Raw genomic sequence first — 54817 nt, 5'->3', positions numbered from 1 at the left:
AATGGCGAAGGCATCCGCAGCGACGCCAGCGGCAACCAGTTCAGCGGCCGTTTCGTCAACGGCCAGCTCGAAGGCAGCGGTACCTTCAACAGCGCCGAAGGCGACCAGTACATCGGTGCCTTCCATGACAACCGCCTGGAAGGCCGCGGCCGTTACGAAAACACTGATGGTGACGTGTGGATCGGCCAGTTCAAGGACGGCTCGCTCAGCGGCAAGGGCGAGCTGATCGGCAGCGACGGCAGCCACTACAAGGGGTATTTTCGCGACTGGCGGTTTTCCGGTAACGGGCGCCTGCAGTTGCCGGACGGCAGTGTCTATGTCGGCGGCTTCGAGAACGACACCTACCAGGGCAACGGCCGCCTGACCCTGCTCGACGGGCGCAATGAAAGCGGCCAGTGGCTCAATGGCCAGCGCGTGCGCGACGAGCACGGCAAACTGCTGCCCGACCCGCTGGAACTGGCGCTGCTCAACCAGGGCGGCCTGCTCGACCAAGCGCTGGCCAAGGTGCCGGCCTCGACCCCGGACATCGAACTCTACAGCCTGGCCCTGGGGGGCGATGGCAAACAGAGCGTGTTCCTGCGCGAGGCCGATTACGTCAGCAACATGCTCAAGAGCCGCTTTGGCGCGGTCGGCCAGATCAGCCTGGTCAACCACCGCGACCACCTCAGCGACCGGCCCATGGCCACCCGCGAGAACCTTGCCCGCGCCGTGCGCACCCTGGCCGAACGCAGCGGCCCGGAAGACCTGGTGTTCATCTACCTGACCAGCCACGGCAGCCACGAGCACGAACTGGTACTCGACCAGCCGCGCCTGCAACTGGCAGACCTGCCCGCCGATGCCCTGGCCACGACCCTGGCGCCCTTGAAAGACCGCGACAAGATCATTGTCATCTCGGCCTGTTATTCAGGCGGCTATATCGCCCCGCTCAAAGACGAGCGGACCCTGATCATGACCGCCTCGCGCGCCGACCGGGTGTCGTTCGGCTGCTCCGAAGAAGCCGACTTCACCTACTTTGGCGACGCCCTGTTCGCCCAGGCCCTGAACCAGACCGACGACCTGCAGCAGGCCTTCGAGCGGGCCAGCGCCAGCGTCTCCGAGCGCGAGGCCATTGAAGGCTTCGATGCCTCCGAGCCTCAGATCTGGGCACCCAAGGGCGTACTCGATCACTGGCAGCGCCTGCGCCAGCAACAAGCGCGCAAAGCCTTGCAAAGTGATGCGGGCAAGCAACAGGCCGAGCATGCAAAAAATGCTGGCAACCACTAAGCTGACTGTATCAAGGGAGAGACATCATGTACTTGACGCCTCAGCACATCCTGCTTGCCGGAGCCACCGGTCTTACCGGTGAACACTTACTTGATCGGCTGCTCAACGAGCCCACCGTCAGCCGCGTATTGGCCCCCACCCGTCGCCCACTGGCCGAACACCCGCACCTGGAAAACCCGGTGGGTGACCCGGCGGTGTTCCTCCCGCAACTGGCAGGTCGCGTCGACATCGCCTTCTGCTGCCTGGGCACCACGATCAAGCAGGCAGGGTCCGAGCCGGCCTTTCGCGCGGTCGACCTGGACATGGTCGTCGCCTTCGGCAAGCGCGCCCGGGAGATGGGCGCGCGGCACCTGCTGGTGGTCAGCGCCCTGGGCGCCGACCGCAGATCGCCGATCTTCTACAACCGGGTCAAAGGCGAAATGGAGGCCGCATTGAAGGCCCAGGACTGGCCGCAACTGACCATCGCCCGGCCTTCGCTGCTGCTGGGTGACCGCATCGAACCGCGGATGTCGGAACGCTTGGCCGGGCCGCTGTCGAAGCTGATCCCGGGCAAGTACCGGGGCATCGAGGCCTGCCAACTGGCCAGGGCGCTGTGGCGTTTGGCGCTGGAAGAGCAGGACGGGATCCGGATTGTCGAGTCGGATGAATTGCGCCGGTTGGGCAAGTAGCAATCGCGGGGCAACCCCCTCCCACAGAGTGTGTGGGAGCGGGCTTGCCCCGCGATCAGGCCAGCCGCTACAACCCGCCCGTCGCCTGAAAGCCAATTCCCAGCGCGGTCAATACCGACAGCGGTAGCAGCACGGTATCAAGCAAGGCACTGCCCGGCAGGTCCAGCCCGGGATACTTCGGCGCCTCGGCGCCAAAGCGGTCAATGGCGCAACAACCGCCCTGCAACGCATACAGATCCAGGCGCGTACCGGCATATACCACCGGCGCCCCCGGTTTGGCCGCGTCCAGGGTGCGCACACTGGCGCAACCGCTAGCCATCACGCACAGCAGCATCACGCCCAGCAGGCGCTTCATTCATCCGCGCCCAGATGATGCTCGCCCCAACGCGGCAGCATGTCCTGGGGAATGTTCAGCAGGTTGAGGATCCGTGCGACAACAAAGTCGATCAGGTCGTCGATGGTCTGCGGCTGATGATAAAAGCCCGGCGCCGCCGGCAGGATCACCGCGCCCATGTTCGACAGCTTAAGCATGTTCTCCAGGTGGATGGTCGAGAACGGTGCCTCACGCGGCACCAGGATCAACTGCCGACGCTCCTTCAGGGTCACGTCTGCAGCCCGCTCGATCAGATTGTTGCAGGCGCCGGTGGCAATCGCCGACAAGGTCCCGGTCGAGCACGGCACCACCACCATCGCCGCCGGCGCGCCAGAGCCCGAGGCGACCGGCGACATCCAGTCTTCCTTGCCATACACGCGGATCTGCCCGGCGGCAGCGCCGGTGTACTCGGTGAGGAAGGCCTGCATGGCTTGCGGTTTGGCCGGCAGCAACACATCAGTCTCGGTGGCCATCACCAGTTGCGCGGCCTTGGAGATCAGAAAATGCACCTCGCGGTCTTCGCGCACCAGGCAATCGAGCAGGCGCAGCCCATACTGCGCCCCCGAAGCCCCGGTCATGGCCAGGGTGATGCGTTCCGGCCCGCTCATTTCAGCGCCTCGGCCAGCTTGCCGTGCAGGCCGCCGAAGCCGCCATTGCTCATGATCACCACCTGGGTACCGGGCTTGGCCTGGCTCTTGACCCGTTCGATGATCGCTTCAAGGCTGTCGGCCACCACAGCCGGCACCTTGCATTCGGCGGCGGTGGCGGCCAGGTCCCAGCCCAGGTTCGGCGGTGCGTACCAGATCACCTGGTCGGCATCGTTGACGCTCTCGGGCAGGCCATCGCGGTGGGCGCCGAGCTTCATCGAGTTGGAGCGCGGCTCGATCACGGCAATCAGCGGAGCATCGCCGATGCGTTTGCGCAAGCCATCGAGGGTGGTGGCGATAGCGGTCGGGTGGTGAGCGAAGTCGTCATAGATGGTCACTCCCTGTACTTCAGCGACCTTTTCCATCCGCCGCTTGACGCTCTTGAACGCGCTCAATGCGGCAATACCCATGGCCGGCACCACGCCGACATGACGCGCCGCCGCCAAAGTAGCCAGGGCGTTGGCGACGTTGTGCTGGCCGGTCAGCTCCCACTCGACCACGCCCTGGGTTTCGCCTTCGAAGCTGACTTCGAAACGCGAACCGTCGGCGCTGAGCAGTTTGACCTGCCACTGCCCGCCTTCACCGGTGGTCTGCACCGGCGTCCAGCAGCCCATCTTGATCACGCGCTCAAGGGCCGGCTCGGTGGTCGGATGGATCACCAGGCCTTCGCTTGGAATGGTTCGCACCAAGTGGTGGAACTGTCGCTCGATGGCGGCCAGGTCAGGGAAGATATCCGCATGATCGAACTCAAGATTATTGAGGATCGCGGTACGGGGACGGTAGTGCACGAACTTCGAGCGCTTGTCGAAGAAGGCGCTGTCATATTCGTCGGCCTCGACCACGAAGAACGGCGTGCCGCCCAGGCGCGCCGAGACCGAGAAATTCTGCGGCACGCCGCCGATCAGGAAGCCCGGGCTCATGCCGGCGTGCTCCAGCACCCAGGCAAGCATGCTGCTGGTGGTGGTCTTGCCATGGGTGCCGGCAACCGCCAGCACCCAGCGGCCTTGCAGCACGTGGTCGGCCAGCCACTGCGGGCCCGACACGTAGGGCAGGCCCTTGTTCAGTACGTACTCGACTGCCGGGTTGCCCCGCGACAGGGCGTTGCCGATCACCACCAGGTCGGGCGCCGGGTCCAGTTGGGCGGCGTCATAGCCCTGGGTAAGTTCGATGCCCTGGGCTTCAAGCTGGGTGCTCATCGGTGGGTAGACGTTGGCATCGGAGCCGGTGACCCGATGGCCAAGCTCCTTGGCCAGCACGGCCAGCGAACCCATGAAAGTGCCGCAAATACCGAGAATATGAATGTGCATGATCGACCTCGCAAAACGTCGAGGCAGGGTAGCCTAGGGCGCGACAAATCGCATCCTGTGTTTCGCTCAGGCGTCCCGGGCGATGCCGTGTTTGCGAAGTTTTCGATACAAGGTATTACGGCTAACCCCCAACTGCGCGGCGACATGGGTCATGTGCCAGCGCTGCTGCTCCAGCACTGCCAGCAAGGCGTTGCGCTCGGCGCTGTCCAGCAGCGGCGCGGGGTTATCCACAGGTGAGGAGCTTTTGATAAGTGCCGGCGGCTGGCGAACGACCGCCGGCAGGTCGGCAAACTCGATGTGCCCCTCTTCGCTCAGCGCCACCAAGGTACGCAGGACGTTGCGCAGCTGGCGCACGTTGCCCGGCCAGGCGAAGTCGAGCAACGCCCGGCGCGCCGCAGGGTCCAGGCTTACGCTTTGCTCACCGGCCTCTTCGGCCAGGATGAAGTCGAGCAACTGCGACTTGTCGCTGCGCTCGCGCAAGGCCGGCAGATCGATTTCCAGGCCGTTGAGACGGTAGTAAAGGTCTTCGCGGAAACTGCCATCCTCGACCCGCTCGAGCAAGTTGCGGTGGCTGGCGCTGATGATGCGCACGTTGACGGCCTGCGGTTCGCCGCCGATGGGCACCACCATGCGGTCTTCCAGCACCCGGAGCAAACGGGTCTGCAGGGCCAGCGGCATGTCGCCGATCTCGTCCAGCAATAGCGTGCCACCGTCGGCCTGCTGCAGCTTGCCGCGCATGCCCTCCTTGCGCGCCCCGGTAAAACTGCCGCCGCGATAGCCGAACAGCTCGCTCTCGATCAGGCTCTCGGGGATCGACGCACAGTTGAGGGCAACAAACGCCTTGCTGCTGCGTTGGCTGGCCTGGTGCACGGCTTTGGCGAAGGCCTCCTTGCCGCAACCGGTCTCGCCGCGCAGCAGCAATGGCACATCGCGTTCGAACACACGAACGGCCCGGCGAAAATCGTTCTGCAGGGCCGGATCGACCAGACAGATGCCACCGGGCTGCGAGGTTTTCGCCGGGGCAACAAACGGCGCCGCTGCCGGCGCCAGCGAACGCACCTGGCCGCGCAGACTGGCGAACAGTACCCGGCCGTCGCGGGTGCGTAGCGGCCAACTGGTGTTGGCCTGGGCAGTGGCGCGGCTGAACAGCTCGTCCTGCGCACAATCGAAGAACATATCCACAGGCTTGCCGAGCACACCGCCACGGATGGTGCCCAGCAGGTTCAAGGCGCTCTGGTTGACCGCGCAGATCCGCCCGTCGCCATCAAAGGCCAGCAGCCCTTCGCTGAACATCCCTACCGATTCGGCCTGCAGATGAAAGCGCAGGAGGAACTGGTTATCGAAATAGCGCAAAAAGTAGCTGCTCTCGATCATCTTCGCCGAGAGGTTGACCAGCGCCATGGTGTGAAACTGGCTCTGGCGCGAAACATCAGCGCGGGCAGACGATACATCGAGCACCGCCAGCAACTCGCCGTGCGGGTCGAACACCGGGCTGGCCGAGCAGGTCAGGCCGGTATGACGGCCACGAAAGTGCTCATCCTGGTGGATGGTTACCGCCTGGCGCTCGACCAGGCAGGTGCCGATGCCGTTGGTACCTTCACGTGCCTCGCTCCAGTCGGCACCCAGCCACAGCCCGGCGCGCTCGAAGATGCGCCGTTCGGTAGGCGCGGTGACGCAATTGAGGATGACCCCGCGGGCATCGGTGAGCAGCACCGCATGGCCGGCACCGGACAGCTGCTGGTGCAGGCTGTTCATCTCGTTGCCGGCGATCTGCAGTACCTGCTGCAAGCGCTCGCGGCTTTCCAGCACGCGGCCGTGCTCGAGCACGGTCGGGGCCATGCTCTGGGCCGGATCCAGGTGATAGTCCTCAAGGCAACGCAGCCAGGAACGGGCAATCGACGGATCGCTGCCGGGGCCCTGTGCCAGGGCCTTGCCCTGGGTCACGGTGAGGACTTGCCGGGCATGCCGGCTAAGGTGATTGCTCTGCACTTTTTATTGTTCTCCGCAGACGAGATAAGCCCAGCATCCTCCACCCGTCGGCGCAATGCAATGCTGGCTTGACCGCTGGGTCACGCTTTGTGTCAGCAACGGTACAAAGTGTCACCCAGGCTGTACCGGCGCTGCTACAGCGCCCTTCCTGCACCTGCGTAAAAACCTGCCAAGCCCTTGATTTAACTGGGGTCGGCCACACTGGCCCAACCCTTGCTCTATGCTTTACATCCTCCCCAACAAGCACAATAGCCAGGAGAAACATCATGCGTTATGCACATCCCGGTACCGAAGGCGCCAAGGTTTCCTTCAAGAGCCGTTACGGGAACTACATCGGTGGCGAGTTCGTTGCCCCAGTCAAAGGCCAGTACTTCGAAAACACCTCGCCGGTGAACGGCCAGCTGATCGCCGAATTCCCCCGCTCGACTGCCGAAGACATCGAAAAAGCCCTGGATGCCGCCCACGCCGCCGCTGATGCCTGGGGCACAACCTCGGTGCAGGCACGTTCGCTGATCCTGCTGAAAATCGCCGACCGTATCGAACAGAACCTCGAACTGCTGGCCATCACCGAAACCTGGGACAACGGCAAGGCCATCCGCGAAACCCTCAACGCAGACATCCCGCTGGCTGCCGACCATTTCCGCTACTTCGCCGGTTGCCTGCGCGCCCAGGAAGGCAGCGCCGCCGAAATCGACGGCAACACCGTTGCCTACCACATCCATGAACCATTGGGTGTGGTTGGCCAGATCATCCCGTGGAACTTCCCGATCCTGATGGCCGCGTGGAAACTCGCCCCGGCCCTGGCCGCCGGCAACTGCGTGGTACTCAAGCCGGCCGAGCAAACCCCGCTGGGCATCAGCGTACTGCTGGAGGTGATCGGCGACCTGCTGCCGCCTGGCGTGCTCAACGTGGTGCAAGGCTATGGCCGCGAAGCCGGTGAAGCCCTGGCCACCAGCAAGCGCATCGCCAAGATCGCCTTTACCGGCTCTACCCCGGTCGGTTCGCACATCATGAAATGTGCCGCCGAAAACATTATTCCGTCGACCGTCGAACTGGGCGGCAAGTCGCCGAACATCTTCTTCGAAGACATCATGCAGGCCGAGCAGAGCTTCATCGAGAAAGCCGCCGAAGGCCTGGTGCTGGCATTCTTCAACCAGGGCGAGGTGTGCACCTGCCCATCGCGGGCACTGGTGCAGGAGTCGATCTACCCGGCGTTCATGCAAGAGGTGATGAAGAAGATCAAGCAGATCAAGCGCGGCGACCCGCTGGACACCGACACCATGGTCGGCGCCCAGGCCTCCGAACAACAGTTCGACAAGATCCTCTCGTACCTGGAAATCGCCGAGAAGGAAGGCGCCGAACTGCTCACCGGCGGCAAGGTGGAAAAACTCGAAGGCAGCCTGTCGACCGGCTATTACATCCAGCCGACCCTGCTCAAGGGCACCAACCAGATGCGCGTGTTCCAGGAAGAAATCTTTGGCCCGGTGGTTAGCATCACCACCTTCAAGGACGAAGCCGAAGCCCTGGCGATCGCCAACGACACCGAGTTCGGCCTCGGCGCCGGAGTCTGGACCCGCGACATCAACCGCGCCTACCGCATGGGCCGCGGCATCAAGGCCGGTCGCGTCTGGACCAACTGCTACCACCTGTACCCGGCCCACGCCGCGTTCGGTGGCTACAAAAAGTCCGGCGTCGGCCGTGAAACCCACAAGATGATGCTCGATCACTACCAGCAAACCAAAAACCTGCTGGTCAGCTACGACATCAACCCGCTGGGCTTCTTCTAAACGAGATACAGCGCGGCTTCGAACCGGGGCCGCGCTGGCTCGCTTCCTGCAAGACCATCACCAGACAAACCGGCACCCGCCGGTATTGATAAAAACAACAGGTGAATCCTATGCCAAGCGATCATACCGGCAGCGTGCCGGCAGGCTCTTCTGTCGACTTCGAAAAAGTCGGCTCCGACTATTTCCAACAACGTGAACTGAAAAAGGGCGCCGCCGGCTGGGTATTGCTGGTGGGCCTGGGCGTCGCCTACGTGATTTCCGGCGACTATGCCGGCTGGAACTTCGGCCTGGCCCAGGGTGGCTGGGGCGGCATGTTCCTCGCCACCTTGCTGATGGCGACCATGTACCTGTGCATGTGCTTCTCGCTGGCCGAGCTGTCGTCGATGATCCCTACCGCCGGTGGTGGCTACGGTTTTGCCCGCAGCGCCTTCGGGCCCTGGGGCGGGTTTCTCACCGGCACGGCGATCCTCATCGAATACGCGATTGCCCCGGCGGCCATTGCCGTGTTCATCGGCGCCTACTGCCAGTCGCTGTTCGGCATCGGCGGCTGGATGATCTACCTGGCCTTCTACATCATCTTCATCGGCATCCACATTTTTGGGGTCGGTGAAGCGCTCAAGCTGATGTTCATCATCACCGCCGTGGCCGCCATTGCCCTGGGCGTGTTCCTGGTGGCGATGGTGCCGCACTTCGACGTCAACAACCTGTTCGATATAGCCCAGACCGACGCCGTCGGCGCCAGCAGCTTCCTGCCGTTCGGCTATGTCGGGGTATGGGCGGCGATCCCTTACGCGATCTGGTTCTTCCTCGCCGTCGAAGGTGTGCCGCTGGCTGCCGAAGAAACCAAGAACCCCAAGCGCGACCTGCCCCGCGGCCTGATCGGCGCCATGCTGGTGCTGCTGGCCTTTGCCCTGCTGATCCTGGTGGTCGGCCCGGGTGGTGCCGGTGCCGAGGCGCTCAAAGCCTCCGGTAACCCGTTGGTGGAGGCGCTGTCGAAAGCCTACGGCGGTTCGACCTGGATGGGCGGTTTCGTCAACCTGGTGGGCCTGGCCGGCCTGATCGCCAGCTTTTTCTCGATTATCTACGCCTATTCGCGGCAGATTTTTGCTTTGTCGCGTGCCGGCTACTTGCCACGCAAGCTCTCGGAAACCAACAAGAGCAAAGCGCCGGTACTGGCCCTGGTGATCCCCGGGATCATCGGCTTTGGCCTGTCGCTGACCGGCCAGGGCGACCTGCTGATCCTGGTCGCGGTGTTCGGCGCTACGCTGTCTTATGTACTGATGATGGCCGCACACATCACCCTGCGCATCCGCCGGCCGAAAATGGAGCGGCCGTATCGCACCCCAGGCGGCATCTTCACTTCGGGCGTGGCCCTGGTGCTGGCCTGCATCGCGGTGGTGGCGGGCTTTCTGGTCGACCCACGGGTAGTGATTGGCGCCGCGGCGATTTATGCGGTATTGATTGCCTACTTTGCTTTCTACAGCCGGCACCACCTGGTCGCCGGGACCCCGGAAGAAGAATTCGCCGCGATCCAGAAGGCCGAAGAGGCCCTGCACTGATCAACGCCACCTACGCCGCAGGCCAGCCCTGCGGCGTTCTGGAGAGTCTGTATGGCAAGTTTTGTTCACACGGCAGGCAACCAGACCTACCGTTTCGACAGCCTCAAGGAAGTCATGGCCAAGGCCAGCCCGGCGCGTTCGGGTGACTTTCTCGCCAGTGTCGCCGCCAGCAACGACGGCGAACGGGTAGCGGCGCAGATGGCCCTGGCCGACATCCCGCTCAAGCATTTTCTGACTGAAGCGCTGATCCCCTACGAAGACGATGAAGTCACCCGGCTGATCATCGACACCCATGATGCCAATGCCTTTGCCGCCGTCAGCCACCTGACCGTCGGCGGGCTGCGTGACTGGCTACTCAGCGAAGCCGCCGATGAAGACAGCCTGCGTGCCCTGGCCCCGGGGCTGACCCCGGAAATGGCTGCGGCCGTGTCGAAAATCATGCGCGTGCAGGACCTGGTGCTGGTGGCGCAGAAGATCCGCGTGGTCACCCGTTTTCGCGGCACCATGGGCCTGCGCGGGCGGCTTTCGACCCGCCTGCAGCCCAACCACCCGACCGACGAGCCGGCCGGGATTGCCGCGAGCATTCTCGACGGCCTGCTCTACGGCAACGGCGATGCAATGATCGGCATCAACCCGGCCACCGACAGCATTGCCTCGATCTGCGCCCTGCTGGAGATGCTCGACGCCATCATCCAGCGCTATGACATCCCCACCCAGGCCTGTGTGCTGACCCACGTGACCACCTCGATCGAGGCGATCAACCGCGGCGTGCCGCTGGACCTGGTGTTCCAGTCGATTGCCGGAACCGAAGCGGCCAACGCCAGCTTCGGCATTAACCTCAATGTGCTCAAGGAGGGTTACGACGCAGGTCTGAGCCTCAACCGCGGCACCCTCGGGCAGAACCTGATGTACTTCGAGACCGGCCAGGGCAGCGCCCTCTCGGCCAACGCCCACCATGGCGTCGACCAGCAGACCTGCGAAACCCGCGCCTACGCCGTGGCCCGTCACTTCAAGCCGTTTCTGGTCAACACCGTGGTCGGTTTCATCGGCCCGGAGTACCTGTACAACGGCAAGCAGATCATCCGCGCCGGGCTTGAAGACCACTTCTGCGGCAAGTTGCTGGGCGTGCCCATGGGCTGCGACATCTGCTACACCAACCATGCCGAAGCCGACCAGGACGACATGGACATGCTCCTGACCCTGCTGGGTGTGGCCGGAATCAACTTCATCATGGGCATTCCCGGCTCCGACGACATCATGCTCAACTACCAGACCACTTCATTCCATGATGCGCTCTACGCCCGGCAGACCCTGGGCCTCAAGCCTGCGCCGGAGTTCGAAAGCTGGCTGGCGCGCATGGGCATCTTCACCCAGGCCGACGGCCGGGTGCGTTTCGGTGACAACCTGCCACCGGCCTTCCGCCAGGCCCTGGCGCAACTGGGATAAGCGAGTCGACTATGGCCAATACTCCCCAACACGACAACAGCGCCAATCCCTGGCTGGAACTGCGCCGCCTGACCCCGGCGCGCATCGCCCTGGGCCGCACCGGCACCAGCCTGCCGACCGGCGCCCAGCTGGACTTTCAGTTCGCCCACGCCCAGGCCCGCGACGCCGTGCACCTGGCCTTCGACCATGCCGGCCTGCGCCAGCAATTGAGCGAGCGCGGACGTGAAAGCCTGCTGCTGCACAGCGCCGCCGCCGATCGTCACAGCTACCTGCAACGCCCCGATCTGGGGCGCCGCCTGCACGAAGATTCAGCACAACGGCTGCGCGAACACGCCCAGGCCAACCCCGGCGGCGTCGATTTGGCCATCGTGGTTGCCGACGGCCTCTCGGCCCTGGCCGTGCATCGCCATACCCTGCCGTTTCTCGCCCGCCTGGAAGAACAGAGCGCCGCCGACGGCTGGTCGACCTCTCCGGTGGTGTTGGTCGAACAAGGCCGGGTGGCGGTGGCCGATGAAGTGGGCGAGCTGCTCGGGGCGAAAATGACCGTGATCCTGATCGGCGAACGCCCGGGCTTGAGCTCGCCGGACAGCCTCGGGCTGTACTTCACCTACAACCCCAAGGTCGGCCTCACCGACGCCTACCGCAACTGCATCTCCAACGTGCGCCTGGAAGGCCTGAGCTACGGCATGGCCGCCCACCGCCTGCTGTACCTGATGCGCGAGGCTTGTCGGCGGCAGATGTCGGGGGTCAATCTGAAGGATGAAGCCCAGGTGCAAACCCTTGAGTCAGACACCGATACGCCGAAAAGCGGAAATTTCCTGTTGAGTAAACCTTGAGATCGTAGATTGCGCTTTCTAATTGCTTTCAGGCAGCATCTGCCAAGGCTGCCGGCGATTCGCCGCAAACTCCCATGGACCCTGAGGCCTGCTTATGCGAATCATCAAAGCAACCCTGGAACATCTGGACCTGCTTGCCCCGCTGTTCGTCAGATACCGCGAGTTCTACGGCCAGCTGCCCTACCCGGACTCCTCGCGCTCGTTCCTGGAAAAACGCCTGGAGCGTGGCGAGTCGATCATCTACCTGGCCCTGCCGGACGATGACGACAGCAAACTGATGGGCTTTTGCCAGCTCTATCCGAGCTTCTCGTCGCTGTCGCTCAAGCGCGTGTGGATTCTCAACGACATCTATGTCGCCGAAGACTCCCGGCGCATGCTGGTGGCCGACCACCTGATGCGCGAAGCCAAGAAGCTGGCCAAGGAAACCAACGCCGTGCGCCTGCGGGTATCGACCAGCAGCGACAACGAAGTGGCGATGAAAACCTACGAGTCCATCGGATTTCACGAAGACACCGAGTTCAAGAGCTACATCCTGCCTATCCACTCGGACTGATCCGGGCGCAACGGCAGGCGCGATGCCTGCCGTTCACATCCATTCGACATCCGCCGCTACAAACTGCGCAGGCACAATCTGTTCGTAACCGTATAATGCGCCTCTTCATTGTGTGTGAAACTTTACCCATCTTCCGGGTAGCGACCGTCCGCATTCGCACTGCCAGCCATCGCCAGCCCGTCGCCCGGGTCAAGAACACAAGGTGCTGTACATGGATTTCAACCCGCTGGACCTTATTCTGCATCTCGACGCCTACCTGGACCTGTTGGTCAACAACTACGGCCCGTGGATCTACGCGATCCTGTTCCTGGTGATCTTTTGCGAGACCGGTCTGGTGGTCATGCCGTTCCTGCCGGGTGACTCCCTGCTGTTCATCGCCGGCGCCGTGGCCGCAGGCGGCGGTATGGACCCGGTGCTGCTCGGCGGCCTGCTGATGGCGGCGGCAATCCTGGGCGACAGCACCAATTACGTGATTGGCCGAACAGCAGGCGAACGCTTGTTCCGCAACCCCAACTCGAAGATCTTCCGCCGCGACTACCTGCAGCAGACCCACGACTTTTATGAGCGTCATGGCGGCAAGACCGTGACCCTGGCGCGCTTCCTGCCGATCCTGCGCACCTTTGCGCCGTTCGTCGCCGGCATCGCCAAAATGCACTACCCGCGGTTCCTCGGTTTCAGCGTCGCCGGCACCGTGCTCTGGGTAGGCGGCCTGGTCACCCTCGGCTACTTCTTCGGCAACGTGCCGTTCATCAAGCAGAACCTGTCGCTGATGATCGTCGCCATCATCCTGCTGTCGCTGGTGCCGATGATCATCGGCATCGTGCGCAGCCGCATGGGCCGCAACGAAGCCAAGGTTCACTAAGCCCGGTTTATGTGGTCGCTGAGCGCCTGGCGCCGTCGCCGTACCCTGGCCCGACACCCGCTCGACCCGCAGCGCTGGCAGCGGGTGCGCGAGCGCCTGCCGATGCTCGATGGCCTGAGCGACGAAGAAGACCAATGGCTGCGTGAAGCCTGCGTGTTGTTCCTCGATCACAAGCACCTGACTGCCCTGCCCGGGGTAGAGCTGGACGGCGAGCAGCGGCTGTTTCTTGCCGCCCAGGCGCAACTGCCGCTGCTGCACCTGGGCGAGCTGAACTGGTACCAGGGTTTTCACGAAATCATCCTCTACCCCGACGACTTCGTAAGCCCCCAGCGCCATCGCGACGCCAGCGGCATCGAGCACGAATGGGACGGCGAGCACAGCGGCGAAGCTTGGCAGCAGGGCCCGGTGATCCTCGCCTGGCCTGGCGTGCTGGCCAGTGGCGGCTGGGAAGGCTACAACCTGGTGATCCACGAACTGGCGCACAAGCTCGACATGCTCAATGGCGATGCCAACGGCCTGCCGCCGCTGCACAGTGACCTGCGCGTCAGCGACTGGGCTCAGGTCATGCAAGCGGCCTTTGACGACCTCAACGCCCAGCTCGACCGCAACCCCGACGCCGAAACCGCCATCGACCCCTATGCCGCGGAAAACCCGGCAGAATTCTTCGCCGTCACCTGCGAATACTTCTTCAGCGCCCCGGACCTGCTCAACGACGCCTACCCCGCGGTGTACCAGCAATTGCGCGGCTTCTACCGCCAGGACCCGCTGGCCCGCCTGCAGCAGTTGCAGCGCCACCACCCGCATTACCAGGACGCGCAGGACTGAGCCTGCCGGACATCCGCCCGGGCGTGGCAAGCGCGCTGGAATGTGCCTATAATCGCGACCAATTTTTGGCCAAACATGGGGGCACTGCCCAATGAGCTACAGCAAGATTCCGGCTGGCAAAGACCTGCCGAACGACATCTACGTCGCCATCGAGATTCCAGCCAACCACGCGCCGATCAAATACGAGATCGACAAGGACAGCGACTGCCTGTTCGTTGACCGTTTCATGGCTACCCCGATGTTCTACCCGGCCAACTACGGCTACATCCCCAACACCCTGGCCGACGACGGTGACCCCCTCGACGTGCTGGTTGTTACCCCGTACCCGGTAGCGCCAGGCTCGGTAATTCGCGCCCGTCCGGTCGGCATCCTGAACATGACCGACGACGGCGGCGGCGACGCCAAAGTCATCGCCGTACCGCACGACAAACTGTCGCAACTGTACGTCGACGTCAAAGAATACACCGACCTGCCAGCCCTGCTGATCCAGCAGATCGAGCACTTCTTCGCGAACTACAAAGATCTCGAGAAAGGCAAGTGGGTCAAGATCGAAGGCTGGGATGGCGCTGACGCCGCCCGCGCTGCGATCACCAAGTCGGTTGCCGCTTACAAAGGCTAAGCAACCTTCGAAAAAACCCCGCACATGCGGGGTTTTTTTATGTCTGGCTGAAAAATTTCCTACAGCATCCTAAGCCAACGCCTGTAAACCGATCACATTCCCCGGCAAAAGAAGAACTTTGCGTTTATTTCCCGCAGCCGATAAGCCCACTAAACTCGGGCCTCATGAATACATCCGGTGATCGTCTCAAAGCGCTCCTGAGCGAGTGCAACCTGTCCCCTTCCGACTTTGCCGCGCAGCGCAAGGTTACGCCGCAGCACGTCAACAACTGGTTCAAGCGCGGCGTGCCCCTGGCCCGGCTGGATGAAATCGCCGAACTGCTGTGCGTGCGCAGCCGCTGGCTGCGCAACGGCGAAGGCCCCAAGCACCCCAACCCCTTGCCGCGCCTCAACAGCCAGGCCGCCCGCCCAGGCGTTGAAGGCCCCGATGCCAGCGCGCTGGCGGCGCATAGCTACAACGACATCCAGGTGCCGTTCTACAGCATCCAGACTCGCCAGCTAAAACCGGTCGAAGACCGTTACCTGCGCCTGCCGCTGCGTGCCCTCGACGCCGTCGGCGTCGACCCCGGCGATGCCCTGTGCCTGAGCATGCCCGGGCACAACATGAGCCCGCTGCTGCCACGCGGCACCACCCTGGCCGTCGACCGCAGCCTGACCCGGGTGGTCGAAGGCGAAATCTATGCCTTGCTGCACAACGGCCGCCTGCGCATCAACAGCCTCAGCCGCCGCGCCAACGGCGCCTTGCGCCTGCACAGCCAGGACAGCGACGAATACCCCACCGAAACCTACAGCCCGGCACAACTGAAAACCCAGCGTCTGGAAGTACTGGGCTGGGTATTCTGGTGGGGCCACCTGCGCGACAGCCGCCCGGGCTGAGCACCGGCCAGTGATTTTTTGCTGGGCATCGCCGGCCAATCCCAGTATGCTACGCCGCACATTTAGCCCGACGGCCCAGCCCGTCCGCGGCCCTGGCGCGGCACCCCACAGCTTGCCCGCCACCTCCCGGCCCTAGCGCCGGAGCAACGATTTTAAGGCGGTTGCGGCTTACCAAAAATTAGCCAAGCCCGTCCCCGGAAGCCGGCCACAAGCCGGCTTTTTAATGCCTGAAACATTCCCCTGCGCGCACCTGACCTGCCAAGCCCACACTTCGAACCACACCGGGAAAAACTCGACTACTTTTACTCGGTCGTAACCTGTTCTCACTGGAGTGGTCATGAAACTCATCGGCATGCTCGATTCCCCCTACGTGCGCCGCGTCGCGGTATCGCTGGAGCTGTACGGCATCAGCTTCGAACACCAGGCGGTGTCGGTGTTTCGCAATTTTGCCGAGTTCGCCGCGATCAATCCGGTGGTCAAGGCGCCGAGCCTGGTGCTGGACGACGGCACGCTGCTGATGGATTCGACGCTGATTCTGGATTACTTCGAAGCCCTGGCCGTACCCGCCAAAAAGTTATTGCCACAAGACCCGCTGGCCCGCGCCAGCGATTTGCAGGTGATCGGCCTGGCGCTGGCGGCCAGTGAGAAGTCGGTGCAGATCTACTACGAGCACAACCTGCGCCCGCAAGAGAAGCTGCACACGCCCTGGCTGGAGCGGGTGACCGGGCAGTTGCAGGCGGCGTATGCGCAGCTCGACGGCTTGCTCGCCGAACAGCCGAGCAAGTGCCCCAGCCTGCCCTTGAGCCAGGCAGAAATCACCACGGCGGTGGCCTGGTCGTTCACCCAGTACGTATGCGCCGAGGTGGTTGCGGCCAGCGACTATGCGCATGTGCAGCGTCTGGCGCAGAAGATCGAAGGGCATCCGGCGATGCTCAAGTACCCGATCGAATAGCGTCCGGCGCCAACCCCTCGCGCAGCATCTGCACGAAGGCATCCCGGGCCGGATGCCTTGCTGCCTGGGCATGCCAGTAGAAGGCGTTGCTAATGGCCTTGAGTTCGGCGAACTCATGGCCGCTCCAGCCGGCGCCCTTGCGGTATTGCTCGAAGATGCCCCTGGGCACCAGCGACACTCCGGCGCCAGCACTGACGCAACTGACGATGGCGCCATAGCTGGCAATGCCGACAATCGGCAGTCTTTGCCCCTGTTCGAGCAACCAGTGCTCCAGAGCCGCGCGGTATGGGCAACCTTCCGGCCACATGAAGATGGCCTTGCCCTGCAGGTCTTCAGCGCTGCGAATCGGCCCCAACGATTCAGGCGCGATCAGCACCAGGTCTTCCTGGTACATGGGCGTGCGCTTGAGCAACGGCCGCTCGACCTCCACTGCGACAATCGCCCCGTCGAGGCGATGGTTGAGCACGTCATCGAGCAGTTGCGACCAGGTGCCCGTGCTCAATTCCAGTGATACCTGCGGGAAGCGCGCATGGTATTCGGCCAGTAGCCGCGGAAGCCGGCCACTGGCCGAGGACTCGATGGCGCCGATACGCAGGCGCCCGCTGGGCATGGCTTGCGGGCTCAGAGCGGCCTTCGAGGCTTCGACCAGGGCGAGCATCTGGGTGGCGTATTCAAGGAAGGTTTCGCCTGCCGGGCTGATCTTCAAACCGCGACCATGGCGAAAGAACAGCGCCACGCCCAGCTCTTGTTCAAGCGCCTTGATCCGCGCAGTGATGTTCGACGGCACGTAGTGCAACACCTCGGCCGCACGGGCGATGCTGCCGGTGTCGTAGACCGTCTTGAACATGCGAATCTGCATCAGCTCCATACATCACCCAAAGTGAACGATACGCTCAGTATAAGTCGATTGTGGTGAGCATAGGCCTTTCTGATACTGAAGCTCCCAGCCCCCCCGGAGCCTCTTGCGATGCCACGCGCCCAATCCCTGAAAATCGTCCTGGCGACCCTGTTCGTGGTGCTGTGCTGGGCCTACTCACCCACGGGCATCCATATCGCCCTGCAAGGCTACGAACCGGGCCATCTGGCCTTGGCGCGGTTTATCGTGGCGTCGGTATTCATGGCCTTTGTCGCACTGTGGCGAGGGATCAGCCTGCCCCGGCTCAAGGACTTGCCGCTGTTGATGCTGCTCGGTTTTTTCGCAGTGTTTGCTCACCATGTGGCGATCAACTTCGGCCAGCGCGGGATCAGTGCCGGGGCATCCAGTGTGCTGGCGCAATCCACACCGTTGTTCAGCCTGTTGATCGGCTGTTTTGTTCTGCGTCAGAAGGCCAGCGCCTGGCACTGGGGCTGCCTGGTGCTGGGCATGCTTGGCGCGGCGATGGTGGTTGCCGGGGATCACGGGCCAGGCGCACTGAACGCCCACGGCCTGCTGGTGCTGTTGGCCGCGCTGTCGTGGAGTATCTACTTCACCCTGCAGAAACTTCATGGCCATCGGTACGACGGCCTGACCATGGTCTGCTACACCATCTGGGCCGGCACCGCCTTGCTGCTGGTGTATCTGCCGGGCCTGGCCGGCGCCGTGAAGGCCGCGCCACTGCAGGCAGACCTGGCGGTGTTGATGCTGGGCGTATTTCCCAGCGCCCTGGCCTACCTGGGCTGGGCCTTTGTACTGAGCCACACGCAGGTCAGCCGGGCAACCATGGCGCTGTACCTGATCCCGCCCTGCGCCATGCTGATCGCGGCCTCGCTGCTCGGCGAGCAGCCTTCGCTGATGGTGATAGTCGCAGCGGTGGTCGTGTTGATCAGTGTGCTGGCCCTGAACATTCCATCACGGCGGCGAATTCAACGGCCTGAACAGTTGCACCAATAGCCGGCCAAGTATGTAGAGCAGTGGTACCGCGAACAGCAGGCTGAACAGCACGATGTTCATCGCTTCACCGGCAATGACCTGCGGATCGCAACTGATCGGCCCGCTATTACCGCGCCCAAGGCGGATACACCCGGACTTGGGGTGGGCCGTCCAGTACGCCGCCGCGATGCACAAGCCGACCATCACTGAAAGCAGCAGCATCACCACCTGATCGCTGCCGCTTATCTGCAACCGTCGCCAGCGTTCTCTCACGCGCAGCTTCAGCATGCCGCGCTCTGAATCACGTCCTTGTTCATGCTCAACTCCTTTGCGTAACGGCGCACCGTCAGGCCGCCTCGGCAAATTTCACCTTGAAGTAATCCAGCAGGGTTTTGCCCCGGTAAAAAACCTCGCGTACCTCGGCACTTTCTTTAAGCAGCGCCTCACTGGGGAGCGCATGCTGATCTGCCGGCAAGGGCCGGGACCACTCCTGCACCGCTTTGGGGAACAGGGCCCTGGGGCGATTGTTGACCCAGTTGGAGATATGGCACGGCAAGGTCCAGCCACCAAACGCCTGGACGAACAGAAAGCCGAACACGTACTGCAGCCACGGGAAATTTTCCCGATAGCCGAGGCGGGCCATGTGGAAAAACGCCACCGTGCCCTCTTCGAATTCTTCTGACGGTGGCGCCGGCAAGGCTGCCGGGCCCTCTTCCATGTAGGCGCGAATCGCCTCCCACTCGGCCACTGCAGCGCGCAGGCTGCCGCAGGCCACAGTCAGCCAGAGGACGTTACCGCTGACGGCGCCACGCAGGCCGATCATCAGTTTGAACTCGGGCAGCACCGCGTATTCGGTGACCAGTTTGCCGGCCGAGACACAGGCGATAACCTCTTCCCACGGCACATAATGGGGGGCTGCACCTTTCTTCGGCACCATCGCCACTTCGCGTCGCTGGCGGTTGAAACGGATCGGCGGCTGGACTCTGAGCTCGCGCACGGTCTTGCAGAAAATGAACACGTACATCAGCGCCAACGCGCCGATAAAGCCCCAGATCGGCGGCGAGGCGAGAAAGTCGAGAACACCCGACCAGAACGGCTCGTACTTGCGCCGTGCCCAGCCCGCGAGCAGCGCCGTCATCACAAAGCTGGTGATCACGCCCATGACCGCGGCAATGCCGCAGCGGGCCATGAACTCGAAGTTGCCCCGGCCGATGCCGAAGTCCAGGTAGACCTCGTTGGCATCACGGTGCAGGAGCTGGTAGCTGTAGGCCTCGACGCCCGTGGGCAAGGGTTTGGGCGACAGGTAGACAATCTCGGTGCCAGAGACTTGCTCGAAGTCTCCGGCATGGGGCAGGCGTTGGTACTTACTGTCAGGCATGAAAACGGTCCGAGTCCTTTCGACAAGGAAGGCACGCCAAGGCGCGCCTCCTATGAATAACGCCGCACAGTATCGCGCAAATAGTCATCCAGCTGTTGCGTATCACCGCGCAGCCGCGGCAAGGCTGGTGAAGTTTCTGCACGCAGCAGCTCACTGTCGATGAACTGCTGCAGCACCACCCGTCGCGGCCCGTAATCGGCCTCGACCGCCTGGCGCTTGATGCGCAGCAATTCATCGATCTCGGCAAGCATCTGTGGCTCGTTCAAGGTGCCTGCCAAGAGGTCGGCAAAGGCCGTCGGCGGCATGCCCAGGCCCAGGTCGATCCAGCGCACCGCCAACAGCGAACGCAGCACGTAAAGGTACTTCTTGAAGCGCACCTGCTCGCCCTGGAGAAAGTCGCGGTGGTTCTTTTTCGCCATCGACAAGTAGTGATGCCGCGCCGCCCGAGCGCTGTAGAAGTTCAGCGCCAGCGCCCGCAGCGACTCGACCGCACCGGGCTCGGCGCGATACACCAGCGGCGAGCCGAGCCATTCGAGCAGGGTCGGGTTGGAGTTGCGCAGCAGCTTCAGGGTCTTGCGCAGCTCCCAACCGCTGATGTCCAGCTCGTCGGTCAGCGGCCGTTCGATCACGTCGCGCGGCTCGTCGACACGCAGGTACCAGTCCTGGCGCGGGACGTAGATGAAGCGCACGTCGAAATCGCTGTCGGTGGAGGCAAAGCCCCAGGCACGGCTGCCGGATTCGCAGGCGTAGAGCACGCGCACATCGTGTTCAAGCTCGACCCGGCGCAATTCTTCAAGCACCCACTCGCGCATGGCCCCCGGCAGTGGGTGACGGTCTTCCTTGTTCATGGTGTATCCCTTCCTATCCCTTTACGCACACCACCTGACGCAGGGTGTGCACTACTTCCACCAGTTCGCGCTGGGCCTGCATCACCGCGTCGATGTCCTTGTAGGCCATGGGGATCTCGTCGATCACGTCCTTGTCCTTGCGGCATTCGACATGGGCAGTGGCGCGGCGCTGATCCTCAACGGTGAACGCCTGCTTGGCCCGGGTACGGCTCATCACCCGCCCGGCGCCATGGCTGCAGGAGCAGAACGCCTCTTCGTTGCCCAGGCCACGAACGATGAAACTCTTGGCGCCCATGGAGCCGGGAATAATCCCCAGCTCGCCCTTTTGCGCCGACACTGCGCCCTTGCGGGTGACCAGCACGTCGTGGCCAAAGTGATGCTCGCGCTGCACATAGTTGTGGTGGCAGTTGACCGCTTCGAGGTTGGCCTCAAAGGGTTTGCCGAGCACCTTGCGTGTAGCGGCGATCACCGCGTGCATCATCAGCGCACGGTTCTGCCGGGCGAAATCCTGAGCCCACTCCACCGCCTCGACGTAGTCGGCAAAGTGCCGGCTGCCTTCTTCGAAATAGGCCAGGTTGCGGTCCGGCAGGTTGGCGATGTGCTGGCGCATGTCGGCCTGGGCCAGTTCAATGAACAGGTTGCCGATGGCATTGCCGACCCCGCGTGAACCGCTGTGCAACATGAACCAGACGCGGTTGGCTTCATCCAGGCAAACCTCGATGAAATGATTGCCGCCGCCGAGGGTGCCCAGGTGCTGGCGGTTGTTGGTTTTCTCAAGCTTCGGGTACTTGTCGGTGATCGCCTTGAAGCGCGCCGCCAGGTCGTGCCAGGCACGGTCGGCCATGGCCGGCACGCTGTCCCAGGCGCCCTGGTCGCGGCGGCCGAAGGTCTTGCCATGGGGCACAGCCTTTTCGATCGCCGAGCGCAGGCCGTGCAGGTTGTCCGGCAGGTCGCTGGCGGTCAGCGAGGTGCGCGCGGCAATCATGCCGCAGCCGATGTCGACGCCAACCGCCGCCGGGATGATCGCGCCCAGGGTCGGGATCACGCTGCCGATGGTCGAGCCCTTGCCCAGGTGCACATCGGGCATCACCGCCAGGTGCTTGAAGATGAACGGCATCTTCGCGGTGTTCAGCAGTTGCTCACGGGCGCCCTCGTCCACCGGGACGCCGTCGGTCCAGAGCTTGATCGGCTTGCCGCCGGCCACTTCGAGTATGTTCATGTCGGTACTTCCATTTTTATCTGTTGCTGCCGGGCTGCTTGAGCCCGGCAACGCTCATCCGGCCTTGATGCTGACCAGTCCATTCAACACCTGATCCAGGCCGCCGAACACCGAAATCCGGTCGATGCGCTCGGCCACCCGCTCCAGGGTCTCCAGTTCCTTCAGGCGCAGGGCCGTCGGGTTGTCTTCCATGACTTTGGCGGTGTTGAGCAGCGATCGGGTCGCCGAGGTCTCTTCACGGCGGCGGATGACGTTGGCTTGCGCCGCTTTCTCTGCCTCCACCACCTGCGCCAGCAGGGTTTTCATCTCGCCTGGGAGGATAATGTCGCGCACCCCCAGGCCGCTGACTTCGATGCCGCTGCCAGCGAGTTTTTCCTGCAGGTACTGGCTGACCGAATCGTCGATCAACTGCTTGTTTTCCAACAGTTCATCGAGGGTGCGGGTACCCACCGCCGCCCGCAGGCCGAACTGCACCTCGCGGTACAGATGCTCCAGCGGTTTGCTCAACTGCGCGAACGCACCGAGCACATCGCTGTAGCGCCAGTTGGCCGCAAGATTCAGGCGCAGGCTGACCTTGTCGCGGGTGAGAATTTCCTGCCCGCTGATTTCCATGGCCTGGATCCGCATGTCGACCAACTCGACACTCACCTGACGGTTGAAGCGCCAGAAGCCGTACTGCCCGGCACCCAGCAACTCTTCCACCACGCCATCGACCTTCAATACACCGACATGGAACGCCGGCACCGCCGCCAGCAACACCGCATCCAGCCCGGCCAGGCTGCGACCGCGCAGTTTAGGCTGGTTGAGCTGGGCTACCAGGGCGCTATCCAGGCGATAGGTCTGGCTCAGGTCGATGCGCTGCAGGGTCTGCGCACTCTGGCCCTTCCAGTACAGCTGGCGGCTGCCCGGAGCCAGCAATTCGACCAGGGCACCGTCCTCAAAACGCAGGCCGGCTTCGTTTTCCGCCAGGTCCATGCGCTCGAAATACTGCTCGACCAAGGCCGGCTCGCTCTGACGCAGGTAGCCCGCCAGGCGATGTTCGAACAGCGAAGTATTGAGGCTGAAGGTTTCTACCGTCAGCCGGTTGTGCAGGTCGAAACGCTTGTGCACGCCAGGTTCGAGGATCGACACAAAGTCGCCTTCGCAGAACAGCAGGCCGCGTTCGTTCTTTTTCACGATAAAGCGTTTCAACAGTTTCATCTTGATCATCCTGTGCAATTAAGTCCTTGGTGCCGGTGTTGCCAAAGCGCCGAGCGTTGCGGGCGTGGCCCGGAGGAGGCAGTTGCCGGGACTTCCTGTCCACTGACCGCATCCTGCGGTGCGGCAACTGCCTTGCTCCGGGCCCGGCCAACAAGCCGGGCAAATCGGCGGTGGGCGTGTGCGCTCCGTGCGCACCTTGCAGCCTTGCCTGGCTACGCCCCACCGGCGGGTACAACATTTGAATACCTTGGAGGGTATGTAAGGTTCGAGTCAGGCCTCGAGACCAGCGTCTCCGTGAGGAGCCACGCTATCGACTGCACGTTGCGGCGGCGGCATGCACGACACCTACACCAGGGGTGGGCTCGTGCACCGGCGGGGACATAAACCCCGTCCCGTTGGCCAGCTTGGCGATGCGGTCGGGGAAGAGATTGCGAGGGGCGTGCCAGGTTTTGAACAAGGTCCAAAATTAATTCTTATCATATTGATTTATAAGGTTTTTATTTTTACCAATAAAAAACCATGAGTTTTCTCAGCCCACACCAGACAAGATTTTTATATATTATTGGATACACATTTATCTATTGAGCTAAACAGCAATGAGCAAGCGCAGCGTCGCCATCGGCTTTCTCGGCACCACCCTGGATCGCAACGGCAAAGGCGCGGCGCGCTGGCAGCGCTGGCGGCCGACCATCAGCCTGTGCCAGCAGGCACAAACCCCCATCGACCGCCTGGAGCTGATCCACGGCACCAGCGCTCGCGACCTGGGCCTGGCCGAGCGCATTCGCGAAGATATCCAGAGCATCTCGCCGCACACCGAGGTGCGTTTGCAGCCGATGGTTCTGCGTAACCCTTGGGACTTCGAGGAGGTCTATGGCGCGCTGCACGACTTTGCCAGCGCCTACCCCTTCGATACCGAGCACGAGGACTACCTGGTGCATATCACCACCGGTACCCACGTGGCGCAGATCTGCTGGTTCCTGCTGACCGAGGCGCGCTACCTGCCGGCGCGGCTGATCCAGACCTCGCCAGCGCGCGGCAAGGAAGACATCGCCGACCCGGCCGGCACCAGCACGCTGATTGACCTCGACCTGTCGCGCTATGACCACATCGCATCGCGCTTTCAGCGCGAACAGGCCGACAGCCTGAATTTTCTCAAGGCCGGCATCGCTACCCGCAACGCCGCCTTCAACCGTTCCATCGAGCAGATCGAGCGGGTGGCGCTGCGCTCACGGGCACCGATGCTGCTGGTCGGCCCGACCGGCGCTGGCAAGTCGTTCCTGGCTCGGCGCATCTATGAGCTCAAGCGCGGCCGCCATCAGCTGGAGGGACGCTTCGTTGAAGTGAACTGCGCCACCCTGCGCGGCGACGGCGCCATGTCGACACTGTTTGGCCATAGCAAAGGCGCCTTCACCGGCGCCCAGAACGCCCGCGAAGGTCTACTGCGCGCCGCCGATGGCGGCATGTTGTTCCTTGATGAAATCGGCGAACTGGGCGCTGATGAACAAGCCATGCTGCTCAAGGCCATCGAAGAAAAACGCTTCTTCCCGCTGGGCTCGGACCGTGAGGTAGAGAGCGACTTCCAGCTGATCGCCGGCACCCACCGCGACCTGCGCAGCCGGGTCGCCGAAGGGCTGTTTCGCGAAGACCTTTACGCGCGCATCAACCTCTGGACCTTCGCCCTGCCAGGCCTGGCAGGGCGCCGCGAAGACATCGAGCCGAACATCGATTTCGAACTGCAGCGCCATGCCCGCGAACAGAACCGCCAGGTGCGCTTCAACCTCGAAGCCAAGCGCCGCTACCTGGCCTTTGCCAACTCGCCGCAAGCGCGCTGGGCCGGTAACTTTCGCGAGCTGTCGGCGTCGATCACGCGCATGGCCACCCTCGCCGACAGCGGCCGTATCGACGAGCCGCTGGTACTGGAAGAAATCGAGCGCCTGCAACACGCCTGGGGCCTGGAGCAAGGTGCCGACCCACTCGACGCCTTGCTCGGCGACCAGGCCCTTGACCAGTTCGACCGTCTGCAACTGCAGGCGGTACTCAAGGTGTGCGGCAACGCCCGCACACTGTCCGAGGCCGGGCGCCAGCTGTTCGATGTTTCGCGCCTGGAAAAAGAAAAGCCCAATGACGCCGACCGTTTGCGCAAATACCTGGCGCGCTTTGGCCTGGACTGGAATCAACTCAAGGGCTGAACAGGGTGCTAGAATCCGCGCCCTCTTCGGCCGCACCTGGCCGAGCACTACCGAAAAAGGACTCTCGGCTATGTCATTGCTGACAGCGACCCGCCTGCACCTCTGCTCCTTCGGCCTGCTGGCCGGCCTCAGCCTCACCGCAACCACTGCTTTCGCCGACGAGGCCACCGACCAGGCCCTGCACAAAGGCCGCTGGCAAGGCATGGCCGCCATGGCCAACCTGTACCTCAACGACGCCACCCCGGCCGAGTTCATGGATGCCGGTGACAAAGAGAAGAGCGAGCACGACAACTATGCCGGCGCCCTGGCCTTCTACCTGACCGCCGCCCGCCTCGACCCGAAGAACGCCTTCGCCGCGTACCAGGCCGCTGCCGCGCTGTCGTCCATGGACAGCCCGGAACTGGCCGCGCAATACCTCGACGAGGCCCGCGAGCGCGGCTTCTGGCAAGCGGTGATCCTCAAGGAAGACGACGAACTGGAGCCGATGAAAAACGACCCGGCCTACCAGAAGCTGCTGCAAGCGGCCGAGAAGAACTACCCGACCCAGGCCAAGGACGCCGGCCTCGCCGCCTTCAGCATCCCTGAAGGCAAGGCCCCGGCTGGCGGCTGGCCGGTGGTGGTGTGGCTGGCAGGCTTTGGCACCGAAGGCGTCAAGGGCACCAACATGCGCGCCGACCTGGTCGGCGACAAGGCCGTGCTGGTGGCCCTGAACGGTACCCTCAAGCGCGACGAGCATCAGTTCATGTGGCAGCAGCAGTCGGTCGAGCCGACCGAACAAGCGGTGGCCGCAGCGCTGAAGAAGCTGGAAAAAGACACCCGCATCGACCGCTCGAAAGTCGCCCTGATCGGCTTCTCCCAGGGTGCCGAACACGCCGCCCACCTGATCGCCCAGTACCCGCAGAACTACAGCGGCGCGGTGCTGCTGTCGCCGGGCGGCTTCAAGATCCCGTTCACCGTGCAGAAGGCCAAGGACAAGCGCCTGGTCGTGGTCCACGGCGCCCAGGAGCATGAAAGCAACCTGCAACTGACCGCCACCACCGAAAAAGCCTTCGCCAGCAACAACAAGGTGCAGAGCCACGAACACCCTGAAGGCCACACCTTCCAGGACGACTGGCGCAAGGCCTACCCAGGCTACCTGGACTACGCCCTGGGCCTTTGAGTGCGCGCCAGGCAGCCCCGGAAAGCACCTGAGAAATAATCTGTTCGAGAAAATTTACAGCCCTGCAGACAGCTACTAAGGTGAATGCAGAGGAATGAACCGCGACTGATTCAAGGCAGTCGCATCGTGCTGAGCGGGGGCGGTTGCACGCCCCCGGGTTTGCCTCTGTTAAGGGGCGGGAAGACGACTTCATGGGGCGCCGCAAGCCAACCCTGAGTCGTCCCCGCCTCTACTTTTTTCTGCCCTACTTCAAGCCCAGCTGGTTGCGCAAAAACTCGTGCAGGCCGGCCGCGCTTTTCTTGTAGCCATCAGCCGTCAGGTGCACCAGATCACCACGGGCCAGGCCCGACGCCTGCCAGCCGACAATCGAGCACTGCCCGCCCATGTACGCCTGCCAGTCCCAGAACAGCGCATTGGCCTGCTTGGCCGCCTGGCGCTGGATGCGGATCACCTGGGCCAGTTGCTGCGGCTGGCGCGCACTGCAGCTACGAGCCTTGCGCTGCTTGATCGAGTCCGGCGGGCCGACCAGCAATATCACCGCGCGCGGCAGATCCTGGCGCAGGCGCTTGAGGGTGTTGCGCAGTTGCGTCTGGTACAGGCCAAGATCGAGGGTGTCATCGAAGGCTTCATTGGTGCCGTAGGCGAGAATCACCAGGTCGGGGCGCAGGGTCTTGAGGTTGTCCTGCCAGCCGGCCTGCCATTTATCCTGCACTTCCAGGCGCGCGCCATTGATGCCCAGCGCCGAGTAGATCACCCCGGCATTCTTCTGGCCCTGGATATACCAGCCACCCAGCAGCGTGCCGGGGCGATTGCTGACGCTCAGGTCCAGCGGCAGAGCCAGGTTGCTGACTTGCGGGCCGAAGCGCCACTGCCCGCCGGTGGCCGCCAGCAGGCGCTGGTTGCGCCCACGGCCATCGCGCAGCACCAGGGTGCTGTTTTCCCGCGCCTGGTACAGCGCCTGCACCCGATAGCGTTGCGCCGTAGGCTCGCGGGCTTCGATGCGCACGCTGGGGTTGGCCGCCATCGGCACCGACAGGTAACCGCCAAGCGGGAATTGCGTGCTCTGCTGGTTGCGCGCCGACACCAGCTCCCACTGGCGCTTGGCGGTTTTCAGGATCACCTGGTCGTAGCGGGTGCCGGGCACCGGCGTGGCGGCAATCAGGCCGATACCGCCATCACCATAACGCGCCTGCAGCAGGCGGCGCATCTCGCCACTGAAGAGGTCGGCAGCGGTGTGCGAATCGCCGAACTGGATGATGTTGACCGGCGCGCGGTTGGCGTTCTTGAACTTGCCCGCCAGTACCGCCAGGTTGCCATCGACGCGGCTGGCCGGGGCCTTGGCCGCCGTATTGGCAGGCTTGGCCGAGGTGTTGACCGCCGCTACCGGGCTACAGCCCGGCAACGCGCAGATCAGCAGGGCCAACCCCAGAATGTTGTGCAGTCGAGGCATCAGTGTCCCGTTACAGTGAGGCCGGGAAAGGCGATCAACGAGAGAATCCGTTCCGAGATCAGCTTCTGTCCGGTGGTAGTGAAATGGATGCCGTCATCGACCCGGGTCTTGATCCGTTTGCCCTGAGCGTTCTGCAAGGTATAGGAGAAACTGTCGTCGTTGTAACCCAGGACCGGGTTGGCCGAAACGTAATGCTGCTGATACAGGCCGGTCTGTTGCTCGTACAGCCCGCTCAGGTAAGCCATGGCCGTAGACAGCTTGGGCTTTTGCATGTTCGGCGGCCCGACCCAGATCACCTGCACATTGTGCTCACGGGCCTGGTCGAGGATCGAGTCGATACGCTGGCGATAGGTGACTTCCCACTCCGGCGACTTGAAGCGCAAAAACGGCTTGCCCTTGCCCTGGGGCATGTCCCAGGGGTCGTTGGGGCCGAGGAAGATCACCATCAGGCGGATGTTCGGCTCGCTTTCCAGGGTCTTGGCCACGGTCTGCGGCCAGTTGAAGAAACCGGGATAGGCAAGGCCGGTGCTCTGCTTGCTGAGGTTGACGCTCTTGATCTGGTAACGCTTGCGCAGGCTGTTGGCCAGGTGCGGAGCGACGCCCTGCATCAGTGAGTCGCCGACCAGGAAGACTTCATCACCCGCCGCCAGGGACACCACGGTGCCGGCTTGCAAAGGTGCCTGGGCAACTTGCGCTGCGGGTTGCGGCACTGGCGTAGCCACTGTTGCCGGCACAGGCGCAGCCGTTGTCGCAACCTTGACTGGCACCGGGTGAGCCGCAACCGGCGGCTTGTCCAGGTGCACCGGGACCACAGGAATCGGCGCTGGCAGCTCCACGGTGTCGTTGGTCTCAACCTTGGCCACCAGCACCTGCTCGCTACGTTTTTCCAGGCTGTCGATAAAGCTGTCGCGAGCATCGCCCAGGGCATGGGTGAGGTTACCGCCCATGCGCCAGGCCGGGCTCTGGCCAAGTACCGGCAGCTCGCAGCTCTGGTGATACTTCTGCTGGCAATACAGGCTGATCGAATCCTGGTTCAGCCAGAACAGCAACAGCGTGGTGATGACAACGGCGTAGAAAGCCTTGGCCGCGCCCAGTTGCGACGACAGCAAACGACCGGCATTAGAAGCTTGCATAGATGAACCCCGGCACGCCCGATTGCGAAGCAAAAATGACCAAGGAAATGAACAACCCCAGCGGTATTGGATACAGCTGCCAGGGCAAGCGCGTGGTGGTAGCAAAGAACTGGCGCAGCAGCACCAGCAACTGCGGGTAGACGGCGACATACAACACGCTCGCCAGCAACAGCAGGCCGGTACTGGAGAACAATCCATCCAGGCTCAAGCCGCCGATACCGGCGAGCATGTCCATGGCTTCATCAAGGCTGGCGCTACGGAAGAAGATCCAGGCGAAGGCCACGTAGTGGAAGGTCAGCAGGCGCGCCGCCAGGCCGGCGCCCGGCCAGCGCATCGGCTGCGGCAGGATGTAGGTCGAAGCCTTGTACAGCGCCAGGCCAATGCCATGCAGCGCCCCCCAGATGATGAAGTTGATGCTCGCCCCGTGCCACAGGCCGGAAATCAGCATCGCCAGCAGCATGTTCAGGTTGCCGCGCCACACCCCCTGGCGATTGCCGCCCAGCGGAATGTAGACATAGTCGCGAATGAACAGCGACAGGCTGATGTGCCAGCGGCCCCAAAACTCCTTGAGGTTGTGCGCGGCATAAGGCGCATTGAAGTTGTCGGGCAGGCGAAAGCCCAGCAGCAAGGCAATGCCGGTGACCAGGTTGGTGTAACCGCTGAAGTTGAAATAAATCAGAAAGCTGTAGCCATACACGCTCAGCAGTATCTGCTCGGGCGAATAGCTGCCCGGCGTCTCGAACACCGGGTCAACCCACTCACTGGCCAGCCAGGCACTGCAGAAGAACAGCTTGACCACCGCCAGGGCAATCAACCCCAGGGCCCGTTGCGGCTCCAGCACTTCACGGATAGTACTCGTGCGAATCTGCGGCAGCATGTGGCTGGCACGGTTGACCGGGCCGGCGATCAGGCTGGGGAAGAACGCCAGGTACAGGGCCAGGTCGAACGGCGAAGCCGAGGGCATCTCGCGGCGGTTGATCGACACCAGGTAGCTGACCGAGTGAAAGGCGTAGAACGACAGGCCGATCGGCACCAGCACTTCCAGCACCGGCAGCGACACGTCCAGCCCGGCACTGGCCAGGGCGCCCTGCACGCCGCCGACAAAGAACTCCTGGTACTTGAACAGGTAGAAACAGCCCAGCACCAGCAGCAACACCAACAAATAGCTGAAGCGCCGCCCGGGATAACGCTCACCGACCAGGCCGAGCAGATACACCAGGGCGCTGTAGCCCAGCAGGATGTACAGGGAGTTGAAGCTGAAACTGGCCACCAGGCCGTAACTGGCGGCCAGCAGCAGGACGTTCTGCAAGCGAATGCTCCAGCACAGGCTCCAGTAAACGATGAAAAACAGTGTGAAGCAGAGGCCGAACTCGATCGAAAGGAAGCTCACAACGTAGTCCATTACGTGACAACAGAAATAGGAGGCGTTACCGCCGCAGAGCCGCGGGGCAAAGCGGGCGCGATTATGGCAGAGAGCCACAAGCCCTCACAATGCGAGCCCTGTAGAAAAATCAAGACTTCACCGCCGGCCTTTGTGCAACAGAATGCGACGAAAGATCGACCCTATCGATTTGCTCCCCCCGCCCCGCTCTGCTAGTGTCGCGCCGTTTATACTGCCACCGAGACAGCCGCCATGGCCCGAAAAAAAGCCTCCATTGATTTCGAGCAATCCCTCGCCGACCTGCAGGTCCTGGTCGAGCGCCTGGAGAACGGCGAGCTGTCGCTGGAAGACTCGCTGACCGCCTTCGAGCAAGGCATCAGCCTGACCCGCGACTGCCAGAGCGCGCTGGCCCAGGCCGAACAGAAGGTCCAGGTGCTGCTCGAGCGCGATGGCGAACTGGCGACCGAGCCTTTCGATGCGGAACAGCCGGAATGATCGCCGCCTACCAGGCCAGTTGCCAGGCGCGGGTCGACGCCGCCCTCGAACACCTGTTCATCGCCCCCTCGGTTGAGCTCAGCCGCCTCTATGAGGCCATGCGCTACAGCGTCATGAATGGCGGCAAACGGGTACGCCCGCTGCTCGCCTATGCCGCCTGCCAGGCCCTCGGTGCTGCACCGGAGCAGGCCAACGGCGCGGCCTGCGCGGTCGAATTGATTCACGCCTACTCGCTGGTGCACGACGACCTGCCGGCGATGGACGATGACGACCTGCGCCGCGGCCAGCCGACCACCCACAAGGCCTTCGATGAAGCCTGCGCGATCCTCGCTGGCGACGGTTTGCAGAGCCTGGCCTTCAGCGCCCTGCTCGACCCGCAATTGAGCCCGCAGCAAGACAGCATCCGCCTGGCCATGGTCCAGACCCTGGCGCTGGCTGCAGGGCCTGCTGGCATGGTCGGCGGCCAGGCCATCGACCTGGGCTCGGTGGGCCTCAAGCTCGACCAGACGGCGCTGGAGTTCATGCACCGGCACAAGACCGGCGCGCTGATCGAAGCCAGCGTCAGGCTCGGCGCCCTGGCCAGCGCCCGCGCCGACCAGACCCAGCTCAAGGCCCTGCAAACCTATGCACAGGCCATCGGCCTGGCCTTCCAGGTTCAGGACGATATCCTCGACGTCGAGAGCGACACCGCCACCCTGGGCAAGCGCCAGGGCGCCGACATCGCCCGCGACAAGCCGACCTACCCGGCCCTGCTCGGCCTCGAAGCAGCCAAGGCCTATGCCCTGGAACTGCGCGACCAGGCCCTGCATGCCCTGCGTCCGTTTGACGCGGCAGCCGAGCCGCTGCGCGAACTTGCGCGGTACATCGTCGAGCGCCGTAACTAAGCAGCGCGGGTATCGCGGGACAAGCCCGCTCCCACAGCGATCACTGTAGGAGCGGGCTTGCCCCGCGATTAGCTCAAATGGGCAGCCAACACCGCAATAAGGTAAACTGCCGCCACTTCATATCTATAACGATTCGCCTGATGCCCACGACGTTTCAAGAGATCCCCCGCGAACGCCCGGTCACGCCGCTGCTTGACCGTGCCGATACGCCTGCCGGCCTGCGCCGCCTGGCTGAAGCCGACCTGGAGAACCTGGCCGACGAGTTGCGCCAGGAATTGCTCTATACCGTTGGTCAGACCGGCGGGCATTTCGGTGCCGGCCTGGGCGTCATTGAGCTGACGATCGCCCTGCACTACGTCTTCGACACCCCGGACGACCGTCTGGTGTGGGACGTCGGTCATCAGGCCTATCCGCACAAGATCCTCACCGGTCGCCGCCAGCGCATGCACACCCTGCGCCAGAAGGACGGCCTGGCCGCCTTCCCGCGCCGCGCCGAGAGCGAGTACGACACCTTTGGCGTCGGTCACTCCAGCACCTCGATCAGTGCGGCCCTGGGCATGGCCATCGCCGCCCGTCTGCAGAACGATCCGCGCAAGTCGATTGCCGTGATCGGTGACGGCGCGCTGACCGCCGGCATGGCCTTCGAGGCGTTGAACCACGCCCAGGAAGTCGACGCCGACATGCTGGTGATCCTCAACGACAACGACATGTCGATTTCGCGCAATGTCGGTGGCCTGTCCAACTACCTGGCCAAGATTCTTTCCAGCCGCACCTACTCGAGCATGCGCGAGGGCAGCAAGAAGGTCCTCTCGCGCCTGCCCGGCGCCTGGGAAATCGCCCGCCGCACCGAAGAGTACGCCAAGGGCATGCTGGTACCCGGCACCCTGTTCGAAGAGCTGGGCTGGAACTACATCGGCCCGATCGATGGCCACGACCTGCCGACCCTGGTCACCACCCTGCGCAACATGCGGGACCTCAAGGGCCCGCAGTTCCTGCACGTGGTCACCAAAAAGGGCAAGGGTTTCGCTCCGGCCGAGGTCGACCCGATCGGCTACCACGCGATCACCAAGCTCGAACCTGTGGACAAACCCGCCGCCGCGCAGAAACAGGCTGCCGGACCGAAGTACTCCGCAGTGTTCGGCCAATGGCTGTGCGACATGGCGGCTGCTGACCAGCGCCTGGTCGGCATTACCCCGGCCATGAAGGAAGGCTCCGACCTGGTGGCCTTCAGCGAGCGCTACCCGGATCGCTACTTCGACGTCGCGATTGCCGAGCAGCACGCGGTCACCCTGGCCGCGGGCATGGCCTGCGAGGGCGCCAAGCCGGTGGTGGCGATCTATTCGACCTTCCTTCAGCGCGCCTACGACCAGTTGATCCATGACGTCGCGGTGCAGAATCTCGACGTGCTGTTCGCCATCGACCGCGCCGGCCTGGTCGGCGAAGACGGCCCGACCCACGCGGGCAGCTTCGACCTGTCGTTCCTGCGCTGCATCCCCGGCATGCTGGTGATGACCCCGAGCGACGAGAACGAACTGCGCAAGATGCTCAGCACCGGCCACCTGTACAACGGCCCGGCCGCCGTGCGTTACCCACGTGGCAGCGGCCCGAACGCAACCATCGAAAACAACCTCGAGCCACTGGAAATCGGCAAGGGCATCGTCCGCCGCCAGGGCAGCAAGGTCGCCTTGCTGGTATTCGGCGTGCAACTGAGCGAAGCCCTCAAGGTTGCCGAGCAGATCGATGCCACCGTGGTCGACATGCGTTTCGTCAAACCGCTGGATGAAGCCCTGGTGCGCGAGATTGCCGGTAGCCACGAACTGCTGGTGACCATCGAAGAGAACGCCATCATGGGCGGCGCCGGTGCGGCAGTGAGCGAGTTCCTCGCCCGCGAAGCGGTGCTCAAGCCAGTGCTGCACCTGGGCCTGCCGGATGTGTATGTCGAGCATGCCAAGCCTGCGCAGATGCTCGCCGAGTGCGGCCTGGATGCCGCCGGCATCGAGGCTTCGGTGCGTCAGCGGATGCAACTGCTCGGTCTTTGAGACCGCATCGCGGGTCAAGCCCGCTCCTACAGGTTTTGTGGGAGCGGGCTTGACCCGCGATAGCAATGGAACTGCCCATGAAATCTCTGCGTCTTGCCCCCCTCCTGCTATTGCCAACCACCCTGCTGGCCGACCCGATCGACCGCGAAAGCGCCCTGAAGCTGCCCAACACGCTGATCAGCGCCAACCGCCAGGTCGAAGACCGCACGCAAACCAGCGCCGCCAATACGGTGTTCACCCGCGACGACATCGACCGCCTGCAGCCTTCCAGTGTTACTGATCTGCTGACTCGGGTGCCGGGTGTTCAGGTCTCGCGCACCGGCGGGCGTGGCAGCTTGCCTGGCATTTTCATTCGCGGCACCAAGTCGGCCCAGAGCCTGGTGCTGGTCGATGGCGTACGTATTGCCAACACCTCGTCCGGCGACAGCGGCCTGCAGTTTCTCAACATTGATCAGATCGAGCGGGTCGAAGTGTTGCGCGGTTCGCGCTCGGCGATCTATGGCAGCGATGCGATTGGCGGGGTGATCCAGATCTTCACCCGCCGCGCCAGCAAGCCCGGCCTGCAACCGCGTCTGCACCTGGCCGGTGGCAGCAACAAGACCTGGCAGCGCGATGTCGGCCTGTCCGCAGGTGACGAGCGCACTCGTTTCAACCTCGCCGCAGGTCTGGACGAAACCGACGGCATCAACGCTACCCGCGAGTCATTCCCGGCCAACGGCGATCATGATGCCTACAGAAACAAGAGCCTGAGCCTGAACCTCAGCCATGTTGCCAGCGACTCTCTGGAACTGGGCCTGAATCTGCTCGACAGCCGCGGACGCAGCGAATACGACAACCTGTTTGGCGACCACAGCCAGCCCTACACCGATTTCACCGTCAGTAGCCTCGGCACCTATGCCGACGCACAGCTCAGTGACATGTGGCATTCACGCCTGGAGCTGGGCCACAGCGAGAACCGCGATACCAAGCGCGACTCGCTGCAGCCGGGCGGTAGCGAGTTCAACACTTACCGCGACTCGATCAACTGGCAGAATGACCTTAGCTTCGACGAGCGCAACAACCTGTTGCTCGGTGGCGACTGGTATCAGGATCGCCTGCATGGCAGCACGTCCTTTGACGAAGACAGCCGCTGGAACCGCGCCGCTTTTGTCCAGCATCGCTACAAAGGCGACAGCTTCAACACCGAAATCGGCGTGCGCCGCGACCAGAACCAGCAATTCGGCAGCCAGAACAGCTGGAGCGCCAGTCTCGGCGTGCCGCTCAACGCCGACAACGACCTGCTTCTGTCCTACAGCGAAGGCTTTCGCGCACCGACGTTCAACGACCTTTACTACCCGGACTTCAGCAACCCCGACCTCAAGCCCGAGCGCTCGAAGAGCTACGAGCTGCAATGGCGCAGCCAACTGACCGACAGCACCCGGCTGGAGGCCTCGCTGTACCGCACCGACCTGCGCAATGCGATCTCCCTGGGCCCCAACTTCATTCCACACAATGTCGGCTCGGCACGCATCAATGGTTTCGAAGCCAGTCTGCATCAGCAGTGGTTTGGCTGGCAGAGCAGCCTCGGCCTGGCACTGATCGACCCGCGTGACCGCGATTCCGGGCACACCCTCGAACGTCGCGCCCGCCGCACCCTGAGCCTGGACCTGGATCGCCAGTTCGATCGCCTCGGCCTCGGTGCCAGCTGGCAGGCAGTCAGCAGCAGTTACGCCGACGCCGACAACAAGCGCTCACTCAGCGGCTACGGTCTGCTCGGTTTGCGCAGCAGCTGGAACCTGAGCCGCGAGGTTCGCCTGGAGCTCAAAGCCGATAACCTGCTGGATAAAACCTACAGCCGTGCGCAGTACAGCTACGGCGCAGGCTATGCCGATTACCGCGAAGAAGGCCGCACCTGGCTATTGGGCGTCACCTGGACACCGGCGCTTTAGCCTGCAGCAGTTCGCACAGCTTGGCCGTCGCTTCGATCATCTGCCCGCTGGGGCGCTCCAGGCCTTTGTCCGGCACCTGCAGCAACAGGCCATCACGCACGGCAGCGACGTGCGGCCAGGCCTTCCAGGCCTCGAGCTGGAGCTGATCAGGGGCAAGGATCACCTGCGGGTTGCGCGCCAGTACGGTCTCCAGGTTGACCTGCGGCGCCGGCTGGGGGAGGTCGGCAAACACATTGCGCGCGCCGCAGACACTCAGCGCATCGGAGATGATCTGGTAACCACCAACCGTATACAGCGGCTTGTCCCAGACCTGGTAGAACACCGTCAGCGCCTGCTCGCGATGGTACTGCTGGCGCAACGCGGCAAGGCGCTGGCGCAAGGCTGTGGATAACTGCCCGCCCTGCGCCTTGCGCCCGATCCGCAGGCCAATTTCGTCCACCTGCGACACCAGGTCATCCAGCTCGTGCACATCGACGCTGTATAGCGGGATACCCAGGCGTTCGAGCTGGTCGCGCTGGGCCGCCGGCACGCTGCCCGGCCAGTACAGCACCAGGTCCGGGCGCACGCTGAGCAGGCGCTCCATGTCCAGTTGGCCATAACGGCCCACCAACGGTACGGTGCTTAACTGCGTCGGCCGTTCGTGCCACTCGGCCATGCCCACCAGCAGGTCGCCGGCTTGCAGCTCGAGGATGATTTCAGTGATCGAGGGCGCCAGGCTGACCACCCGCGGCGCCGCGGCCAGCGGCATACCGAAGGCCAGCAGCAACAGCCACAGGTAGCGACGCATCAGCCGAGCTGGCGAGGAATGCGATAGAGGTAGAGCAGGACCACGCTGGAGATTGCCAGGAGGATCTGCGGCACCGCCTCAAGGCCAACGAATACCGACAACGCGGCGACCCAGGCCGGCAGGCAGGCGAACAACATGCCCAGGCGGCGGATACGTGCCAGCTCGATCCAGGCCGCAGGTTCATCGTCGCTGTTCAGGGCTTTCTGGGTGGCGATCAGCCCGTGCTTGTAGGCGCCAAAGCGCGGCAGGCTGAGAAACATCGAGGCCACGCCGGCGATAAACATCGGCATGGCCAGGATCGGAATCAACGCCTGCACGCCACCGAAGGCCCAGGCAAACACCAGCAACGGCGCCAGCGCCACCGCCAGGTACTGCCACCAGGCCAGCTCCAGGCGACGGCGAACCTGGGCGCGGGTCACGCCCGACCGGCCTCGCCCTGGTGCTCGTTGCCCATCATGTGGCCGAGCTTGCCGGCTTTGGTCGCCAGGTAGTGTTTGTTATGCGGGTTGTGGCCGGTGTGCAGCGGCACCCGCTCGGCAACCGGAATGCCCATGCCGGTCAGTGCCTTGACCTTGCGCGGATTGTTGGTCATCAGCCGCAGCGACTTGACACCCAGGTGCTCGAGCATCGGCTGGCACATGCCGTAGTCACGCTGGTCGGCGGCAAAGCCCAGGCGTTCGTTGGCTTCGACGGTGTCGGCGCCGCCATCTTGCAGCTCGTAGGCGCGGATCTTGTTCAACAGGCCAATGCCACGGCCTTCCTGACGCAGGTACAGCAGCACGCCGCGGCCTTCGCGGGCGATCGCCTGCAGGGCCGCTTCGAGTTGCGAACCGCAGTCGCAGCGCTGGCTGAACAAGGCGTCGCCGGTCAGGCATTCGGAATGCAGGCGCCCCAGCACCGGCTGCCCGTCAGCCACATCACCCAGGCTGAGGACGACGTGCTCGCGGCCGGTGGCTTCATCGAGAAAACCATGCATGATGAAGGTCGCAAACGGGGTAGGCAGCTTGGAAGCGGCAACAAAAACGACGGGCACGTTGTGCTCCTGATCAGTAACTTGAAAATTGACGTGGGCCGATTGTATCAGCAGCGTGGCGCCGCTGCTTAGGCTGAATTATTGGGCAAACAGATCGACAAGTTCGATATCAGCTACGGCCGCTTGCCCTCGCCGTCGAACGGATAGGGCTGCTTCCAGTGCTCGAAGATCGCCCGCAACTCGCCACTGGCCACCAGCTTGTCCATGCGCTGGTCGAACAGCGCACGCAACGCCTTGCCCTCGGCGGTGCGGCCAAAGGCCAGGTACAGCGGCAGCTCCGCCAGGTGGCTGCGGCGAAACAGCTTGGGATCGGGGGCCTGGCCGAGCACATAGTCGACTTCGGTCAGGGCATCGATGTAGTAGTCGACGCGATCATGTTCAAGCATCGGCAAGATCCCCTCGCGGCGCTGGATTTCGCGAAAGTGACCGACATTGGGCAGATAGCTTTTGTAGTCATAGCCGCGCACCCAGGCCAGGCGATACTGGCCGAGGGTCTGCTGGGTCGGCACAGGGCTGGTGGCCAGGCCCAGGGCATAGATATGGTCCATATCGAAATGCCAGCGCGGATAGAGGTTGTCGGCGTTCTCTTCGTGATAGGAACCGACCCAGGCATCGGCCTCACCGCGTTTGACCAGGCCTACCGCGCGGCTGTACGGCGCACTCTGGGTGCGAACCTTGACGCCGGCCGGCTCGAACACCTTGCGCAGCACGTCCCAGGCCAGGCCGCTGCCGTCGGCGTTGGTGTAGTCGAGCCACTCTTCACTGACCAGACGAACCTGGCCAGGTGTCGCCGACGGCGCGTCCGCCGCCTTGACCACACCTGCCGCCAGGACCAGCAACACCAGCAACAGCCGCCATCCCGTCATCGCCCCGCTCCTTAGGTGAAACTCCATACCAGAACCTGCATGCCCAGCCAGGCAAACACCCCGGCCAGAACATCGTCGAGCATGATCCCGACCCCGCCATGCACATGACGATCAATCCAGCGGATCGGCCAGGGCTTGAGGATGTCGAAGAAACGGAACATCAAAAAGCCCGCCAGCAGCCACATCCAGCCCTCCGGCACCAGCCACAGGGTTATCCACATGCCGACCATTTCGTCCCAGACGATGCCCTCATGGTCGTGGACCTTGAGGTCATCCGCGACCTTGCCGCACAGCCAGAAGCCGAACAGCATGGTCAACCCGAGCATCAGCCAGTAGCCCCAATCGGGCAGCATCTGCCACAACGGGATAAACGGTAGAGCCACCAGCGAGCCCCAGGTTCCCGGCGCCTTGGGCAGGGTTCCGGAGCCAAAGCCGAATGCCAGGAAATGCCAGGGATTGCGCCAGACCGACGGCGGAACGAACTCCGCAGGCACCTGTTTGGGGTGATCGGTCACGGTGTCTCCTTAAAATGTTGATAGCCCCGGGTGTGCGGGGTGATGTCCTGGCCACTGCCATCAAGCAGGCGCACGCCGCTGCCGGCACTCACCCGCCCGACCACATGGATCGGCCAGCCGGCCGTCAGCAACGGTGCAAGCTCGGCTTCGGGCAAGGTGAAGGCCAGGACGTAATCGTCGCCGCCGGCCAATGCCGCCTGTTGCGCGCCTGCGCGACCGAAAAAGGCCAGCAGCGCCGCCGACAACGGTAGCCGCTCCAGCTCGACCCGCAATGCCACCTGCGACGCCTTGGCGATATGTCCGCAATCGGCGAGCAGGCCGTCGGAGATATCCAGCGCCGAGGTTGCCTTGCCGCGCAGCACCTGGCCCAGCGCCAGTTGCGGTTGCGGCGACCAGTAATGGGCCAGCAGCGGTTCGGCCTGGGCCGCCTCGGCCACGCGCTCGCCGAGCACCAGCGGCAAGGCGCCGGCGGCATTGCCCAGTTCGCCGCCGACGCACAGCAGGTCGCCGGCGCGGGCACCGCTGCGGGTCAGGGCCTGGCCGCCGGGTACGCGGCCGAACACGGTCATGGTCAGGCTCAGCGGGCCACGTGTGGTGTCGCCGCCGATCAGGCTCAGCTGGCAGCTTTCGGCCATCTGGTTCAAACCGCGGGCATAAGCCTGCAGCCAGTCGGCGCGAACCTCGGGCAGGGTCAGGGCAAGGGTAAAGCCGATGGGCGTGGCGCCCATGGCAGCCAGGTCACTGGCAGCGACGGCCAGCGAACGCTGACCGAGCAGAAAAGGGTCGCAGACAGCCGGGAAATGCACCCCGGCCACCAGCGTATCGGTGGAGATCGCCAGCTGTTCGCCGGCTGGCACGCTGAGCAAGGCGCAATCATCGCCAATGCCCAGGGCCACACCTTCGCCGCCTTGCGCACAGGACGCGGCGGCGAAGTAATGACGGATCAGCTCGAACTCACCCATTGGCACAGAGCGCCAGAATCAGCGCTTGAACGCCTTGACTTCGGCTTCACGCAGGCGTGGTGCCAGCTTGTCGAGCACGCCGTTGACGAACTTGTGGCCGTCGGTGGCGCCAAACACTTTGGCCAGCTCCACACCTTCGTTGATCACGACGCGGTACGGAACATCGACGCGCATCATGAACTCCCAGGTGGACAGGCGCAGCACCGCCAGTTCAACCGGATCGAGCTCTTCGAGGGCCAGGTCCAGGCATGGCTTGAGTGCTTCATCGATCTCGACTTTCTTCGCCGGAACCCCATGGAGGATTTCGCGGAAGTAGGCGCCGTCGACATCGATGAAATCGTTATCGACCCGGAACTGCGCTTCGATCTCGTTCAGCGACTGCTTGGCCATGTGCCATTGATACAGGGCCTGGGTCGCGAGCTGACGGGCTTCGCGACGCTTGGCGCTTTTCGATGGCTTGCCAGCATCCGCAGGTTTTGGATCGCGCGGGTTGAAACGATCGCTTTCGTCGCTAATCACTTGGCCTCCAACTGCGCCAGCAGGCTGACCATTTCCAGAGCGGACAGGGCAGCTTCGGCGCCCTTGTTGCCGGCCTTGGTGCCGGAACGCTCAATGGCCTGTTCGATCGAATCGACGGTCAGGACACCGAAGGAGACCGGCACGCCGAACTCCATGGACACCTGGGCCAGGCCCTTGGTGCATTCGCCCGCAACGTATTCGAAGTGCGGGGTACCGCCACGGATCACGGCGCCCAGGGCGATGATCGCGGCATATTCGCTTTGCTGGGCGACTTTCTGTGCCACCAGCGGGATTTCGAAGGCACCCGGGGCACGGATGATGGTGATGTCGCTTTCGTTCACACCGTGGCGAACCAGGGCATCAACGGCACCGCTCACCAGGCTTTCGACGACGAAGCTGTTGAAGCGGCCAACCACCAAAGCATAGCGACCTTTGGGGGCAATGAAGGTACCTTCGATGGTCTTCAGGGTCATTGCGGAGTTCTCATCTTAAAGAGCCAGGCCGCAAACGGGCGGCCTGTGGGTGTTTGGGACACGAATGGCAGCGCGAAAAACCGCCTGCTTTATTCGGAGGGCACGTATTCTACAACTTCCAGATCGAATCCGGATATCGCATTGAACTTCATTGGCGAACTCATCAGGCGCATTTTGCGCACGCCCAGGTCGCGCAGGATCTGCGAACCGGCACCGACGGTGCTGTAGGTGGTCGGGGTTTTCGCCTGGGCGCCAGCGTCGGCGCTTTCGCGAATGTGCGCCAGCAGCACGTCGCCATCGAGCGGGTGGCCGAGCAGCAGCACCACGCCGCTGCCGGCGTCTGCAACGGCGCTCATGGCCGCGCGCAGGCTCCAGCGGCCCGGTTGCTTGACCATCAGCAGGTCGCGCAGCGGGTCCATGTTGTGCACCCGCACCAGGGTCGGTTCTTCGGCGCAAATGTTGCCCAGGGTCAGCGCCATGTGCACGTCGCCTTCGACCGAATCACGGTAGGTGACCAGGTTGAAATGGCCCAGCTCGCTGTCCAGCGGCTGCTCGGAAACCCGCTGAACGGTACGTTCGTGGATCATCCGGTAGTGGATCAGGTCGGCAATGGTGCCGATCTTGATGTTGTGTTCGGCGGCAAAAGTCTCGAGTTCGGCGCGACGCGACATGGTGCCGTCGTCGTTCATCACCTCGCAAATCACCCCGCTCGGCTCGAAACCGGCCATGCGCGCCAGGTCGCAGGCAGCTTCGGTGTGGCCGGCACGGGCCAGGGTACCGCCAGGCTGGGCCATCAGCGGGAAAATGTGACCGGGGCTGACAATGTCTTCGGCCTTGGCATCACGGGCGGCGGCAGCCTGCACGGTGCGCGCGCGGTCGGCGGCGGAAATGCCGGTGGTGACGCCGGTGGCGGCTTCGATCGACACGGTGAACTTGGTGCCGAAACCCGAGCCATTGCGTGGCGCCATCAGCGGCAGCTTGAGCGTTTCGCAGCGCTCGCGCGACATCGGCATGCAGATCAGGCCGCGGGCGTGCTTGGCCATGAAGTTGATGTGCTCGGCCTTGCAGCACTCGGCGGCCATGATCAGGTCGCCTTCGTTCTCGCGGTCTTCGTCATCCATGAGGATGACCATTTTGCCTTGGCGGATGTCTTCGACCAGTTCTTCGATGCTGTTGAGCGCCACTCGGCACCCCCTTTCAAATCAGGATTTCAGGTAGCCGTTGGCGGCCAGGAAACTTTCGGTGATGCCGCTGCCTTTGCTTGGCTCGGCGGCCTTGTCACCCAGCAGCAGACGCTCCAGGTAACGTGCCAGCAGGTCGACCTCAAGGTTCACCCGACGACCTGGACGGTAGTCGGCCATGATGGTTTCGGCCAGGGTGTGCGGGACGATGGTCAGCTCGAACTCGGCGCCATCGACGACGTTCACCGTCAGGCTGGTGCCGTCGACGGTGATCGAGCCCTTGTGGGCAATGTACTTGGCCAGCTCCTTGGGTGCACGGATGCGGAACTGGATGGCGCGGGCGTTATCGCTGCGCGAGACCACTTCGCCGACGCCGTCGACATGGCCGCTGACCAGGTGACCGCCCAGGCGGGTGGTCGGCGTCAGGGCTTTTTCGAGGTTGACCCGGCTGCCGCTTTTGAGCTCGTTGAAGGCGGTGCAGTCGAGGGTTTCGCGGCTGACGTCGGCCCAGAAGCCATCGCCAGGCAGCTCGACCGCGGTCAGGCACACGCCGTTGACGGCGATGCTGTCGCCCAGCTTGACGTCGCCCAGGTCGAGCTTGCCGGTTTCGACATACACCCGCACGTCACCGCCTTTTGGGGTCAGGGAACGGATGCTGCCAATCGATTCGATGATGCCGGTGAACATGAAGTCCTCCTCGAGAACAGGGCTGCGCATGGCGCTAGCCGCAAATTATACGCCGGGCGCAGGCTTGGGTACTGCAGTGACTCGCCAGTCATCGCCTACTGCGCGCATTTCGGTGATCTGCAAATGGGGCGCCTGGCTCATTTTATCCAGGGGCCAGTCGAGCAACGGCCGGGCACTGGAGCCAAGGATGCGTCCGGCGACAAAAATCTGGTACTCGTCGATCAGTCCCTGCCGGGCAAAGGCGCCGACCAGGCCGGCACCGGCTTCGACCAGCACTTCGTTGACGCCACGCGCGGCCAGCTCAAGCATCAGCGCCGGCAGGTCGACGCGGCCAGCACTGCCGGGCAGGCTCAGCAGCTCATGACCGGCCTGGGCATAACGTGCGTCGGCTTCAGCGGCGGTGACCACCAGGGCCGGGCCGGCGGTAAAGAACGGCGCATCGAGCGGCACACGCAAGCGACCATCGATCAACACCCGCAAGGGCGGACGCGCCAGGGCCAGCGCGGTGGTTGCCGGGTCCAGGCCCAGTTCTTCGGCGCGCACGGTCATCCGCGCGTTGTCGGCCAATACGCTTTCGGCACTGGTCAGCACCACGCTGGAGCGGGCGCGCAAACGCTGCACTGCCGAGCGCGCCGCCGGGCCGGTAATCCACTGGCTCTCGCCGCTGGCCATGGCCGTGCGGCCGTCCAGGCTCATCGCCAGCTTGGCCCGGACGAACGGCAGGCCGTGTTCCATACGCTTGAGAAAGCCCGGGTTCAGGGCGCGGGCCTCGGCCTCCAGCACACCGCTGGCAACCTCGATACCCGCATCGGCCAGGCGCTTGAGGCCGTTGCCGGCGACTTGCGGATTGGGGTCCTGCATGGCCGCGACCACCCGCGCCACACCGGCCTTGACCAGCGCCTCGGCACACGGCGGCGTGCGCCCATGGTGGCTGCACGGCTCAAGGGTGACGTAGGCGCAAGCGCCGCGGGCCAGCTCGCCGGCCTGGCGCAAGGCATGCACCTCGGCATGCGGCTCGCCGGCGCGCACGTGCCAGCCTTCGCCGACCACCTGGCCGTCGCGGACGATCACGCAGCCCACGCGCGGGTTCGGGTGGGTGGAGTACAAGCCTTTGCGGGCTAGCTCGATGGCCCGGGCCATGTAGTGCGCATCAAGCACCGCGCGTTCGCTGGACATGCTCACTCTTTAGCCGGCACACGGGCCAGGCGGTCGATTTCTTCACGGAACTCGTTGAGGTCCTGGAAACGCCGGTACACCGAGGCGAAGCGGATATAGGCGACTTCATCGAGCTTTTGCAGCTCGGCCATCACCAGCTCGCCGACCACCAGCGACTTGATCTCGCGCTCACCGGTAGCCCGCAGCTTGTGCTTGATATGCGCCAGCGCCGCTTCCAGGCGCTCGACGCTGACCGGACGTTTTTCCAGAGCACGCTGCATACCGGCACGCAGTTTTTCTTCGTCGAAAGGCTGGCGGCTGCCGTCCTGCTTGATCAGCCGGGGCAGAACCAGTTCGGCGGTTTCGAAGGTGGTGAAGCGCTCACCGCAGGCTACGCATTCGCGCCGACGGCGCACTTGCTCGCCCTCGGCAACCAGTCGCGAGTCGATGACCTTGGTGTCGTTGGCACCGCAGAAGGGACAGTGCATGGTGGCAGGCAACAAAAAAAGGGAGGGCCATGGTAGCGCATCCCACTGGCAAGACAAGCCAAAGGGGTTACCATCCAGTGAGGAAATACGCCGCGAAGGAATTCCCCATGCCATCAAGAGCGCTTGTCGTGCTCAGTTTTGCTGCCGTGCTGAGCGCGTGCAGCAGCGATAAACCCCAGCCTGTGCCGGCGCCCAAAGCCCCGGTAGCCAGCAAACCGGCCAGGGAGCTCGGGCCGCTGCCGGCCTATCAGCGCGAATTGAGCGGCACCTTGCAGAACATTCCGGCCGGCGCCGAAGTCGAACTGGCCCTGCTGGTGATCGATGAACGCGGGCGGCCGCAAGGCTTGCTAGCCAGCAGCACGTTCAGCGGCAATGGCCTGGACCTGCCGTTTCGCCTGCGCTTCAACCCCGAGGCCTTTCCCGCCGGGGCGCGGGTCGAGCTGCGCGGTCGCGCGAGCAAGTCCGGCCAGCTGATCCTGCACCTGCCGCCCCTGCGCATCGCCCAGGCGCAAACCCAGGCCACCGGCCCGCTGCGCTTCGAAAAGGCGCCATGATGGCGCCCGCTCCACTGCAACAGGCCTTGAGCGAGTTGCTTGGGGATGCGCAACTGGTGGTCAGCGACCTGCCCGAGTGCGCGCTCAAGTTGTGGCTGATCGATGCGCAGAACATGGACCGCGCCTTCAGCTCCGAAGAAACCCGGCGCATCCTCCACGAGCCGCCGTACTGGAGTTTCTGCTGGGCCAGCGGCCTGGCCATGGCCCGCTACCTGGATGAGCATCGGCATTGGGTCGAAGGCAAGCGCGTGCTGGACTTTGGCGCAGGCTCCGGGATTGCCGGTATCGCGGCGGCCAAGGCCGGCGCGCTGGAAGTGGTGGCTTGCGACCTTGACCCGCTGGCTCTGCAGGCCTGCCGGGCGAATGCCGAGCTCAATGAGGTGGAACTGAGTTATTCCAGCGATTTTTTCCAGGAGGCCGACCGTTTCGACCTGATCCTGGTCGCCGACGTGCTCTACGACCGCGCCAACCTACCGTTGCTGGACGAGTTTCTCAGCCGTGGCCAGCAGGCCCTGGTCGCCGATTCGCGGGTACGGGATTTCAGCCACCCGTTGTACCGGTCGCTGGGCGTGCTGGATGCCCTGACCCTGCCGGACCTGGCCGAGCCCCACGAATTCCGCCGGGTCAGCCTGTACCACGCCAGCCGCCAGCCTTTATAGTGATGCCATTCACGGATTTTCGAGAGTCGCGATGAACCCTGCTACCCCGTACATTTTCGATGCCACTGGCGCCGACTTCGATCAGTTGGTGATCCAGAACTCTTTCCATAAACCGGTACTGGTCGACTTCTGGGCCGAGTGGTGCGCGCCGTGCAAGGCACTGATGCCGCTGCTGGCGCAGATCACCGAGAGCTACCAGGGCGAACTGCTGCTGGCCAAGGTCAACTGCGATATCGAGCAGGACATCGTCGCCCGCTTCGGCATCCGCAGCCTGCCCACCGTAGTGCTGTTCAAGGATGGCCAGCCGGTCGACGGCTTTGCCGGTGCCCAACCCGAGTCGGCGATTCGCGCCCTGCTCGAACCCCATGTACAACTGCCGCCACCGGCTGCCGCCGACCCGCTGGAGCAAGCCCAGGCGCTGTTTGCCGAAGGCCGTTTCAGCGAAGCCGAAAGCACCCTCAAGGCGCTGCTCAGCGAAGACAACAGCAATGCCGGGGCGCTGATCCTCTACGCCCGCTGCCTGGCTGAGCGCGGCGAACTGGGTGAAGCCCAGACCGTGCTCGACGCGGTCAAGAGCGACGAGCACAAGGCTGCCCTGGCCGGTGCCAAGGCGCAGTTGACCTTTCTCGGCCTGGCCGCCAGCCTGCCGGAAGTCGCCGACCTTAAAGCGCGCCTGGCGCAGAATGCTGAAGATGACGAGGCCGCGTACCAGCTGTGCATCCAGCAGTTGTCGCGTCAGCAGTACGAAGCGGCGCTGGAAGGCTTGCTCAAGCTGTTCAAGCGCAATCGCAGCTATGACGGCGGGGTGGCACACAAGACCTTGCTGCAGGTGTTTGACCTGCTGGGCAACGACCATCCGCTGGTCGGCAGCTACCGTCGCAAGTTGTTTGCTGCCTTGTATTGAATTGATCGCGGGGCAAGCCCGCTCCTACTGATCTTGTAGGAGCGGGCTTGCCCCGCGATACCCTCATTACCCCACCCAGTGATAAACCGGCGCATCCGCCCCGCTTTGCACCTTCACCTCGGCACTGTGGCGCAGGCGCACCAGCAGTCGCTTGCCCGCCGCGGTATTGCCCGCCAGCCCTTCCAAGTGTTCAAGCAACTCCGGCCCGTTGAGCTGCCCGGCCTTGCGCAGTACCTCGCGCGCCGCCTGCCAGAGCGCATCATCCGGTCGCACCGCCGCAACCGCACTCGCCGCTACTGCAGGCGCTGGCGTCACAGCGGCCAGTTGGCCGCCCAGTTGCGCCCATTCCGCCGGGTCCAGTTCCAGGGTCAGGTCTACCGGCCAGTCGCCGATGTGTCCGCGAATTCGCATGGGGGTGTCCTTGTGCGCAGTCAATGGGCCCATGCTCCCACGCCGACGCTTCATCGCCAAGCACACTGGCGCACGCCGAACAAGTTGTTATAACATTACCAAATCATTCCAGTGCCTCCGCGGAGTCAGCCCATGCGTCGTCTGTTGCTCGCCTTGCCGTTTGCCTTGTTGCCCCTGGCCGTCGCCCACGCCCATGAAGGCCACGACCACGACCACGATCATGACCACGCCCATGGCAGCCTCGGCGCCCATGAACACGGCGTCGCGCGCTTGAATGTGGTGCTCGACGACAAGTCCCTGGAACTGGAACTGGACAGCCCGGCGATGAACCTGGTCGGCTTCGAACACCCGGCCACCAGCGCCGCCGACAAAGCCAAGGTTGCTGCCGTGCGTTCACAATTGGAAAAACCATTGGCGCTGTTCGGCCTGGCCAAGGCGGCCAACTGCAGCGAAAGTGACCAGGAGCTGGAAAGCCCGCTGTTCGGCGACAAGCCGGCAGTCGATGATGACGGCGACGAGCACGGAGGCCATGAGCACAGTGAGGTCCATGCCCATTACCGGCTGGCCTGCGACAAGCCCGCTGAGCTCAAGAGCCTCGACCTGACTCCGTTGTTCAAGGCCTTCCCCGCCACCCAGAAAATTACCCTGCAACTGATCGGGCCCAACGGCCAGCAAGGTGTCGAAGCGACCCCGGCCAAGGCCACGATCAACTTCTGATAGCCCTTTTGCAGCGAAACGCCCGGGGTAACCCGGGCGTTCATTTATGAGCCAGGCACTGATTGAACTGACCGACCTGGGCTTCGCCTGGCCGGGCCAAGCCCCCCTGCTGGAGATTCCCGCCCTGCGCCTGGAAGCCGGCGAATCGTTGTTTCTCAAAGGCCCCAGCGGCAGCGGCAAGACCACCCTGCTGGGCCTTTTGGGCGGTGTGCAAAAGCCCGATCGCGGCAGCATCCGCCTGCTCGGCCAGGACTTGAGCGAACTGAAGCTGGCCGCCCGCGACCGTTTTCGCGTCGATCACACCGGCTACATCTTCCAGCAGTTCAACCTGCTGCCGTTTCTCTCGGTACGGGAGAACGTCGAACTGCCCTGCCGCTTCTCGCGCAGCCGCGCACAACGCGCCGCCGAGCGCCATGGCAGCATCGACCAGGCCGCCGCCAGCCTGCTCGCCCACCTGGGCCTGAAAGACCCGGCGCTGCTTGCCCGTCGCGCGGGCAGCCTGTCGATCGGCCAGCAACAGCGCGTTGCCGCCGCCCGGGCCTTGATCGGCCAGCCAGAGCTGGTAATCGCCGACGAGCCAACATCAGCCCTCGACGCCGACACCCGCGAAGCCTTCATCCGCCTGTTGTTCGCCGAATGCCGTGCGGCCGGCTCGAGCCTGCTGTTCGTCAGCCACGACCAGAGCCTGGCACCGTTGTTTGACCGCCAGCTGTCCCTTGCCGAACTCAACCGCGCGGCCCGCCCGGCCAACGACCTGGAGGCCTGATGTACCTGCTCCGCCTTGCCCTGGCCAGCCTGGCCAACCGCCGCTTTACTGCATTTTTGACCGCCTTCGCCATCGCCCTGTCGGTGTGCCTGCTGCTGGCGGTCGAGCGGGTGCGCACCGAAGCCCGCGCCAGCTTTGCCAGCACCATCAGCGGCACCGACCTGATCGTCGGCGCCCGCTCGGGCTCGGTGAACCTGCTGCTGTACTCGGTGTTTCGCATCGGCAACGCCACCAACAACATCCGCTGGGAGAGCTTCGAACACTACGCCAGCGACAAACGGGTGAAATGGGCCATTCCCATCTCCCTGGGCGATTCCCATCGCGGCTACCGGGTGATGGGCACCGACGCGCGCTATTTCGAGCACTACCAGTACGGCCGCAAGCAGAACCTGCAACTGGCCGAGGGCCGCGCTTTCGCCAGCGACCCGTTCGAGGTGGTGCTTGGTGCCGAGGTGGCCGATGCCCTGCACTACAAGCTGGGCGACAAGCTGGTTCTGGCCCATGGCGTGGCGGCCATCAGCCTGGTCAAACACGATGACAAACCGTTCACCGTGGTCGGCGTGCTGCAACGCACCGGCACCCCGGTCGACCGCACACTGCACATCAGCCTGGGCGGTATGGAAGCCATCCACATCGACTGGCACAACGGTATGCCGGCCCGCGGCGCCGGGCGTATCAGCGCCGATCAGGCGCGCAACATGGACCTCAAGCCCGCCGCCATCACCGCCTTCATGCTCGGCCTGAACAACAAGGTGGCCACCTTCAGCCTGCAACGGGAGATCAACGAGTACCGCAACGAGCCGCTGCTGGCGATCCTCCCGGGCGTGGCCCTGCAAGAGCTCTGGAGCCTGATGGGCACGGCCGAGCAGGCGCTGTTCGTGGTCTCGCTGTTCGTGGTGCTGACCGGCCTGATTGGCATGCTCACGGCGATCCTCACCAGCCTCAACGAACGGCGCCGGGAAATGGCCATCCTGCGCTCGGTCGGCGCGCGTCCCTGGCACATTGCCGGGCTGCTGGTGCTCGAAGCACTGGCCCTGGCGGTGGCCGGCATCATCGCCGGGGTGGCTTTGTTGTACGCCGGCATCGCCCTGGCCCAGGGTTACGTGCAGGCCAATTACGGCCTGTTGCTGCCGCTGGCCTGGCCCAGCGCCCATGAATGGACCCTGCTGGGCATCATCCTTGGCGCCGCCTTGCTGATGGGCAGCGTGCCGGCCTGGCGCGCCTATCGCCAGTCGCTGGCCGACGGCCTGTCCATTCACCTGTGAGTAACTCGATGAACCGCGCCTTGCTGCTGTTGCTGCTGATGATTGCCTCGCCCCTGTGGGCCGCTGAACCGCGCACCCTGGAGTGGCAGCAACTGATCCCGGCCGGGGCGCCGGTGATCCAGCCACAACTGGCGCCGCTGCACGACCTTTCGCAACTGAGCGACGCCCTGGCTGCCGAATCGGCACCCGCTGCGCGGCAAACCGCACCCAATGCCCCGGTGGTCAAGGCCCTGGATGGCCAGCAGGTCAAACTGCCGGGGTATATCGTGCCGCTGGAGGTCAGCGAAGAAGGCCGCACCACCGAGTTCCTGCTGGTGCCTTACTACGGCGCCTGCATTCATGTACCGCCACCGCCGTCGAACCAGATCGTTCACATCTTCAGCGAGATCGGCGTCAAGGTCGAAGACCTCTACCAACCGTACTGGATTGAAGGCCAGATGCAGGTCAAAGCCTCCAGCAGCGAGCTGGCCGATGCCGGATATCAGATGGAAGCCGAGAAAATCTACGCATACGAGCTAGAATGAATGGCCGCTTGTCAGCCTTTGACGATTTCATTGAGCTGCGTCAAAAGTCACCGTCCGTCAGCTCCTTACCATTGGACTCATTAAATTCTAAACGTCCTTTGGGAGCTTCCATGAACAAGTCCTTGCTTGGCGCCTCGCTCGTTGCTCTGGCGCTTGCAGCCCCTGTTGCCCACGCCCACCAGGCTGGCGACTTCATCCTGCGTGCCGGTGCGATCACTACCGCTCCCAACGAGAACAGCGGCGACATCAAGCTCGACGGCACCAAGATGTCCGGCACCAAGGCTACTCTGGACAGCGACACCCAGCTGGGCCTGGCGTTTGCCTACATGCTGACCGACCACATCGGCCTCGAGCTGCTGGCCGCCACTCCGTTCCAGCACACCGTGGGCGTCAAGGGCCTGGGCGCTGGCCTGGATGGTAAGCTGGGCGACATCAAGCAACTGCCACCGACCCTGTCGCTGCAGTACTACCCGATGGAAGCTTCGTCGAAGTTCCAGCCTTACGCCGGTATCGGTCTGAACTACACCATGTTCTTTGACGAAGACCTGAGCAGCAACCGCAAGGCTCAAGGCTTCAGCAACATGAAGTTGAAAGACTCGGTCGGCCTGGCCGGTCAGTTGGGCATGGACTACATGATCAACGACAACTTCCTGATCAACGCCGCGGTCTGGTACGTCGACATCGACACCAAGGCCACCATCGACGGCCCGAGCGCCCTGGGCGTTGGCAAGACCAAGGTCGACGTCGATGTCGATCCATGGGTCTACATGGTTGGCGTGGGTTACAAGTTCTAAGCGTCTTCAAACGCACATCGCGGGGCAAGCCCGCTCCTACAGCGTGATGTAGGAGCGGGCTTGCCCCGCGCTGCTTTTCAGCGTCCTAAAAGTCGCGCCAGCCCCACCACCAGCGGCGTCGGCTCAGGGAAATCAAAACGCGCCAGCAAGCGCTGGTTGTTCGCCCGCGAATGGCGGATATCGCCCGAGCGCGCCGGCCCATGGCTGATCGCCGGCAAATCGCCAACCACCGACTTCAATGCCGCCAGCAACTGGTTCAGCGAAGTGGCCTGGTTCAGGCCGATGTTCACCGCGCCCTCCTCGACCTGTGCCAACTCCAGCGCCTGGACCATTACCGTGACCAGATCGCCAACATAGAGAAAATCGCGGGTCTGCTCACCGTCGCCAAACAGGGTGATCGGCGTGCCGTTCAGGGCGCGCTCGCAGAAGATGCTGATAACCCCGGAATACGGCGAGGAAGGATCCTGGCGCGGGCCGAAGATATTGAAAAAGCGGAACACCACCGGCTCCAGGCCATGCTGGCGGCGGTAGAAGTCCAGGTACTGCTCGCTGGCCAGTTTATCCACCGCGTAAGGCGTCAACGGCGCCTTGGGCGTGTCTTCGACAATCGACTGGCCTTCGCCATTGTTGCCGTACACCGCCGCGCTGGAGGCAAACAGCACGCGCTTGATGCCGTTCAGGCGCATGGCCTCGCACACGTTGAGGGTGCCGATGAAGTTGCTCTGGTGGGTTTTCACCGGGTCGTCCACCGAGGCCTGTACCGAGGCGACCGCGGCCAGGTGCACCACCGCCTGGCAACCGGCCGCGGCGCGCTTGACCAGTTCGGCGTCGGCGACATCACCTTCGACCAGTTGCAGCCGGGGGTTGTCGATCTGCAGGTTGCTGCGCTTGCCCGTCGACAGGTCGTCGAGGATACGCACGCTATAGCCTTTTTCCAGCAACGCATCGCTGAGGTGGGAACCGATGAAGCCGGCGCCACCGGTGATCAGAATAGGGGCATCAGCCATGACGATAGAAGCGATCCAGTAAGGGCGGCAAACCGGCGCGCCAGGCGCGGGGCTTGATGCCGAAGGTGTGGAGGATTTTCTTGCAGGCCAGCACCGCATGCTGCGGTTCTTCGCTGGCGTCCGGGCGCGCGGCGTGGGCCTGCGCGGTCGGGGCCTGTACCGCCAGCTTATGCAACTGGGCCGCTTCCGTGAGGATAGCCTGCCCCAGCGCCAGCGGCGTGGTCGCCTCGTTCCCGGCGTAGTGATAGGTGCCCCACAGGGGCGCGGCGCAATCGAGCTGCTTGAGCACCGAGAGGATTACCCGCGCAGCGTCGTCCACCGGCGTCGGGTTGCCGCGCCGGTCATCGGCCAGCAGCAGTTCTTGCGGTTGCTCGGCGCGGGTCAGGAAGCGGCCGAGGACGCCATCGATACTCTCGTCGAGCACCCAGCCAAAGCGCAGCAACACATGCTGCGGGCAGGTGGCGCGCACGCTCTGCTCGATGCGCCACAGGGCCTGGCCACGCAGGCCCAGCGGCACTGGCTCGTCCTTTTCGCTGTAAGCGGTCGCCCGCGAGCCATCGAAGACCCGGTAGCTGGACGGCTGGACAAGAATGATGTTGTGGTGCTGACACAGCTCGGCCAGGCGCTCGACGGCGCGCTCCTGCTGGGCCAGGCGCTGCTCGCTGACCGCTTCGGCCTGGAACCAGTCGAAGTAGTAAGCCAGGTTGATCAGCGCATCAGGGCGGGTGTCGTCGAGCAACTGGGTCAGGCTCGCCGGATCCCAGCCGCTGTCCGGCGGGCGCGGTGCCAGAAAGCCGATATCTTCCTCGGCCCCGAGTCGAATCAGCGCTTGCCCGAGGGCACTTCCACCACCCAACAGCATCAGGCGCATTCGCATAGAGTCAGCAGGTCCGATCAGATTATTGGAAGAAAGCCTTCATTTTGCGGTTTCCGGCAGGGGAAGTCCAACACAGGGGCGCCCGTCCTGCCCGGCGCGGCGCTGAGGGCAAGGTTTTTCCTGTGCTTACACAAATCCGGAAACTGCCTATACTGCGCCCGGAATGAGCTGACTCGCCTGAATGGATTAACCAGGAGAATAGTTAGCTTATTCGTTCGCCGGGGCGCAGCAGCACTTTCTGCACCCTGGCCGGCACGGATTGCCAGATAAAACCAATAACAAAGGAATGTTTCCCATGCAGGATTCGGAAGTCGCGTACCTGAGTTTCGACCAGGACCAGGCCCGTACGCTGGCAGCTGCCAGCCAGCACCTCGCCGAACTCGGCGGTCCTCAGGCCCGCGGAGTCGCCAACCAGGCGCGCCAGTGGGCACAACGCCTGCACCCTACCCTCGACGCCAGCCAGAAGGCCGTGTTGCAACGCTTTGCCGATGGCCAGTTGTCGGCCCTGATGTGCTCGCAGATGGCCTGCCCCGGCAGCGATCCGCTGCCCGAGCATCTGCCTGAGCTGGCCACCCTGGCTCAGAGCGAGCGCTGCCTGTACCTGGCCTCGCGCAACCAGTTGCTGCTGGAGCTGGTGAACTACCGGGCCTTTGCCTTCGATATCGACAACGAAGGCCAGATCATGCGGCTGGTCGGCAACTTCAAAGGCGGCGGCAGCGTGCCCCGCCCCGACGAACACCAGCACACCGAAGTCGAACTCAGCTCTCACGCCGGGTTGCGCCTGGGCCCGCATACCGAAGCGCCCTACAACTGTTCGGTTGCCGCCAGCGAGGGCCGCTCACCTGCGCCGTCAGCGCTGATCCTTTCCGCGCGCTGGAACCCGGCGGGCGAACCGACCCGGATCATCCCGCTGCGCGCCATCATCGAGCAACTGGGCAGCCTGCATGCGCTGGCGTTGACCTCGGCCTCCTTCGACTTCACCCGCAGCGAGTGCTTTGTCGCCGGTCAAGGCGAGGCCGGCCAGGCCACGTCGATGCTGCAGTTCGATCCCGACGGCGGTTTCAGCCTGCGCTACAACTCGTATCGTTTCTCGTTGAACGATCACGCCAGCGACGCCGCAGCCCGTGCCTTCGACGCCTTCCAGGCGCTGGTCCGGGACGCCCAGCCCTTGCCGTTCGTGCTCCACCCCGAAAGCGCCTTGCTGATCAATAACTGCCGCGCCCTACACGGGCGCGACATTCTCCAGGACAACCGGCGCCTGCTGGTGCGCCTGTTCGGCTACTCGCGATTCGCGCGCCCGATAGTCCTCAACGATGACCCGCTGCTGGTACGTGGCTGAACAAGGGACCCCCCCGATGATGGAAATTGATATCACCCTGCTGCTGACCCTGGCGTCGGTAGCGCTGATGGCCGGATTTTTCGATGCCATCGCCGGCGGCGGCGGGCTGATCACCCTGCCGGTGCTGTTCGTTGCCGGCATCGACCCGCTGGCAGCAATCGCCACCAACAAGTTCCAGGCCGCCTCGGCGACGGTCTCGGCCACCTTTGCCTTTGCCCGCAAGGGCATGATCGACTGGAAGCGCGGCCTGCCCATGGCGGCCATGGCTTTTGCCGGTGGCGCCCTCGGGGCGCTGTCGGTGAGCCTGGTGCCCAAGAGTTTCCTCCAGGCCTGCGTACCGGTGCTGCTGATCCTGGTGGCCGCCTACTTTGCCTTCAGCCCCAAGCCGGACGAGCAGCAGCGCAAGGCGAGGATCTCGATCAGCCTGTTCTGCCTGGCGGTGGCGCCGGTGATCGGCTTCTACGACGGGGTGTTCGGCCCCGGCGTTGGCTCGTTCTACATGGTGGCGTGCGTGGTTCTGCTCGGCCAGCCGATGCTGCGCGCGGTGTGCAACAGCAAACTGCTCAACGCCGCCTGCAACCTCGGGGCGCTGTCGGTGTTTTCCCTGAGCGGCGCGATCGT

Annotated in this window: 58 protein-coding genes (2 of these 58 running past the window's edge); 30 read left to right on the top strand and 28 right to left on the bottom strand. The window is 63.8% G+C overall.

Translation table 11 applies throughout. From position 1 onward, the window contains the following. Both JYG36_RS03985 and JYG36_RS03980 read left to right on the top strand, forming a co-directional pair. Positions 1-1263, top strand: partial view of a C13 family peptidase gene (locus tag JYG36_RS03985; protein ID WP_093379172.1) — the 3' portion only. 471 nt of this gene lie to the left of the window's left edge; the window shows 1263 of its 1734 coding nt (coding positions 472-1734); its start codon lies off the left edge, out of view; it ends in the stop codon at positions 1261-1263. A gap of 26 nt (positions 1264-1289) precedes the next feature. Next, positions 1290-1931 (top strand): oxidoreductase, encoded by a 642-nt coding sequence (locus tag JYG36_RS03980; protein WP_045199893.1) that lies wholly within the window; start codon positions 1290-1292, stop codon positions 1929-1931. 67 nt (positions 1932-1998) lie between these two features. On the opposite strand, the gene JYG36_RS03975 is transcribed toward JYG36_RS03980, so the two are convergent. The 4 genes from JYG36_RS03975 to JYG36_RS03960 all read right to left on the bottom strand — a co-directional run bounded on the left by JYG36_RS03975 (position 1999) and on the right by JYG36_RS03960 (position 6247). Continuing rightward, positions 1999-2286 (bottom strand): YceK/YidQ family lipoprotein, encoded by a 288-nt coding sequence (locus tag JYG36_RS03975; RefSeq protein ID WP_093379169.1) that lies wholly within the window; start codon positions 2284-2286, stop codon positions 1999-2001. Further along, positions 2283-2912 (bottom strand): flavin prenyltransferase UbiX, encoded by a 630-nt coding sequence (gene ubiX / locus JYG36_RS03970; RefSeq protein WP_045199899.1) that lies wholly within the window; start codon positions 2910-2912, stop codon positions 2283-2285. Before ubiX ends, JYG36_RS03975 begins: the two co-directional genes overlap by 4 nt. Next, positions 2909-4258, bottom strand: coding sequence for a UDP-N-acetylmuramate:L-alanyl-gamma-D-glutamyl-meso-diaminopimelate ligase (gene mpl / locus JYG36_RS03965; protein ID WP_045199905.1), 1350 nt, complete (start codon positions 4256-4258; stop codon positions 2909-2911). The genes ubiX and mpl overlap by 4 nt, the downstream gene beginning before the upstream one ends. Before the next feature lie 66 nt (positions 4259-4324). Then, on the bottom strand, positions 4325-6247 hold the full coding sequence (locus JYG36_RS03960; protein ID WP_093379163.1) for a sigma-54-dependent Fis family transcriptional regulator: 1923 nt from the start codon (positions 6245-6247) through the stop codon (positions 4325-4327). A gap of 266 nt (positions 6248-6513) precedes the next feature. Between JYG36_RS03960 and exaC the strand changes: the two genes are divergently transcribed. From exaC to JYG36_RS03910, 10 genes are all read left to right on the top strand, one after another. After that, positions 6514-8034: an acetaldehyde dehydrogenase ExaC gene (gene exaC, locus JYG36_RS03955; RefSeq protein WP_123565105.1), complete on the top strand. Its 1521-nt coding sequence runs from the start codon at positions 6514-6516 to the stop codon at positions 8032-8034. Positions 8035-8144: 110 nt separating this feature from the next. Continuing rightward, positions 8145-9593, top strand: a complete 1449-nt coding sequence (gene eat, locus JYG36_RS03950) for an ethanolamine permease (RefSeq protein ID WP_045199911.1) — start codon at positions 8145-8147, stop codon at positions 9591-9593. Positions 9594-9644: 51 nt separating this feature from the next. Next, positions 9645-11039 carry an ethanolamine ammonia-lyase subunit EutB gene (locus JYG36_RS03945; RefSeq protein WP_213603165.1) on the top strand — a complete coding sequence of 465 codons (1395 nt, stop codon included), beginning with the start codon at positions 9645-9647 and terminating at the stop codon, positions 11037-11039. Between the two features lie 11 nt (positions 11040-11050). After that, positions 11051-11875, top strand: coding sequence for an ethanolamine ammonia-lyase subunit EutC (eutC, locus tag JYG36_RS03940; RefSeq protein ID WP_213603163.1), 825 nt, complete (start codon positions 11051-11053; stop codon positions 11873-11875). Positions 11876-11969: 94 nt separating this feature from the next. Beyond that, entirely contained in the window at positions 11970-12428 is a 459-nt protein-coding gene (locus JYG36_RS03935) for a GNAT family N-acetyltransferase (protein ID WP_123565102.1), read from the top strand. A gap of 211 nt (positions 12429-12639) precedes the next feature. Continuing rightward, complete coding sequence (locus JYG36_RS03930; RefSeq protein ID WP_038998563.1) at positions 12640-13290, top strand: DedA family protein; 651 nt, start codon at positions 12640-12642, stop codon at positions 13288-13290. Between the two features lie 9 nt (positions 13291-13299). Next, positions 13300-14115, top strand: coding sequence for a M90 family metallopeptidase (locus JYG36_RS03925; protein WP_213603161.1), 816 nt, complete (start codon positions 13300-13302; stop codon positions 14113-14115). 91 nt (positions 14116-14206) lie between these two features. Beyond that, positions 14207-14734, top strand: a complete 528-nt coding sequence (gene ppa, locus JYG36_RS03920) for an inorganic diphosphatase (RefSeq protein ID WP_007933577.1) — start codon at positions 14207-14209, stop codon at positions 14732-14734. Positions 14735-14898: 164 nt separating this feature from the next. Beyond that, a complete protein-coding gene (locus JYG36_RS03915; RefSeq protein WP_093379139.1) occupies positions 14899-15609 on the top strand; it encodes a LexA family transcriptional regulator in 711 nt (236 codons plus the stop codon). Between the two features lie 337 nt (positions 15610-15946). After that, positions 15947-16561: a glutathione S-transferase family protein gene (locus JYG36_RS03910; protein WP_213603159.1), complete on the top strand. Its 615-nt coding sequence runs from the start codon at positions 15947-15949 to the stop codon at positions 16559-16561. On the opposite strand, the gene JYG36_RS03905 is transcribed toward JYG36_RS03910, so the two are convergent. Continuing rightward, the gene (locus JYG36_RS03905) at positions 16542-17429 is read right to left on the bottom strand and encodes a LysR family transcriptional regulator (protein ID WP_093379097.1); all 888 of its coding nucleotides are present in this window, start codon (positions 17427-17429) and stop codon (positions 16542-16544) included. The two genes, JYG36_RS03910 and JYG36_RS03905, sit on opposite strands and share 20 nt — an antisense overlap. Before the next feature lie 99 nt (positions 17430-17528). On the opposite strand from JYG36_RS03905, the gene JYG36_RS03900 reads away from it, so the two are divergent. Continuing rightward, a complete protein-coding gene (locus JYG36_RS03900) occupies positions 17529-18431 on the top strand; it encodes a DMT family transporter (RefSeq protein WP_195885123.1) in 903 nt (300 codons plus the stop codon). Here JYG36_RS03900 and JYG36_RS03895 read toward each other — a convergent pair. From JYG36_RS03895 to JYG36_RS03875, 5 genes are read right to left on the bottom strand one after another with little or no spacing between them, the layout of a single operon-like run. Further along, complete coding sequence (locus JYG36_RS03895) at positions 18390-18698, bottom strand: hypothetical protein (protein WP_213603157.1); 309 nt, start codon at positions 18696-18698, stop codon at positions 18390-18392. The two genes, JYG36_RS03900 and JYG36_RS03895, sit on opposite strands and share 42 nt — an antisense overlap. A 58-nt stretch (positions 18699-18756) precedes the next feature. Beyond that, complete coding sequence (locus tag JYG36_RS03890) at positions 18757-19788, bottom strand: hypothetical protein (protein WP_249744392.1); 1032 nt, start codon at positions 19786-19788, stop codon at positions 18757-18759. Between the two features lie 50 nt (positions 19789-19838). After that, positions 19839-20636 carry a nucleotidyltransferase domain-containing protein gene (locus JYG36_RS03885; protein ID WP_093379085.1) on the bottom strand — a complete coding sequence of 266 codons (798 nt, stop codon included), beginning with the start codon at positions 20634-20636 and terminating at the stop codon, positions 19839-19841. Positions 20637-20649: 13 nt separating this feature from the next. Continuing rightward, positions 20650-21855, bottom strand: coding sequence for an RtcB family protein (locus JYG36_RS03880; protein ID WP_093379082.1), 1206 nt, complete (start codon positions 21853-21855; stop codon positions 20650-20652). 54 nt (positions 21856-21909) lie between these two features. Further along, a complete protein-coding gene (locus JYG36_RS03875) occupies positions 21910-23055 on the bottom strand; it encodes a slipin family protein (protein ID WP_093387259.1) in 1146 nt (381 codons plus the stop codon). Between the two features lie 334 nt (positions 23056-23389). Between JYG36_RS03875 and JYG36_RS03870 the strand changes: the two genes are divergently transcribed. The 3 genes from JYG36_RS03870 (at position 23390) to JYG36_RS03860 (ending at position 26403) form a co-directional block, all read left to right on the top strand. After that, the gene (locus JYG36_RS03870; protein ID WP_213603155.1) at positions 23390-23578 is read left to right on the top strand and encodes a hypothetical protein; all 189 of its coding nucleotides are present in this window, start codon (positions 23390-23392) and stop codon (positions 23576-23578) included. A gap of 73 nt (positions 23579-23651) precedes the next feature. Further along, positions 23652-25244 carry an RNA repair transcriptional activator RtcR gene (gene rtcR / locus JYG36_RS03865; RefSeq protein WP_213603153.1) on the top strand — a complete coding sequence of 531 codons (1593 nt, stop codon included), beginning with the start codon at positions 23652-23654 and terminating at the stop codon, positions 25242-25244. Positions 25245-25314: 70 nt separating this feature from the next. Next, positions 25315-26403 carry an alpha/beta hydrolase gene (locus tag JYG36_RS03860; RefSeq protein WP_045199943.1) on the top strand — a complete coding sequence of 363 codons (1089 nt, stop codon included), beginning with the start codon at positions 25315-25317 and terminating at the stop codon, positions 26401-26403. A 244-nt stretch (positions 26404-26647) separates the two neighbouring features. On the opposite strand, the gene JYG36_RS03855 is transcribed toward JYG36_RS03860, so the two are convergent. The 3 genes from JYG36_RS03855 to JYG36_RS03845 are packed head-to-tail and all read right to left on the bottom strand — an operon-like array spanning position 26648 to position 30376. Continuing rightward, positions 26648-27853, bottom strand: a complete 1206-nt coding sequence (locus JYG36_RS03855; protein WP_093379073.1) for an SGNH/GDSL hydrolase family protein — start codon at positions 27851-27853, stop codon at positions 26648-26650. Further along, positions 27853-28986 carry an SGNH/GDSL hydrolase family protein gene (locus JYG36_RS03850; protein WP_045199948.1) on the bottom strand — a complete coding sequence of 378 codons (1134 nt, stop codon included), beginning with the start codon at positions 28984-28986 and terminating at the stop codon, positions 27853-27855. The genes JYG36_RS03855 and JYG36_RS03850 overlap by 1 nt, the downstream gene beginning before the upstream one ends. Further along, complete coding sequence (locus tag JYG36_RS03845) at positions 28973-30376, bottom strand: MBOAT family O-acyltransferase (protein WP_249744391.1); 1404 nt, start codon at positions 30374-30376, stop codon at positions 28973-28975. Before JYG36_RS03845 ends, JYG36_RS03850 begins: the two co-directional genes overlap by 14 nt. Before the next feature lie 243 nt (positions 30377-30619). On the opposite strand from JYG36_RS03845, the gene JYG36_RS03840 reads away from it, so the two are divergent. From JYG36_RS03840 to JYG36_RS03825, 4 genes are all read left to right on the top strand, one after another. Beyond that, complete coding sequence (locus tag JYG36_RS03840) at positions 30620-30862, top strand: exodeoxyribonuclease VII small subunit (RefSeq protein WP_213603149.1); 243 nt, start codon at positions 30620-30622, stop codon at positions 30860-30862. Next, positions 30859-31746, top strand: a complete 888-nt coding sequence (gene ispA / locus JYG36_RS03835) for a (2E,6E)-farnesyl diphosphate synthase (RefSeq protein ID WP_045199955.1) — start codon at positions 30859-30861, stop codon at positions 31744-31746. The genes JYG36_RS03840 and ispA overlap by 4 nt, the downstream gene beginning before the upstream one ends. A gap of 140 nt (positions 31747-31886) precedes the next feature. Next, complete coding sequence (dxs, locus tag JYG36_RS03830) at positions 31887-33785, top strand: 1-deoxy-D-xylulose-5-phosphate synthase (RefSeq protein WP_213603147.1); 1899 nt, start codon at positions 31887-31889, stop codon at positions 33783-33785. Between the two features lie 77 nt (positions 33786-33862). Further along, a complete protein-coding gene (locus tag JYG36_RS03825) occupies positions 33863-35713 on the top strand; it encodes a TonB-dependent receptor domain-containing protein (protein WP_213603145.1) in 1851 nt (616 codons plus the stop codon). On the opposite strand, the gene JYG36_RS03820 is transcribed toward JYG36_RS03825, so the two are convergent. The 12 genes from JYG36_RS03820 to nrdR form a co-directional block, all read right to left on the bottom strand. Continuing rightward, positions 35691-36500, bottom strand: a complete 810-nt coding sequence (locus JYG36_RS03820) for a cobalamin-binding protein (protein WP_093379058.1) — start codon at positions 36498-36500, stop codon at positions 35691-35693. The two genes, JYG36_RS03825 and JYG36_RS03820, sit on opposite strands and share 23 nt — an antisense overlap. Then, the gene (locus JYG36_RS03815) at positions 36500-36919 is read right to left on the bottom strand and encodes a hypothetical protein (protein ID WP_045199962.1); all 420 of its coding nucleotides are present in this window, start codon (positions 36917-36919) and stop codon (positions 36500-36502) included. The genes JYG36_RS03820 and JYG36_RS03815 overlap by 1 nt, the downstream gene beginning before the upstream one ends. Beyond that, entirely contained in the window at positions 36916-37533 is a 618-nt protein-coding gene (gene ribA / locus JYG36_RS03810; protein WP_213603143.1) for a GTP cyclohydrolase II, read from the bottom strand. Before ribA ends, JYG36_RS03815 begins: the two co-directional genes overlap by 4 nt. A gap of 113 nt (positions 37534-37646) precedes the next feature. Next, positions 37647-38399, bottom strand: a complete 753-nt coding sequence (locus JYG36_RS03805) for a substrate-binding periplasmic protein (protein ID WP_045199964.1) — start codon at positions 38397-38399, stop codon at positions 37647-37649. An 11-nt stretch (positions 38400-38410) separates the two neighbouring features. After that, positions 38411-38914, bottom strand: coding sequence for a phosphatidylglycerophosphatase A family protein (locus JYG36_RS03800; RefSeq protein WP_045199966.1), 504 nt, complete (start codon positions 38912-38914; stop codon positions 38411-38413). Then, entirely contained in the window at positions 38911-39876 is a 966-nt protein-coding gene (gene thiL / locus JYG36_RS03795; protein WP_213603141.1) for a thiamine-phosphate kinase, read from the bottom strand. The genes JYG36_RS03800 and thiL overlap by 4 nt, the downstream gene beginning before the upstream one ends. Before the next feature lie 18 nt (positions 39877-39894). Continuing rightward, positions 39895-40395 carry a transcription antitermination factor NusB gene (gene nusB, locus JYG36_RS03790; protein WP_045199970.1) on the bottom strand — a complete coding sequence of 167 codons (501 nt, stop codon included), beginning with the start codon at positions 40393-40395 and terminating at the stop codon, positions 39895-39897. Continuing rightward, on the bottom strand, positions 40392-40868 hold the full coding sequence (ribH, locus tag JYG36_RS03785; protein ID WP_010222842.1) for a 6,7-dimethyl-8-ribityllumazine synthase: 477 nt from the start codon (positions 40866-40868) through the stop codon (positions 40392-40394). The genes nusB and ribH overlap by 4 nt, the downstream gene beginning before the upstream one ends. Before the next feature lie 89 nt (positions 40869-40957). Further along, positions 40958-42052: a bifunctional 3,4-dihydroxy-2-butanone-4-phosphate synthase/GTP cyclohydrolase II gene (gene ribBA / locus JYG36_RS03780; RefSeq protein ID WP_038998529.1), complete on the bottom strand. Its 1095-nt coding sequence runs from the start codon at positions 42050-42052 to the stop codon at positions 40958-40960. An 18-nt stretch (positions 42053-42070) separates the two neighbouring features. Further along, positions 42071-42736, bottom strand: coding sequence for a riboflavin synthase (locus JYG36_RS03775; RefSeq protein WP_010222840.1), 666 nt, complete (start codon positions 42734-42736; stop codon positions 42071-42073). 45 nt (positions 42737-42781) lie between these two features. Then, complete coding sequence (ribD, locus tag JYG36_RS03770) at positions 42782-43912, bottom strand: bifunctional diaminohydroxyphosphoribosylaminopyrimidine deaminase/5-amino-6-(5-phosphoribosylamino)uracil reductase RibD (RefSeq protein ID WP_093379045.1); 1131 nt, start codon at positions 43910-43912, stop codon at positions 42782-42784. A gap of 2 nt (positions 43913-43914) precedes the next feature. Then, a complete protein-coding gene (nrdR, locus tag JYG36_RS03765; protein WP_010222838.1) occupies positions 43915-44379 on the bottom strand; it encodes a transcriptional regulator NrdR in 465 nt (154 codons plus the stop codon). A 107-nt stretch (positions 44380-44486) separates the two neighbouring features. On the opposite strand from nrdR, the gene JYG36_RS03760 reads away from it, so the two are divergent. From JYG36_RS03760 to trxA, 3 genes are read left to right on the top strand one after another with little or no spacing between them, the layout of a single operon-like run. After that, complete coding sequence (locus JYG36_RS03760) at positions 44487-44933, top strand: YbaY family lipoprotein (RefSeq protein WP_045199975.1); 447 nt, start codon at positions 44487-44489, stop codon at positions 44931-44933. Further along, on the top strand, positions 44933-45592 hold the full coding sequence (locus tag JYG36_RS03755) for a class I SAM-dependent methyltransferase (protein ID WP_093379039.1): 660 nt from the start codon (positions 44933-44935) through the stop codon (positions 45590-45592). Before JYG36_RS03760 ends, JYG36_RS03755 begins: the two co-directional genes overlap by 1 nt. Before the next feature lie 31 nt (positions 45593-45623). Further along, entirely contained in the window at positions 45624-46496 is an 873-nt protein-coding gene (gene trxA / locus JYG36_RS03750; protein WP_093379036.1) for a thioredoxin, read from the top strand. Between the two features lie 66 nt (positions 46497-46562). Here trxA and JYG36_RS03745 read toward each other — a convergent pair whose 3' ends face one another. Then, positions 46563-46907, bottom strand: coding sequence for a hypothetical protein (locus JYG36_RS03745; RefSeq protein ID WP_213603139.1), 345 nt, complete (start codon positions 46905-46907; stop codon positions 46563-46565). Between the two features lie 132 nt (positions 46908-47039). Here JYG36_RS03745 and JYG36_RS03740 point away from each other — a divergent pair, with 132 nt between their 5' ends. The 5 genes from JYG36_RS03740 (at position 47040) to JYG36_RS03720 (ending at position 50973) form a co-directional block, all read left to right on the top strand. Next, positions 47040-47624, top strand: coding sequence for a DUF2796 domain-containing protein (locus JYG36_RS03740; RefSeq protein WP_213603138.1), 585 nt, complete (start codon positions 47040-47042; stop codon positions 47622-47624). A 46-nt stretch (positions 47625-47670) separates the two neighbouring features. Beyond that, positions 47671-48390, top strand: a complete 720-nt coding sequence (locus tag JYG36_RS03735; RefSeq protein WP_123565079.1) for an ABC transporter ATP-binding protein — start codon at positions 47671-47673, stop codon at positions 48388-48390. Further along, positions 48390-49655 (top strand): ABC transporter permease, encoded by a 1266-nt coding sequence (locus tag JYG36_RS03730; RefSeq protein WP_213603136.1) that lies wholly within the window; start codon positions 48390-48392, stop codon positions 49653-49655. Before JYG36_RS03735 ends, JYG36_RS03730 begins: the two co-directional genes overlap by 1 nt. An 8-nt stretch (positions 49656-49663) precedes the next feature. Then, positions 49664-50179, top strand: coding sequence for a DUF3299 domain-containing protein (locus JYG36_RS03725; RefSeq protein ID WP_213603134.1), 516 nt, complete (start codon positions 49664-49666; stop codon positions 50177-50179). Between the two features lie 110 nt (positions 50180-50289). Continuing rightward, the gene (locus JYG36_RS03720) at positions 50290-50973 is read left to right on the top strand and encodes an OmpW/AlkL family protein (protein ID WP_038998518.1); all 684 of its coding nucleotides are present in this window, start codon (positions 50290-50292) and stop codon (positions 50971-50973) included. A gap of 77 nt (positions 50974-51050) precedes the next feature. Here JYG36_RS03720 and JYG36_RS03715 read toward each other — a convergent pair whose 3' ends face one another. Together JYG36_RS03715 and JYG36_RS03710 are read right to left on the bottom strand one after the other, a co-directional pair. Continuing rightward, positions 51051-51980, bottom strand: a complete 930-nt coding sequence (locus JYG36_RS03715; RefSeq protein ID WP_045199989.1) for an NAD-dependent epimerase/dehydratase family protein — start codon at positions 51978-51980, stop codon at positions 51051-51053. After that, positions 51973-52857 carry a sugar nucleotide-binding protein gene (locus JYG36_RS03710; protein ID WP_045199991.1) on the bottom strand — a complete coding sequence of 295 codons (885 nt, stop codon included), beginning with the start codon at positions 52855-52857 and terminating at the stop codon, positions 51973-51975. Before JYG36_RS03710 ends, JYG36_RS03715 begins: the two co-directional genes overlap by 8 nt. Positions 52858-53152: 295 nt before the next feature. Here JYG36_RS03710 and JYG36_RS03705 point away from each other — a divergent pair, with 295 nt between their 5' ends. Both JYG36_RS03705 and JYG36_RS03700 read left to right on the top strand, forming a co-directional pair. After that, positions 53153-54196 (top strand): TauD/TfdA family dioxygenase, encoded by a 1044-nt coding sequence (locus JYG36_RS03705; RefSeq protein WP_213603132.1) that lies wholly within the window; start codon positions 53153-53155, stop codon positions 54194-54196. 16 nt (positions 54197-54212) lie between these two features. Continuing rightward, positions 54213-54817 carry the 5' portion of a TSUP family transporter gene (locus JYG36_RS03700; RefSeq protein WP_045199995.1) on the top strand. The gene runs 190 nt beyond the window's last position, so 605 of the gene's 795 nt are visible here — the first part of the coding sequence; it begins with the start codon at positions 54213-54215; its stop codon lies beyond the right edge, outside the window.

Source organism: Pseudomonas sp. SORT22 (assembly GCF_018417635.1).
Lineage (GTDB): Bacteria > Pseudomonadota > Gammaproteobacteria > Pseudomonadales > Pseudomonadaceae > Aquipseudomonas.
The sequence above is the reverse complement of the archived record's forward strand: the minus strand, read 5'-3'. Positions and strand labels throughout refer to the sequence as shown.

Coding starts and splice junctions, on each gene's coding strand:
- JYG36_RS03980 (WP_045199893.1), top strand. CDS start 1,290: ATGTACTTGACGCCTCAGCACATCCTGCTTGCCGGAGCCACCGGTCTT.
- JYG36_RS03975 (WP_093379169.1), bottom strand. CDS start 2,286: ATGAAGCGCCTGCTGGGCGTGATGCTGCTGTGCGTGATGGCTAGCGGT.
- ubiX (WP_045199899.1), bottom strand. CDS start 2,912: ATGAGCGGGCCGGAACGCATCACCCTGGCCATGACCGGGGCTTCGGGG.
- mpl (WP_045199905.1), bottom strand. CDS start 4,258: ATGCACATTCATATTCTCGGTATTTGCGGCACTTTCATGGGTTCGCTG.
- exaC (WP_123565105.1), top strand. CDS start 6,514: ATGCGTTATGCACATCCCGGTACCGAAGGCGCCAAGGTTTCCTTCAAG.
- eat (WP_045199911.1), top strand. CDS start 8,145: ATGCCAAGCGATCATACCGGCAGCGTGCCGGCAGGCTCTTCTGTCGAC.
- JYG36_RS03945 (WP_213603165.1), top strand. CDS start 9,645: ATGGCAAGTTTTGTTCACACGGCAGGCAACCAGACCTACCGTTTCGAC.
- eutC (WP_213603163.1), top strand. CDS start 11,051: ATGGCCAATACTCCCCAACACGACAACAGCGCCAATCCCTGGCTGGAA.
- JYG36_RS03935 (WP_123565102.1), top strand. CDS start 11,970: ATGCGAATCATCAAAGCAACCCTGGAACATCTGGACCTGCTTGCCCCG.
- JYG36_RS03930 (WP_038998563.1), top strand. CDS start 12,640: ATGGATTTCAACCCGCTGGACCTTATTCTGCATCTCGACGCCTACCTG.
- JYG36_RS03925 (WP_213603161.1), top strand. CDS start 13,300: ATGTGGTCGCTGAGCGCCTGGCGCCGTCGCCGTACCCTGGCCCGACAC.
- ppa (WP_007933577.1), top strand. CDS start 14,207: ATGAGCTACAGCAAGATTCCGGCTGGCAAAGACCTGCCGAACGACATC.
- JYG36_RS03915 (WP_093379139.1), top strand. CDS start 14,899: ATGAATACATCCGGTGATCGTCTCAAAGCGCTCCTGAGCGAGTGCAAC.
- JYG36_RS03910 (WP_213603159.1), top strand. CDS start 15,947: ATGAAACTCATCGGCATGCTCGATTCCCCCTACGTGCGCCGCGTCGCG.
- JYG36_RS03905 (WP_093379097.1), bottom strand. CDS start 17,429: ATGGAGCTGATGCAGATTCGCATGTTCAAGACGGTCTACGACACCGGC.
- JYG36_RS03900 (WP_195885123.1), top strand. CDS start 17,529: ATGCCACGCGCCCAATCCCTGAAAATCGTCCTGGCGACCCTGTTCGTG.
- JYG36_RS03895 (WP_213603157.1), bottom strand. CDS start 18,698: ATGCTGAAGCTGCGCGTGAGAGAACGCTGGCGACGGTTGCAGATAAGC.
- JYG36_RS03890 (WP_249744392.1), bottom strand. CDS start 19,788: ATGCCTGACAGTAAGTACCAACGCCTGCCCCATGCCGGAGACTTCGAG.
- JYG36_RS03885 (WP_093379085.1), bottom strand. CDS start 20,636: ATGAACAAGGAAGACCGTCACCCACTGCCGGGGGCCATGCGCGAGTGG.
- JYG36_RS03880 (WP_093379082.1), bottom strand. CDS start 21,855: ATGAACATACTCGAAGTGGCCGGCGGCAAGCCGATCAAGCTCTGGACC.
- JYG36_RS03875 (WP_093387259.1), bottom strand. CDS start 23,055: ATGAAACTGTTGAAACGCTTTATCGTGAAAAAGAACGAACGCGGCCTG.
- JYG36_RS03870 (WP_213603155.1), top strand. CDS start 23,390: ATGCACGACACCTACACCAGGGGTGGGCTCGTGCACCGGCGGGGACAT.
- rtcR (WP_213603153.1), top strand. CDS start 23,652: ATGAGCAAGCGCAGCGTCGCCATCGGCTTTCTCGGCACCACCCTGGAT.
- JYG36_RS03860 (WP_045199943.1), top strand. CDS start 25,315: ATGTCATTGCTGACAGCGACCCGCCTGCACCTCTGCTCCTTCGGCCTG.
- JYG36_RS03855 (WP_093379073.1), bottom strand. CDS start 27,853: ATGCCTCGACTGCACAACATTCTGGGGTTGGCCCTGCTGATCTGCGCG.
- JYG36_RS03850 (WP_045199948.1), bottom strand. CDS start 28,986: ATGCAAGCTTCTAATGCCGGTCGTTTGCTGTCGTCGCAACTGGGCGCG.
- JYG36_RS03840 (WP_213603149.1), top strand. CDS start 30,620: ATGGCCCGAAAAAAAGCCTCCATTGATTTCGAGCAATCCCTCGCCGAC.
- ispA (WP_045199955.1), top strand. CDS start 30,859: ATGATCGCCGCCTACCAGGCCAGTTGCCAGGCGCGGGTCGACGCCGCC.
- dxs (WP_213603147.1), top strand. CDS start 31,887: ATGCCCACGACGTTTCAAGAGATCCCCCGCGAACGCCCGGTCACGCCG.
- JYG36_RS03825 (WP_213603145.1), top strand. CDS start 33,863: ATGAAATCTCTGCGTCTTGCCCCCCTCCTGCTATTGCCAACCACCCTG.
- JYG36_RS03820 (WP_093379058.1), bottom strand. CDS start 36,500: ATGCGTCGCTACCTGTGGCTGTTGCTGCTGGCCTTCGGTATGCCGCTG.
- JYG36_RS03805 (WP_045199964.1), bottom strand. CDS start 38,399: ATGACGGGATGGCGGCTGTTGCTGGTGTTGCTGGTCCTGGCGGCAGGT.
- thiL (WP_213603141.1), bottom strand. CDS start 39,876: ATGGGTGAGTTCGAGCTGATCCGTCATTACTTCGCCGCCGCGTCCTGT.
- ribH (WP_010222842.1), bottom strand. CDS start 40,868: ATGACCCTGAAGACCATCGAAGGTACCTTCATTGCCCCCAAAGGTCGC.
- JYG36_RS03775 (WP_010222840.1), bottom strand. CDS start 42,736: ATGTTCACCGGCATCATCGAATCGATTGGCAGCATCCGTTCCCTGACC.
- ribD (WP_093379045.1), bottom strand. CDS start 43,912: ATGTCCAGCGAACGCGCGGTGCTTGATGCGCACTACATGGCCCGGGCC.
- nrdR (WP_010222838.1), bottom strand. CDS start 44,379: ATGCACTGTCCCTTCTGCGGTGCCAACGACACCAAGGTCATCGACTCG.
- JYG36_RS03760 (WP_045199975.1), top strand. CDS start 44,487: ATGCCATCAAGAGCGCTTGTCGTGCTCAGTTTTGCTGCCGTGCTGAGC.
- JYG36_RS03755 (WP_093379039.1), top strand. CDS start 44,933: ATGGCGCCCGCTCCACTGCAACAGGCCTTGAGCGAGTTGCTTGGGGAT.
- trxA (WP_093379036.1), top strand. CDS start 45,624: ATGAACCCTGCTACCCCGTACATTTTCGATGCCACTGGCGCCGACTTC.
- JYG36_RS03745 (WP_213603139.1), bottom strand. CDS start 46,907: ATGCGAATTCGCGGACACATCGGCGACTGGCCGGTAGACCTGACCCTG.
- JYG36_RS03740 (WP_213603138.1), top strand. CDS start 47,040: ATGCGTCGTCTGTTGCTCGCCTTGCCGTTTGCCTTGTTGCCCCTGGCC.
- JYG36_RS03735 (WP_123565079.1), top strand. CDS start 47,671: ATGAGCCAGGCACTGATTGAACTGACCGACCTGGGCTTCGCCTGGCCG.
- JYG36_RS03730 (WP_213603136.1), top strand. CDS start 48,390: ATGTACCTGCTCCGCCTTGCCCTGGCCAGCCTGGCCAACCGCCGCTTT.
- JYG36_RS03725 (WP_213603134.1), top strand. CDS start 49,664: ATGAACCGCGCCTTGCTGCTGTTGCTGCTGATGATTGCCTCGCCCCTG.
- JYG36_RS03720 (WP_038998518.1), top strand. CDS start 50,290: ATGAACAAGTCCTTGCTTGGCGCCTCGCTCGTTGCTCTGGCGCTTGCA.
- JYG36_RS03715 (WP_045199989.1), bottom strand. CDS start 51,980: ATGGCTGATGCCCCTATTCTGATCACCGGTGGCGCCGGCTTCATCGGT.
- JYG36_RS03710 (WP_045199991.1), bottom strand. CDS start 52,857: ATGCGAATGCGCCTGATGCTGTTGGGTGGTGGAAGTGCCCTCGGGCAA.
- JYG36_RS03705 (WP_213603132.1), top strand. CDS start 53,153: ATGCAGGATTCGGAAGTCGCGTACCTGAGTTTCGACCAGGACCAGGCC.